39 protein-coding genes and 1 pseudogene are annotated in these 48,850 nt (G+C 68.0%); 26 read left to right on the top strand and 14 right to left on the bottom strand.

The features are described from left to right. Positions 1–22: 22 nt before the first annotated feature. Genes ACTJKF_RS06055 through ACTJKF_RS06065 form a run of 3 tightly spaced genes read right to left on the bottom strand, consistent with a single transcriptional unit; the run spans position 23 to position 4,868 of the window. Positions 23–1,285 (bottom strand): c-type cytochrome, encoded by a 1,263-nt coding sequence (locus ACTJKF_RS06055; protein WP_440622648.1) that lies wholly within the window; start codon positions 1,283–1,285, stop codon positions 23–25. Continuing rightward, positions 1,282–1,995, bottom strand: a complete 714-nt coding sequence (locus ACTJKF_RS06060; RefSeq protein ID WP_440622649.1) for a (2Fe-2S)-binding protein — start codon at positions 1,993–1,995, stop codon at positions 1,282–1,284. The genes ACTJKF_RS06055 and ACTJKF_RS06060 overlap by 4 nt, the downstream gene beginning before the upstream one ends. Next, entirely contained in the window at positions 1,992–4,868 is a 2,877-nt protein-coding gene (locus ACTJKF_RS06065; RefSeq protein WP_440622650.1) for a xanthine dehydrogenase family protein molybdopterin-binding subunit, read from the bottom strand. Before ACTJKF_RS06065 ends, ACTJKF_RS06060 begins: the two co-directional genes overlap by 4 nt. Positions 4,869–5,369: 501 nt before the next feature. Between ACTJKF_RS06065 and ACTJKF_RS06070 the strand changes: the two genes are divergently transcribed. The 16 genes and pseudogenes from ACTJKF_RS06070 to otsA all read left to right on the top strand — a co-directional run bounded on the left by ACTJKF_RS06070 (position 5,370) and on the right by otsA (position 26,945). Continuing rightward, positions 5,370–6,920, top strand: coding sequence for a diguanylate cyclase domain-containing protein (locus ACTJKF_RS06070; protein ID WP_440622651.1), 1,551 nt, complete (start codon positions 5,370–5,372; stop codon positions 6,918–6,920). Positions 6,921–7,237: 317 nt separating this feature from the next. Continuing rightward, positions 7,238–7,513, top strand: a complete 276-nt coding sequence (locus ACTJKF_RS06075) for a hypothetical protein (protein WP_440622653.1) — start codon at positions 7,238–7,240, stop codon at positions 7,511–7,513. Between the two features lie 247 nt (positions 7,514–7,760). Next, on the top strand, positions 7,761–8,798 hold the full coding sequence (locus ACTJKF_RS06080) for a succinylglutamate desuccinylase/aspartoacylase family protein (RefSeq protein WP_440622654.1): 1,038 nt from the start codon (positions 7,761–7,763) through the stop codon (positions 8,796–8,798). Positions 8,799–8,879: 81 nt separating this feature from the next. Continuing rightward, entirely contained in the window at positions 8,880–9,800 is a 921-nt protein-coding gene (locus ACTJKF_RS06085; RefSeq protein WP_440622655.1) for a recombination-associated protein RdgC, read from the top strand. 315 nt (positions 9,801–10,115) lie between these two features. Continuing rightward, complete coding sequence (locus ACTJKF_RS06090; RefSeq protein WP_440622656.1) at positions 10,116–10,676, top strand: GNAT family N-acetyltransferase; 561 nt, start codon at positions 10,116–10,118, stop codon at positions 10,674–10,676. A 66-nt stretch (positions 10,677–10,742) separates the two neighbouring features. After that, positions 10,743–11,684, top strand: coding sequence for an ABC transporter substrate-binding protein (locus ACTJKF_RS06095; RefSeq protein ID WP_440622657.1), 942 nt, complete (start codon positions 10,743–10,745; stop codon positions 11,682–11,684). Between the two features lie 40 nt (positions 11,685–11,724). Further along, positions 11,725–12,774, top strand: coding sequence for an LLM class flavin-dependent oxidoreductase (locus ACTJKF_RS06100; RefSeq protein ID WP_440622658.1), 1,050 nt, complete (start codon positions 11,725–11,727; stop codon positions 12,772–12,774). 10 nt (positions 12,775–12,784) lie between these two features. Further along, a complete protein-coding gene (locus ACTJKF_RS06105; protein ID WP_440622659.1) occupies positions 12,785–14,143 on the top strand; it encodes an LLM class flavin-dependent oxidoreductase in 1,359 nt (452 codons plus the stop codon). A 68-nt stretch (positions 14,144–14,211) separates the two neighbouring features. Continuing rightward, positions 14,212–15,999, top strand: a complete 1,788-nt coding sequence (locus tag ACTJKF_RS06110) for an amino acid ABC transporter permease/ATP-binding protein (protein WP_440622660.1) — start codon at positions 14,212–14,214, stop codon at positions 15,997–15,999. 34 nt (positions 16,000–16,033) lie between these two features. Next, positions 16,034–16,964: pseudogene (locus tag ACTJKF_RS06115) on the top strand (ABC transporter substrate-binding protein). Between the two features lie 199 nt (positions 16,965–17,163). Then, positions 17,164–18,081: an alpha/beta hydrolase family protein gene (locus tag ACTJKF_RS06120; protein WP_440622661.1), complete on the top strand. Its 918-nt coding sequence runs from the start codon at positions 17,164–17,166 to the stop codon at positions 18,079–18,081. Then, positions 18,078–18,509 (top strand): MarR family winged helix-turn-helix transcriptional regulator, encoded by a 432-nt coding sequence (locus ACTJKF_RS06125; RefSeq protein WP_440622662.1) that lies wholly within the window; start codon positions 18,078–18,080, stop codon positions 18,507–18,509. The genes ACTJKF_RS06120 and ACTJKF_RS06125 overlap by 4 nt, the downstream gene beginning before the upstream one ends. A 470-nt stretch (positions 18,510–18,979) precedes the next feature. Beyond that, a complete protein-coding gene (locus tag ACTJKF_RS06130; RefSeq protein ID WP_440622663.1) occupies positions 18,980–20,437 on the top strand; it encodes a sialidase family protein in 1,458 nt (485 codons plus the stop codon). Between the two features lie 408 nt (positions 20,438–20,845). Continuing rightward, a complete protein-coding gene (locus ACTJKF_RS06135; protein WP_440622664.1) occupies positions 20,846–22,873 on the top strand; it encodes a TonB-dependent receptor in 2,028 nt (675 codons plus the stop codon). Between the two features lie 429 nt (positions 22,874–23,302). Beyond that, complete coding sequence (locus tag ACTJKF_RS06140) at positions 23,303–24,940, top strand: methyl-accepting chemotaxis protein (protein WP_440622665.1); 1,638 nt, start codon at positions 23,303–23,305, stop codon at positions 24,938–24,940. Positions 24,941–25,538: 598 nt separating this feature from the next. Then, the gene (gene otsA / locus ACTJKF_RS06145; RefSeq protein ID WP_440622666.1) at positions 25,539–26,945 is read left to right on the top strand and encodes an alpha,alpha-trehalose-phosphate synthase (UDP-forming); all 1,407 of its coding nucleotides are present in this window, start codon (positions 25,539–25,541) and stop codon (positions 26,943–26,945) included. 22 nt (positions 26,946–26,967) lie between these two features. Here otsA and ACTJKF_RS06150 read toward each other — a convergent pair whose 3' ends face one another. Together ACTJKF_RS06150 and ftsH are read right to left on the bottom strand one after the other, a co-directional pair. Then, entirely contained in the window at positions 26,968–27,435 is a 468-nt protein-coding gene (locus ACTJKF_RS06150) for an OsmC family protein (RefSeq protein WP_440622667.1), read from the bottom strand. Positions 27,436–27,559: 124 nt separating this feature from the next. Beyond that, on the bottom strand, positions 27,560–29,527 hold the full coding sequence (gene ftsH / locus ACTJKF_RS06155; protein ID WP_440622668.1) for an ATP-dependent zinc metalloprotease FtsH: 1,968 nt from the start codon (positions 29,525–29,527) through the stop codon (positions 27,560–27,562). Positions 29,528–29,944: 417 nt separating this feature from the next. Between ftsH and ACTJKF_RS06160 the strand changes: the two genes are divergently transcribed. Then, positions 29,945–31,609, top strand: a complete 1,665-nt coding sequence (locus ACTJKF_RS06160) for an acid phosphatase (RefSeq protein ID WP_440622669.1) — start codon at positions 29,945–29,947, stop codon at positions 31,607–31,609. Between the two features lie 128 nt (positions 31,610–31,737). Here the strand turns inward: ACTJKF_RS06160 and ACTJKF_RS06165 are convergent, their stop codons facing one another. Continuing rightward, complete coding sequence (locus tag ACTJKF_RS06165) at positions 31,738–33,234, bottom strand: FAD-dependent oxidoreductase (protein ID WP_440622670.1); 1,497 nt, start codon at positions 33,232–33,234, stop codon at positions 31,738–31,740. 339 nt (positions 33,235–33,573) lie between these two features. Next, a complete protein-coding gene (locus ACTJKF_RS06170; protein WP_440622671.1) occupies positions 33,574–33,783 on the bottom strand; it encodes a hypothetical protein in 210 nt (69 codons plus the stop codon). Positions 33,784–34,252: 469 nt separating this feature from the next. On the opposite strand from ACTJKF_RS06170, the gene ACTJKF_RS06175 reads away from it, so the two are divergent. The 4 genes from ACTJKF_RS06175 to ACTJKF_RS06190 all read left to right on the top strand — a co-directional run bounded on the left by ACTJKF_RS06175 (position 34,253) and on the right by ACTJKF_RS06190 (position 37,440). Next, positions 34,253–34,669 (top strand): nuclear transport factor 2 family protein, encoded by a 417-nt coding sequence (locus ACTJKF_RS06175; RefSeq protein ID WP_440622672.1) that lies wholly within the window; start codon positions 34,253–34,255, stop codon positions 34,667–34,669. A 160-nt stretch (positions 34,670–34,829) separates the two neighbouring features. Beyond that, positions 34,830–35,588: an SDR family oxidoreductase gene (locus ACTJKF_RS06180; protein ID WP_440622673.1), complete on the top strand. Its 759-nt coding sequence runs from the start codon at positions 34,830–34,832 to the stop codon at positions 35,586–35,588. 37 nt (positions 35,589–35,625) lie between these two features. Then, complete coding sequence (locus ACTJKF_RS06185) at positions 35,626–36,462, top strand: SDR family NAD(P)-dependent oxidoreductase (RefSeq protein WP_440622674.1); 837 nt, start codon at positions 35,626–35,628, stop codon at positions 36,460–36,462. Between the two features lie 72 nt (positions 36,463–36,534). Next, the gene (locus tag ACTJKF_RS06190) at positions 36,535–37,440 is read left to right on the top strand and encodes an NAD-dependent epimerase/dehydratase family protein (protein WP_440622675.1); all 906 of its coding nucleotides are present in this window, start codon (positions 36,535–36,537) and stop codon (positions 37,438–37,440) included. Between the two features lie 104 nt (positions 37,441–37,544). Here ACTJKF_RS06190 and ACTJKF_RS06195 read toward each other — a convergent pair whose 3' ends face one another. From ACTJKF_RS06195 to ACTJKF_RS06210, 4 genes are all read right to left on the bottom strand, one after another. Beyond that, positions 37,545–39,410, bottom strand: a complete 1,866-nt coding sequence (locus tag ACTJKF_RS06195; RefSeq protein ID WP_440622676.1) for a phosphoenolpyruvate carboxykinase (GTP) — start codon at positions 39,408–39,410, stop codon at positions 37,545–37,547. 524 nt (positions 39,411–39,934) lie between these two features. After that, entirely contained in the window at positions 39,935–40,660 is a 726-nt protein-coding gene (locus ACTJKF_RS06200; RefSeq protein ID WP_440622678.1) for an SDR family oxidoreductase, read from the bottom strand. Positions 40,661–40,672: 12 nt separating this feature from the next. Further along, positions 40,673–41,539: an SDR family NAD(P)-dependent oxidoreductase gene (locus ACTJKF_RS06205; protein ID WP_440622680.1), complete on the bottom strand. Its 867-nt coding sequence runs from the start codon at positions 41,537–41,539 to the stop codon at positions 40,673–40,675. A gap of 72 nt (positions 41,540–41,611) precedes the next feature. After that, the gene (locus ACTJKF_RS06210) at positions 41,612–42,112 is read right to left on the bottom strand and encodes a nuclear transport factor 2 family protein (RefSeq protein ID WP_440622681.1); all 501 of its coding nucleotides are present in this window, start codon (positions 42,110–42,112) and stop codon (positions 41,612–41,614) included. A gap of 209 nt (positions 42,113–42,321) precedes the next feature. Between ACTJKF_RS06210 and ACTJKF_RS06215 the strand changes: the two genes are divergently transcribed. Further along, positions 42,322–42,861, top strand: a complete 540-nt coding sequence (locus ACTJKF_RS06215; protein ID WP_440622682.1) for a nuclear transport factor 2 family protein — start codon at positions 42,322–42,324, stop codon at positions 42,859–42,861. 51 nt (positions 42,862–42,912) lie between these two features. Then, positions 42,913–43,629, top strand: a complete 717-nt coding sequence (locus ACTJKF_RS06220) for an EthD domain-containing protein (protein ID WP_440622683.1) — start codon at positions 42,913–42,915, stop codon at positions 43,627–43,629. 109 nt (positions 43,630–43,738) lie between these two features. On the opposite strand, the gene ACTJKF_RS06225 is transcribed toward ACTJKF_RS06220, so the two are convergent. The 3 genes from ACTJKF_RS06225 to ACTJKF_RS06235 all read right to left on the bottom strand — a co-directional run bounded on the left by ACTJKF_RS06225 (position 43,739) and on the right by ACTJKF_RS06235 (position 46,239). After that, positions 43,739–44,098 (bottom strand): type II toxin-antitoxin system HicB family antitoxin, encoded by a 360-nt coding sequence (locus ACTJKF_RS06225; RefSeq protein ID WP_440622685.1) that lies wholly within the window; start codon positions 44,096–44,098, stop codon positions 43,739–43,741. After that, positions 44,095–44,349 (bottom strand): type II toxin-antitoxin system HicA family toxin, encoded by a 255-nt coding sequence (locus ACTJKF_RS06230; protein ID WP_105393689.1) that lies wholly within the window; start codon positions 44,347–44,349, stop codon positions 44,095–44,097. The genes ACTJKF_RS06225 and ACTJKF_RS06230 overlap by 4 nt, the downstream gene beginning before the upstream one ends. Positions 44,350–44,658: 309 nt before the next feature. Further along, the gene (locus tag ACTJKF_RS06235) at positions 44,659–46,239 is read right to left on the bottom strand and encodes an isocitrate lyase (RefSeq protein WP_440622686.1); all 1,581 of its coding nucleotides are present in this window, start codon (positions 46,237–46,239) and stop codon (positions 44,659–44,661) included. A 413-nt stretch (positions 46,240–46,652) separates the two neighbouring features. Here ACTJKF_RS06235 and ACTJKF_RS06240 point away from each other — a divergent pair, with 413 nt between their 5' ends. From ACTJKF_RS06240 to ACTJKF_RS06250, 3 genes are read left to right on the top strand one after another with little or no spacing between them, the layout of a single operon-like run. Next, the gene (locus ACTJKF_RS06240) at positions 46,653–47,174 is read left to right on the top strand and encodes a YbaK/prolyl-tRNA synthetase associated domain-containing protein (protein ID WP_440622687.1); all 522 of its coding nucleotides are present in this window, start codon (positions 46,653–46,655) and stop codon (positions 47,172–47,174) included. Further along, a complete protein-coding gene (locus ACTJKF_RS06245; protein WP_440622688.1) occupies positions 47,171–47,809 on the top strand; it encodes a helix-turn-helix transcriptional regulator in 639 nt (212 codons plus the stop codon). Before ACTJKF_RS06240 ends, ACTJKF_RS06245 begins: the two co-directional genes overlap by 4 nt. Before the next feature lie 57 nt (positions 47,810–47,866). After that, the gene (locus ACTJKF_RS06250; protein WP_440622689.1) at positions 47,867–48,841 is read left to right on the top strand and encodes a threo-3-hydroxy-L-aspartate ammonia-lyase; all 975 of its coding nucleotides are present in this window, start codon (positions 47,867–47,869) and stop codon (positions 48,839–48,841) included. Positions 48,842–48,850 lie beyond the last annotated feature (9 nt).

Consider the following 48,850-nt stretch of genomic DNA (forward strand, 5'->3'; position numbering starts at 1 on the left):
ACGCCCTGCTTCGCCCCACGCTTTACCGGCGCATGGCCTTCACGTCGGCCGGCGTGACGCTCGCGGGCTGGCCGCCCCACGTCGCACGCAGGTAGTTCGCGAGCTGCGCGAGTTCGTCGTCGCTCAGCGTGTGCGCGAAACCCGGCATCGGCTGCAGGTTTTCGAGGCCCGCGAACTTCTGCTCGTCGACGCCATCGAGCATCGCGACCAGCAGGTTGCGCGCGTCGCCCTGACGCAGCGTCGAATTGCCGTTCATCGGCACCGCCACGTGCGGCTTGCCTTCGCCGCTGAAGCCGTGGCAACCCGCGCACACCGCGAGATACACCGAACGGCCGGCCGCGAGCTGCGCGGCATCGGCCGACACCGGCTTCACGGGCTGCGGCGCCGGCGGCGTATCGCCGAGCAGATACACGGACAGCGCGCGCAGGTCGTCCTTCGCCAGGTACTGCGTGCTCAGGTGCACGACCGGATACATTTCGCCGAACGCCGAGCCTTGCGGCGCGATGCCGACGCCGAAGAACGTCTGCAGGTCGGTGCCCGTCCAGCCGCGCGCGGCGAGGCCGGCCGGCGTGATGTCCGGCGCGGCCACGCGGCCGAGCGCGGCGCCCGCGAACGGCTTCGCGCCGTCGAGCTGGCCGGTGAACGCGCGCGGCGTGTGACATTCCGCGCAGTGACCGAGCGCGCCCGCCAGATAGCGGCCGCGCTGCCAGTCGGCGGACTGGCCGCTCGACGCATCGGGCAGGCTGTCCTTCAGGAACGCCATGTCCCAGAACACCATGCCGAAGCGCAGGTTGTACGGGAACTTGAGTTCGTGCGCGCGATTTGCCTGCGCGACCGGCTTCACCGTCTTCAGGTACGCGTACATCGCGTCGGTATCGGCACGCGTGAGCTGGCGGTACGACGTATACGGCATCGACGGATACAGGCGCTTGCCCGGCGCCTTGCCGTCGTGCAGCGCCGCGTAGAAGTCGTCCGCGCTCCAGTTGCCGATCCCGCGATCCTTGTCGGGCGTGATGTTCGAGCCGTAGAACGTGCCGAACGGCGATTCGAGCGGTGCGCCGCCGGCGAACGGCGCGCCGTCCTTGGCCGTGTGGCACGCCGCGCAGTCCGCGGCCTTGACGAGATAGCGGCCCCGCGCGACCTGGTCGGCACCGGGCGCGCCCGAAGCCGCGCTCGACACCGGCGCGTCATGGCCGCCGCAGGCGGCGAGCAACAGCGCGCAGGCGGCCGCGAGTGCGGGCAGGCCTGCGGCCCGCGCGGCACGATGGGCGAATGTGCGTTTCATGCGGCGTCCTTCACGAGTCCCGGCGTCGTCAAAATCACGTCCTTCACGGCTTCGTAGTAGCGGACGTAACCCGTGCAGCGGCAGAGGTGCGCATTCAGCGCATCGGTGATCGTGCGCTCGACGTCGGCCTTCGCGATCGGCTCGCGCTTCAGGCGCTCGATCAGCACCGTCGCCGCGTTGACGAAGCCCGGCGTGCAGTAGCCGCACTGGAAGCTGAAGTGCTCGAGGAACTTCTGCTGGACCGGCGACAGCTCGACCACTTCGCCGGCTTCGTTGCGCTTCGCATGGCCTTCGATCGTACGAATCGAGCGGCCGTGGAAGAAGTGCGCGCCGGTGATGCAGGTGCGCATTTCCTCGCTCGTGCCGTCCGGCTGGTCGACGATCACGACGCACGCGTGGCAGATGCCCTGCCCGCAGCCGAGCCGCGAACCGGTGAGGCCCGCGTACTCGTGCAGGAACTCGATCATCATCAGCCCTTCGGGCACCTGCATCGGGCCGACGGACTTGCCGTTGATGTTCACCGACAGCGGCTTCTGCCGAAAGCGCACGAGCGGACGCTCGACGGCGGCCGGTGCGGCAGCGGGTACGGCGGATGCAGCGGGCACAGCGGGTGCGGATGCCGGGGCGGCCGAAGCCGCGTTCGGCGCGGACGCGCCGGTCGCAACCGCGCTGGCGCTCGCGGCCGGTGCGGCGGTTTGGGCGGTCGTCATGCGAGCACCTCCTGAATCTTTTGCGGGGTCACCGGCAAATCGGTGAAACGATGGCCGATCGCGTGCGCGATGCCGTTCACGATCGCGCCGACGACGGGGATCATCACCACTTCGGCGACACCCTTCGGCGGATCGGTCTCGGACAGCGGCGGCAGGATGTCGCCCGTCTGCGACCACACGGCGACATCGGTCGCGCGCGGCAGCTGATAACGGTTGAAGTTCCACGTGCCGTTGCCCGGGCCGTCTTCGTAAAGCGGCAGATACTCGTGCAGCGCGTGGCCGATGCCCATCGCGAGACCGCCCTGCAGCTGGCCCGACACGAGCTGCGGCGAGATCTGGTTGCCGCATTCCATGATCGAGTGATGCGTGAGCAGCTCGACCTTGCCGGTCGCTTCGTGCACGGCCAGCTCGACGAGCGTGCCGACCGCCGTGTAGTACGTGACGGCCGCGTTGTTGCGGCTCGTCGGCGGGATGAATACGCGCTTGCGGTCCAGCACGCGATAGCCGTTCGCGGTCGGTGCCAGCGTGCCGCGCATCGCGGTCGCGCCGGCCGGCGCGGCGGTGCCGGGGATCGGGCCGGCGTCGCCCGTCTTCGGCGCGCCGACGCGCAGCGACAGCCCGTCGATCGGCAAACGATCGACCGCGCCGCCCACGTCGAACTCGGCGTCGGTCCATTGCCAGCGGTTGAACACGTGCACGACCGCGCCGGTCGGCAGGCCAAGCGCATGCGCCTGCTTCGCGAGCTGTTCGAACGTCAGCGGCTCGAGGCCGTCGGCGGTCAGCTTGCCGTCGACCCAGCGCGCGTCCTCGAAGCGGATCGTGTACGGCGCGGCCTGGCCGCCGCCGAGGCCGCGCGTCCAGATCGACATCGCGGCCGGCCACAGACCGTAGCGGAACACGGCACGTGCGGCTTCGCGCGTGCTGTGCGTGAAGTAGTACGCGGAATTCGTCGCGCTCGACGGTGATGCATAGCTCGGCGACCAGCGCGGATTCGCGCTCAGCCGATCCTGGTCGGCCTGCGACATCAGGTACGGATCGCCGCTCGTCTCGACCGGCAGGTCCGGCCATTCGGTCACGGCGACGCGCACCTCGGTCGCCGGACGGCCGAGCCACTTCGCGACCGCGACGGCCTGCGACGTCGACATCCCGGTGCCGATCTCGGCCGCCGTGTGTTGCAGCGACACCTTGCCGTTCTCGTCGAACTCGACCTTCGCGAACGAGGCCTCGGCACCCGTGCCGAAGTCCTTCTGCACGCACGCGAAGCCGACGCCGTAGCGCTTGCCCGGGTTCGCCGCCTCGAATTCGGCCTTGCGTGCCGCGCGACGCGTCCACAGCGGATGCTGCTTCGCGCGCTCCAGCACTTCGTCGACGCGCAGCGCGCCGGCGGGAATCGCGCCCTGCGTGTTCTTCATCCCCGAACGCAATGCGTTGCGCAGGCGGAAATCGATCGGGTCGATGTTCAGCTGGGCGGCGATCTCGTCGACCGCCATCTCGGTCGCGGCCATGCTCTGCAGCGTGCCGTAGCCGCGTGCGGAGCCGGCGTCGATCGCGCGCGACGCGATCGCGACCGATGCGAGGTCGCTCTTCGGGAAGTAATAGATCGATTGCGCGGCCGTCGCGCCGACCATCGCCACCGACGGCGAGAAGTTCGAGCGGCCGCCGCCGTTCGCCTCGAAGTCACCCTTGAACGACTGCAGCAGGCCGGTGTTGCGATCGACGGCGATCCGGTAACGCATCCTGAACGCGTGACGCTTCAGCGACGTCTGGAACTGCTCGTAGCGGTCGTTCGCGAACCGCACCGGACGGCCATCCGCGTACAGCGCGCAGACGAGCCCGTAGAACGGCACGTTGAAGTGATCCTTGGAACCGTAGCCGACCGTGTAGCACGGGTGCACGAACAGCTTCTTCACCGGAATGCGGCACTTCGCGACCATCTCGGCCGCGTGCTCCGCCACTTCCAGCGGCGACTGCGTCGGCACGACGAGGTGCATCGACTGCGTCGCGGTGTCGTACCAGCAGTTCGCGTTGTCGGGTTCGAGCGCGGCGGTATCGACCGACTGCGTGTTGTACTCGCGGTCGAACACGAGCCAGTCGGCCGACGGACGATCGAGTTCGGCCGCGATCTGGCCGGCCAGGAACATGCCTTGCTCGTCGAGCTTGCCGTGCTCCTTGCCGTCCGGCCAGACCGGCAGGTGCTTGCGCATCATGCTTGGAAAGATCGGCGCGTCCTTCAGGCTCGAATAGACATCGTCGTCATAGGCCGTCTTGCCGCCCACCCGCACGTAGCGGAACGTGCCCCACGGATCGCGCTCGAGCGGGCCCGTGACCGCGCCGTAGCGGATCACGTCGTCGCGGAACTTGAGCGCGTTCTTCGCGAAGCGAAAGCGCGCGAAGTCGTGATAGATCAGGATCGCGACCGCATGGCCAAGATACGCGGGCGTCTTGCCGGCAGGCAACAGCATGTCGTCGCCGTAGAACGTCGGGAACGCGACGCCGTCGCGCGCGAGATCGTCGGCCGTGACCACGCGGTCCGGCTTCAGTTCGTCGCCGAGCAGCGACAGGTCGAAGCCTTCGTACGTGCGGTCGGCCTGCGCGACGCGCAGGATCAGCGCATGCGATTGCTGCTGCGGCCAGTGCGGCATGTCGGCCGCGCGCACGTCGCGGGCGAACACTTTCGAGCCCGTGACCTTCGCGATGCCGTCGATGCGGAACTGGGGGATGCCGGTGACGCTATCCCATTTGACCGGGGTGAGGAGTTTTTCTTCGAAGAGCGCCGCGAACGCGCGGCTGCCGATGGGCGCGACGTAGACCGCGACGCCCGCCAGCACGCTGGCTTTCAGAAAACCCCGCCGTGACAGGCCGTGGTTTTTCATGTGGGGGAACCTCCTGATGCGGCTCGGACGGCGCTCGGGTGTCGCGCGTTCGGAGCGGCGCGCATTCTGGCATTGTTTTTGATATATCGCCTATAGTATTTCTCGCATGAAATACTTATTGGATTTCTTATAATGGGATTCAGACGGGCTGCGGCGCCCGGTCGCAGCAGGCATCCGTGCGCGGTTCGGCGGTATCGCGGTGGCCGTATCGATCGCCGGCGGCCGATCGCGCGCCGTCGGCAAACCTCGTGCGACGCACGCCACAATCGGTCCGCGGGCCGTTGCCCGAGATCGTCCCTCGGGCAACGATCCTGCCTTCGCGACGGCGAATCCGCAAGGCGCGCGCCGCCGTGGTTTACGACTACGCGCGCAGGCTTGCGGACGCCACGCGGCGCCAATGTTTCATGGTAATGTCATGCGCATCCGGCTCGCCGCTCACTCCGCCCTCTGCCGTGCGGAGCCACCGGCCAGGAGTCGACATCGTGTCGGGGTAAAACAGCCATGGCAGTCAGGACGCGCCTCCTGAACTCCGTTCTCGCCACTCCCCCTTGCGGCAATCACCGCGTGACGGCCGCACTGCGTCCATCGATGCTCGTCACGCTGTTCGAGGACGTGCGCCCGATGGCGTTGTCCGGCCTCGCCAGCGCGTTCGTCGCGGCGATCGCGCTGATCCGTCTGCATCAACTCTGGTGTTTCGTGTGGCTCGTCGTCGACGTCGGCCTGCTCGGGGCACGGCTCGCGATCGCCCGCGCGTACGCGGTGCACCGCGCCGCCGGCGACGATCGCGCCGAGTACTGGGCGCTGCATTATGCGCCCGTTTCGCTCGCCGCCTGCTTCGTGCTCGGTCTCGGCGTGATGGGGTGCGTGCAGGCGTCCGACGTCGAACTCGGCACGCTGTCGGTGATGGTCGCGGGTGGCGTGTTCGGCGGGATCGCGTCGCGCAATTCGGCGCTGCCGCGGCTGGCGATGACGCAAGTCGCGCTCGGCGTCGTGCCGATCGGCGTCGGCGCGCTGCTGGTCGACCGGCCCGGCGCATGGCTGCTGGTGCCGCCGCTCGCGATCTATCTGGCGGCGATGCGCACGGTCGTGCAGCGCCATTACCGCGTGCTGGTCGCGCTGATCGCCGCGCGCCAGCGCAACGCCGAGCTCGTCGCACGCTTCGACGCCGCCCTCACCTACATGCCGCACGGCCTGTGCATGATCGACGGCGAGAGCCGCGTGATCGTCGCGAACCGGCGCACCGCGCAACTGTTCGGCTCGCCGCGCGAGATCATGCTGGATACGCCGCTGCCCGACGTCGTCGCGGCGCTCGGCACGAACGCCGTCGCCGATCCCGGCAATGCCGGCCTCGCCGCGCAGTGCGCGGTCTGGCTGACCCGCGACGAACCCATCCCGTTTGACATCGCGCTTGCCGATGGCCGCCAGCTCGAACTCACGCGCCATCGCGTGCCGGACGGCAATGCGGTGATCATCGTGGAGGACGTCACCACGCGCCGCCGTGCCGAGCAGCACATCCGGCATCTGGCGCGGCACGACGCGCTGACCGGCTTGCCGAACCGCCGCGAACTGCATGCGGAACTCAAGCGGATGCTCGCGCACCGGCCGCGCCTGCCGAACCCCACGCTTGCCGTCATGTATCTCGACCTCGACGGCTTCAAGGCGATCAACGACCGGTTCGGCCACCAGGCCGGCGACGAAGTGCTGGCGCAGGTGGCATTGCGGCTCGGCAAGACGCTGCCGCCCGGCGAGCTGGCCGCGCGGATCGGCGGCGACGAATTCATCGTCGCACTCGACGCCACCACGACGCACGCGTGCTCGCTGCTTGCCGCGCGGATCATCCGGCAGATCTCGGCGCCGTACACGCTGTCGATCGACGAGACCGTCAGCATCGGCATCAGCATCGGCATCGCGCTCGACGACGGGCACGGCTCGCCCGACGAACTGATCCGGCAGGCCGACAGCGCGCTGTATGACGCGAAGTCGGCCGGCAAGGGGATCTATCGCTTCTATTCGGCGGGAAGCAATCGCGTGGCGCCCGTGGCCGCGAGCTGATCGCTGCGCACGACGAAGCCGCGCCGCGCGCGGTGCCGCGGCCGGTTGCAGCGGGTCCGTCGATTGCCCCGCATTCCACCCATTCCCCTGCGCTTCCAGCGATTCAATTCCGCAACCCTTCGCGCGCTCCGCGCGTGCGCGCATGGGCGTGTGTGTCGCGGCACCGGCCCGTGTCACGTGACGTGTTCCGTAACATCGGCCCGCGCCGCGCGTCACGTTCGCCGCAGAAGCCCGCACGATCGCGGCGGCGCGCGGTATTTCATGGCTGGCACTCTTATTGCTCCTTGACTGGGAAACAGCAAGTCCGGGAGCCAAACATGAATACCGTCGAAGTCATCAGCCACGCAGAAGCGATCGATCAACTCGACGTGATCGACGGCGCCTCGCTGATCCGGCGGCTCGTTTCCGAGCGCCGCACGCCCGCCGCCCGTGAAGCCGCGTGCGTCGACAACCCGCCGCTGACGCTGTACGGTGCGTTCCGCCAGGGCGTCACCGATCACGCGGCCCGTCGCGCGAATCCGTATCGCGCGGGCAGCCGTTTCTGGGCGCTGTGGGAAGAAGGCCGTATCGAGGCTGAAACGTCGGGCCGCTGACGCGATCACGCGCGCCGGCCCCGTCGCCACAAGGGGCTGGCGCGAAACGCGGCGTGCGCCGGCGCCCGATTCGCACGCCGGCAGGTGTTTCAGCGCTGCAACATCGCGCGTGGCTGCTCCGGTTGCATCTGCCGTGCGTTCGCGTACCGGACCGTTGACGGCGTTCGGGTTCGCCGGTGCCGGGTGCGCCGCGCGGCGGTCGTTTCCCGATAAGATGGCAGATTCCCGTTCTTCGAACGAAGCCGCCATGACCGCCTCCTCCTCGTCACACCGAAATCCCATTCACTGCGAAATCGATCTCGATGCGCAAGGCAAGCATGCGGGCTACCTGCGGCTGCCGCATTCCGTGCATCGCTCCGCATACGGCTGGCTGCCGATCCCGATCGCGTCGATCCGCAACGGCGACGGCCCGGTCGCGCTCGTGATGGCCGGCAACCATGGCGACGAATACGAAGGCCAGATCATCGTGTCGCAGCTGATGCGCGAGATCGATCCGGACATGGTGAGCGGACAACTGATCCTGCTGCCGATGGCGAATTTCCCCGCGGCCGATGCGGGCCTGCGCGTGTCGCCGCTCGACGACGGCAACCTGAACCGCAGCTTCCCTGGCGACCCGACCGGCACGCCGACGCAGATGATCGCGCATTACATCGAGCATGCGCTGCTGTCGCGCGCGCAGTATCTGGTCGATCTGCATTCGGGCGGCAGTTCGCTGCTGTACCAGGGCGGCAACATGCTCGCGATCGACCCGCTCGACGATGAAGAAGCGGCGAAGCTCAACGGGCTGCTCGTTGCATTCGGGCTGCCGAATGCGCTGCTGCATGCGCCGAATCCGGTGCATTCGGCCTCGGCCGCGCGCCGGCAAGGCGCGATCTCGATCGTGACCGAACTCGGCGGTGCGGGGATGGCCGATCCGTCGCTGATCCGGCTGGGGCGTCACGGGCTGCTGCATTACCTCGGGTATATCGGTTTGCTGCACGGCGCGCTCGTGCCCGATGCGCCGCCGACCGTTACGCGGTTCCTGCGTGTGGACGGCGATCGTCACTTTGTCTACGCGTACGAACGCGGGCTGTATGAACCGCTCGTCGAACTCGGCGACCAGGTGAAGGCCGGACAGCCGGCCGCGTGGGTGCACTTTCCCGATACGCCGCTGCGTGAGCCGGTGCTGCACCGGTTCAAGGGGGATGGTGAAGTGGTGTGCAAGCGCGTGCCCGCGCAGGTGCGGCGTGGGGATTGCCTGTTTCAGCTGGCGGAGGCGTCGACGCCGGCGCGGGTCATCGAATGACGCACCCGACGGATTCCGCACTGCACGCAGAACGTGGAATCGTCGCCGTCATATAGAATGATGCGCTTTGCCCGTACTCCCATGTGGTTCAAGAACCTTCAGCTTCATCGTCTTCCGGCACCCTGGGCCGTCACGCCTGACCAGATGGAACAATGGCTGGCGCCTCATGCGTTCCAGCCGGGCAGCAGCGTCGAAATGCAGCGCGCCGGATGGGCGTCGCCGCGTGACGACGGCGCGCTCGTGTATTCGATCAACCGGCAGATGCTGCTGCTGTTTCGTACCGAAAAGAAGCTGCTGCCGGCGTCGGTCGTCAATCAGGTCACCAAGGCGCGTGCACTTGAAGTCGAAGAGCAGCAGGGTTTCAAGGTCGGCCGAAAGCAACTGCGCGAACTCAAGGAGCAGGTGATCGACGAACTGCTGCCGCGCGCGTTCAGCATTCGCCGCGATACCCGCGTGTGGATCGATACGGCGAACGGCTGGCTCGTCATCGATGCGGCGGCACAGGCGCTTGCCGACGACGTTCGCAGCCTCCTCGTCAAATCGATCGACGCGTTGCCGCTCGCGGGCCTTCAGGTGGCCCGCTCGCCGGTGGCCGCGATGACGGACTGGCTGCTGTCCGGCGACGCGCCGGGCGGCTTCACGGTGGACCAGGACGCCGAGTTGCGCTCCAGCGGCGAAGGCGGTGCCACGGTGCGATATGTCGGCCACGCGCTGGAAGCGAACGACATGCGCCGGCACATCGAAGCCGGCAAACAATGCATGCGCCTCGCGATGACCTGGGATGACCGGATCTCGTTCGTGCTGACCCCGTCGCTCACGATCAAGCGTGTCGCGCCGCTCGACGTGATCAAGGAAGCGGCGGATCCCACCGCGCAAAATGACGACGAACGCTTCGATTCGGACGTCACGTTGATGACGGGGGAATTGAGCCGGATGCTGACCCAGCTTGTCGATATCCTGGGTGGCGAACAGCACGGCGCGATGCATCAGGCAGCAGCCTGAACGCTATCGTCGTCGATCATCGCCCCGCGACGGCGGGGCACGGGCGCGGCTCCCCACCACGCCCGTTCGCCACCGCCCCTCCCCCTGCAACCCTTCTGACATCCCCCACGAAATCCTTATCGAAATTGCTTCGTTCGCCTTTCCCGGCCGCGCCGCTAACGTGTTCAAAACGGCGGCGGCACGCCGGATGCAGCGCAGCAAGCCCCGCGGCCGCCGTCATCACGACAACCGCGTCGCGATAACGGAACAGGCCGGACGGGCCGAGTGCCCCGCACCCGCCAGGACCATCCGCATCGCGCGCCCTTCGCGATGCCCATGGCCACGAACGACCGCCTGATCGACACGACGCCGCTCGACGTCCGCGCCCAGCCGCTGATCGACGCGCTGATCGACGAATACGCGACGCGTTACGACGCGTATCGTCCCGACAGCCGCGCGTCCGCGCGCGACGAACTCGCGCGCTACCCGGCCGAGCTGTTCGCGCCGCCCGAAGGCGCGTTCGTGCTGCTGCTGCGCGACGGCGCGACGATCGGCGGCGGCGCGTTCAAGCGCTACGACGCGCAGACCGCCGAACTCAAACGCATCTGGACCCGCGCGGACCTGCGCCGCCAGGGGCTCGCCCGCGTGATCGTCGACGCCCTCGAGCTGCGCGCCGCGCGGCAGGGCTACCGGCGCGTGTACCTGACCACCGGCTTCCGCCAGCCCGAAGCATGGGCGCTGTACGACCGTACCGGCTATACGCGGCTGTTCGACGCGTCGATCGACCCCGAAGCGTATTTCCACCTGCGCTTCGGCAAGGATCTCGCCGATCCGTCGCGCACGTCGACGCTCGCCGACCTGTGGGCGCCGCTGCCCGAAGCGGCCCTGCCGCGCTGAACCCGCCCGCCTCATCCGACCTTCGTTCCCGACGACTCTCCGACAGCACGACAACAGGACGCATCCATGCAACGAGCCGCCCCCTTCGCGCCCCGCGCCATCCGCACGCTGGCCGCCGCCCTGATCGGCCTGACCGCGCTCGCCGCGGCCGCCGCGACCTTCGACCTGAGCCCCGAGCAGCGCGGCCGTCCGCGTGGCACGGCCGATGCGGCCGTCGAGCGCGCGGTGCCCGCGTCGTTCAGGTTCGCCGAAGCGGGCACGCTGACGATCGGCGTCGCGCCGAGCCTGCCGCCGATCAGCACGTATGCGACCGACGCGCGCACGGTGATCGGCTTCGACGCGGACGTCGGCCAGCTCGTGTCCGACAGCCTCGGCCGCAAGCTGAAGATCGTCCCGCTCGCGTGGGCCGACTGGCCGCTCGCGCTTGAATCCGGGAAAGTCGACGCGGTGATCTCGAACGTCACCGTCACCGAGGAGCGCAAGCAGAAGCTCGATTTCTCGACCTACCGCAAGGACCAGGTCGGCTTCTACGTGCGCAACGACAGCAAGATCCAGTCGATCCGCGAGCCGAAGGACGTCGCGGGGCTGCGCATCGTGACCGATGCCGGCACCAACCAGGAAAAGATCCTGCTCGCGTGGGACCGCGAGAACGTCGCGCACGGCCTGAAGCCCGTGCAGATCCAGTACTACGACGACCAGGCGATGCGGATCGTCGCCGTGCAGTCGGGTCGCGCGGATGCGGTGTTCAGCGTGAACTCGGTGCTCGCGTACCAGAGCGCGCAGCAAGGCAAGACGCGGCTCGTCGGCGCGATCAGCGGCGGCTGGCCGCGCACGGCCGACATCGCGATCGCGACGCGCCGCGGCAGCGGGCTCGCCGAACCGCTGACGATCGCGCTGAACGGGCTGATCAGGAACGGGCGCTATCAGCAGATCCTCGATCGCTGGAACCTCGCGTCCGAAGCGATCGACCAGTCGCGCACGAATCCGCCGGGCTTGCCGAAGAGCTGAGCGCCGCCCCGTCCACGCCTTCGCAGGAACGCCGATCACCATGTCTTATTCGCTTTCATTGCTGGACAAGAGCCCGATCGCCGACGGCGCGAGCGCCGCCGACGCGCTGCGCTTCACGACGACGCTCGCGCAGCGCGCGGAACAGCTCGGCTACGCGCGCTTCTGGGTCGCCGAGCATCACGGCGCGCCGGGCTTCGCGAGTTCCGCGCCCGAGATCGTCGTCGCGCATCTGCTCGCGCACACGTCGCGCATCCGCGTCGGCTCGGGCGGCGTGATGCTGCAGCACTACAGCCCGTTCAAGGTCGCCGAGTCGTTCAAGCTGCTGGCCGCGCTCGGGCCGGGCCGCGTCGATCTCGGCATCGGCAAGGCACCCGGCGGGCTGCCGCTGACCACCCGCGCGCTGCAGTGGTTTCACGACAAGGCGAAGAAGCCCGACTTCGCGGGCCAGCTCGCGGAGCTCGACGCGTTCCTCGGCTGGGGCGTCGCCGAGGATCATCCGCTCGCCGGCGCGGTCGCGCTGCCGGTGCCGCCGCACCTGCCCGAACGCATCCTGCTCGGCGGCTCGCCCGCTAGCGGCGCGCTCGCGGCGCGCCACGGCTGGCGCTTCTGCTACGCGGGGCACTTCAACGGCGACGACGCGAACCTCGAACGCTCGCTCGCGGCCTATCGCGACGCAGGCGGCACGCGAGCGCTCGTCGCGCTGTACGCGGTCGCCGCGTCGACGCGCGACGAGGCCGAGCAACTGATCGGGCCGCTGAAGATCTTCAAGCTGCAGTTGGCTGGCGGCCAGAGCTTCAATCTCGGCAGCGCGCAGGCGGCTGCGGAATTCGCGCGGCAAAGCGGCGCGTCCGACTACCGGATCGACGAGCTGCGCCCGACGGTGCTGGCCGATACGCCTGAGCGCGTGCATCGTGCGCTCGACGCGCTGAGCCGTCAGCTCGACGTCGACGCGTTCGTGATCGATTCGCCGGTGTCCGACTACGCGGCGCGGCTCGCGTCGGTCGAATGGCTCGGCGGCGCGCTGTCGACCACGCCGTTGCAGGCGGCCCTCGCGGCCGACCGCTCCCTTTCCCCTGACCAGAACGCGTGACGCTCCCATCATGACGACCCGACGATCGATCCCTTTCGGCCTGATGCTGCAAGGCGCAGGCAGCCACATGAACGCGTGGCGGCACCCGAGCAACCCGCCGGACGCAAGCATCAACCTCGACTTCGCGATCGGCATCGCGCGCAAGGCGGAAGCCGCCGGCATCGCGTTCGCGTTCGTCGCGGACGGCCTCTACATCAACGAGAAGTCGATCCCGCACTTCCTGAACCGCTTCGAGCCGCTGACCGTGCTGTCGGCGCTCGCGGTCGCGACGAACAAGATCGGCCTCGCGGGCACGATCTCGACGTCGTATAGCGAGCCGTTCACGGTCGCGCGCCAGCTCGCGTCGCTCGATGCGATCAGCGGCGGGCGCGCGGGCTGGAACGTCGTGACGACGCCGCTCGAAGGCACCGCGAAGAATTTCGGCAAGGCGCATCCCGAGCACGAACTGCGCTACGCGATCGCCGACGAATATCTCGACGTCGTGCAGGGGCTGTGGGACAGCTGGGACGACGACGCATTCGTGCGCGATCGCACGAGCGGCCGTTTCTTCGACCGCGACAAGCTCCACACGCTCGATCATCGCGGCCGCTTCTTCAATGTCGCCGGCCCGCTGAACATCCAGCGCTCGCCGCAGGGGCAGCCGGTGATCTTCCAGGCCGGCGCGTCCGACACGGGCATCGGGCTCGCGGGCAAGTATGCGGATGCCGTGTTCACGCATTCGCCGTCGCTCGACGAAACGGCGGCGTTCACGCAGCGCGTGAAGCAAAGCGCGGTCGAGCACGGGCGGCAGCGAGGCGACGTGAAGATCTTCCCCGGCGTCGGGCCGATCGTCGGCCGCACGGCCGCCGAGGCCGAAGACAAGTACCAGGCGATCCGCGACCTGCTGACGATCGACGAGGCGCTCGCGTATCTCGGCCGCTATTTCGATCACCACGATTTCACGCAGTACGCGCTCGACGCGCCGTTCCCGGAACTCGGCGAGCTCGGCCGCAACAGCTTCCGCTCGACCACCGACCGGATCAAGGCCGACGCGCAACGCAAGCACCTCACCCTGCGCGAGACGGCGCTGGCCGTCGCGACGCCGCGCCCGAACTTCATCGGCACGGCCGAGCACGTTGCCGACGAACTGATCCGCTGGCACGACGCCGGGGCCGGCGACGGCTTCATCCTCGGCTTCCCGGTTCAGGCGCAGGGCGTCGACGACTTCGTCGACCTCGTGATCCCGGTACTCGAGGCGCGCGGCCGCTACAGCCGCGACCTGCCGGGCAGCACACTGCGCGACCACCTCGGCCTGCCGCGCAAGGCGAGCCGCCATGCGGCGCCCGGCGCGGTGCGGAAACAGGACGACGCGGCCGAAGCGCACGCATAACGCCACCGTGCCGCCGCGCCGCCCGCGCGCGGCGCGCCCGACCGACCCGATCGAGGACCTACACCGACATGAGCGACACGACCCATCTCGGCGGCGCGCTGCCGCCGCACTCTTCTTCCCGCATCCGCGACGCCGGCACGCACCTGCGGATCGTGCCGGCCCGGCACCGGCTGCGCACGGCCGGCACCGTGCTCGCCCTCGTGCTGATCGCGCTCGCGCTCCATTCGATCGTCGGCAACCCGCAATGGGGCTGGCCGGTGTTCGCCGAATGGTTCCTGTCGCCGCCGGTGCTGTCCGGGCTCGCGCGCACGCTGGTGCTGACGCTGCTCGGCGCGGTATTCGGCTTCGCACTCGGCGCGTTCGTCGCGCTGGCGCGGCTGTCGCGCTCGCGCGTGCTCGCCGCGAGCGCGTGGGCCTTCGTGTGGCTGTTCCGGTCGATTCCGCTGATCGTGCTGCTGCTGATTCTCAACAACCTCGGCTATCTGTACGAACACGTGCGGCTCGGGGTGCCGTTCACCGACATCGTGTGGTTCGACACGCCGACCACCGACCTGATCAGCCCGTTCCTCGCGGCCGTGCTCGGCCTCACGCTGAACCACGCGGCGTTTTCCGCGGAAGTGATTCGCGGCGGCATTCTCGCGGTCGACCAGGGGCAGCTCGAAGCGGCCGCCGCGCTCGGCCTGCCGCGCGGCCGCCAGACCACGCGGATCGTGCTGCCGCAGGCGATGCGCGCGATCCTGCCGACCGCATTCAACGACCTGATCACGCTCGCGAAAGGCACGTCGATGGTGTACGTGCTCGCGATGCCCGAGCTGTTCTACACGGTGCAGGTGATCTATCGCCGCAATCTCGAAGTGATTCCGCTGCTGATGGTCGCGACCGTCTGGTATCTGATCATCCTGACCGTGCTGTCCGCGATCCAGGTGCAGGTCGAGCGCCACTATGCGCGCGGTGCGCTGCGCAACCCGCCGCCGTCGGCGCTGACGTTCGTGCTGGCACGCATCGGTGCGCTGCGGCGACGCACGGCGGCCGCTCGCAACGCGACGGCCGCCGCAACGGCTCGCGGCGACACGGCAGCCGCGCCGGTGCCGCGCGCCGGCGGTGAAGTCGCGGTGCACAACGTATCGAAGCAGTTCGGCATGCAGCGCGTGCTCGACAACGTGTCGTTCGTCGCGCCGCGCGGCAGCGTGACAGTGATCGTCGGGCCGTCCGGTTCCGGCAAGTCGACGCTGCTGCGCACGATCAACCATCTGGAACGCGTCGACGACGGCTTCATCGACATCGACGGCGAGCTGATCGGCTATCGGCGCGACGGCGACGTGCTGCACGAACTGAACGAGCGCGACGTGCTGAAGCGGCGCACCGCGGTCGGCATGGTGTTCCAGAACTTCAACCTGTTCCCGCACCTGACGGTGCTCGAGAACCTGATCGAAGCGCCGGTCGCCGTCGGCGGCGTCACGCGCGATGCCGCCGAGCGCGTCGCGCGGGCGCTGCTCGCGCGCGTGGGCCTCGCCGATAAAGCCGATGCGTACCCGCGCCAGCTGTCCGGCGGCCAGCAGCAGCGCGTCGCGATCGCCCGGGCGCTCGCATTGCGTCCGAAGGTGCTGCTGTTCGACGAGCCGACGTCGGCGCTCGATCCCGAGCTCGTCAATGAAGTGCTCGACGTGATCAAGGAGCTCGCGCGCTCGGGCACCACGCTCGTGATCGTCACGCACGAGATCGGCTTCGCGCGCGAAGTCGCGGACAACGTGCTGTTCATGGAGCGCGGCCGTGTCGTCGAGTCGGGGCCGCCGGCCGTCGTGCTCGACGCGCCGGCCCATCCGCGCACGCGCGCGTTCCTGGCGCGGGTGCTGTGATGCGCGCCGTGCCCCACCTGCGAGGCGAGCGCCGATGATCGACCGACGCCAGTTCATCACCGCCGCACTCGCGGGCGCCGCCGGCCTGCGGTGGCAGGCAGCCGAGGCCGCCGCCGCGACGGCGGACCTCGATCCGCGCCAGGCCGGCCGCATCCGCGCGGCGCGCGACGATGCGGCGATTCGCGCGGCAAGCCAGTATCGCTGGGTGCGCGATGGTGCGTTCACGGTCGCGATCTCGCCGCACGCGCCGCCCGTGTCGACCTACGCGACCGATGCGCGCACCGTGGTCGGCGCCGATCCGGACTATGCGCAGCTCGTCGCCGACGCATTGGGCCGCACGCTGGTGCTGCTGCCGATCGCATGGGCCGACTGGCCGCTCGGGCTCACGTCGGGCAAGTACGACGCGGTGATCTCGAACGTCGGCGTGACCGAGAAGCGCAAGGAGAAATACGACTTCACGACCTACCGGCTCGGGCTGCACGGCTTCTATGTGCGCACCGCGAGCCCGATCGCGAAGATCGCCGAGCCGAAGGACATCGCGGGCCTGCGCATCATCACCGGTGCGGGGACGAGCCAGGAGCGCATCCTGCTCGAATGGAGCCGTCGCAATGTCGCGCAAGGGCTGAAGGCGACCGACCTGCTCTATTTCGACGACGATGCGGCGTCGCGTATCGCGCTGCTGTCGGGCCGTGCCGATGCCGAGCTGAATCCGAACGCGGCGCTCGCCTACGAGGCCGCACGCGATGGCAAGATCCGCCGGGTCGGTGTCGTCAATGCGGGCTGGCCGGCGAATGCGGACGTCGCGATCGCGACGCGTCGCGGCAGCGGGCTCGCGCCGGCGCTCACGCTCGCGACGAACGCGCTGATCGGCAACGGCCGCTACGGGCAGGCGCTGGCACGCTGGGGGTTGCAGAGCGAAGCGGTCGCGCGCGGAGACGAATCCACCGGGGCTGCCGTCGTTTTGACGGGAAGCGCCGATTCGCCCGCGCACCCAATGCCATCGTCCCGGCATTCCGCGACGGACATGCCGGGGCGAACCGATGTATCGAACGCCACCGGGTCACCGCCGGCCGTTCGAATGAATCCTCGATAGATATTTCGCACACGAAATACCTCCCGGACTATATTTCGCACACGAAATAACGATCCGGAGCGAGGACGATCATGAGGTCGGAACCCATCGAGTTTTCCGCCGCGGACGGCTATACGCTGCGCGGCACGCTGTGGTCGCCGGAGGCGGCGCCACGCGCGCTGGTCTTGATCCATCCGGCCACCGCCGTGCCGGAGCGGCTGTATGCGGGCTTCGCGCGCTTCCTGACCGAGCGCGGCTTCGCGGCGCTGACCTACAACTATCGCGGCATCGGCGCATCGCGGCCCGCGCGGCTGCGCGCGCTGCACGCACGCATGCGCGACTGGGTCGAGCTCGACGTCGGCGCCGCGATCGCGTGGGCGCGCGATGCGTACGACGGGCTGCCGCTGCTGGCCGTCGGCCACAGCGTCGGCGGCCACGCGATCGGATTGTCGGCCGGCACCGCGCACCTGCGCGCGGCCGTGATGGTCGCCGCGCACGCGGGCAGCACGCGGCTGATTGCCCGCGCGGCGGAGCGGCTGAAGGTACGGTTGATCCTGCGCGTGCTGGGCCCGCTCGCATCCGCGCTGCTTGGCTACGTGCCAGGCAAGCGGCTCGGGCTCGGCGAGGATCTTCCCGCCGGCGTATTCCGCGAATGGAGCCGCTGGACCACGCTGCCGCGCTACTTCTTCGACGATCCGACGCTCGGCGCGGCCGAACGCTTCTCGAAGCAGCAATTGCCGATCCTCGCGCTCGGCTTCGACGACGATCCGTGGGCGAACCCGCCCGCGATCGACCTGCTGGTAAGCTACCTGACCCGGGCGGCGGTCGAACGCCGCCAGATCGATCCGCACGCCGCCGGCAGCGGGCCGGTCGGGCACATGGGCTTTTTCCGCAGCCGGCCCGGCACCGTGCTGTGGCCCGGCGTCGCCGACTGGCTCGCGCAGGCGATCGACACGCCACGCGATGCGGATCGCCCGTCCCTTTCCATTGCAGCCGGGAACCGAGCTTGAGCGAAGACCGACGACTGTTTTTCCTGTTGAACATCGGCCAGCGGCGCGTGCAGCGCTGGATCGACCGCACGCCCGACACCGATGCGCGCGCCAGTGCCGCCCAGGCCGGCGTGCTGTTCTGCCTCGCGAAGCAGGACGGCGCGCTGATCGGCGAAGTCGGCGCGGCATTGCAACTCGCGCCGTCCGCGATGACGGGGCTCGCCGACCGGATGGCGAAGGCCGGCCTGCTCACGCGTCACGCCGATTCGGACGACGGGCGCGCGACGCGCCTGTACCTGACCGACGCAGGTCACGCGGCGCTCAAGCGTGCGCGCGTGCTGCTGCGCGAACTGAACGGCAAGCTGTGCGACGGGTTTTCCGACGCGGAACTCGACGTCGTCGCGCGCTGGCTGCGCGCGTTGCAGGACCGGTTTCCGGGCGAGCGCTGAACGGCGCCGGCGGCACGCTGCGTCCGCGCGATGCCGCGTATCGATAGCGATTCCGATTCGCGCTTTCGATTCGCACGTTCGATTCGGTTTCCGAACTTTTTCCGGCGGCAAATTTTGCAATCCGGACGCACCGTTCCGGCATCGTTTTCCGGCTACGCCCTGTTACAAAAAATTGCCTCCCGCAGCGCATACGAATCGCCTACATTGCAATCCACTTCGATGCATTCATCGTATGCACGGAACGGGCTTCCCGTCGGGTCCGCCTTCCCGGACCGGCCCCACAAGCAATGAAAACGAACAGGAGTCTTGACCGAAGTGCTGGCGGTATCCAGCGCACGCGGATTGCGATGACCGAAGCGGCTTCCTGAACGACACGACCGGCGCGTTGCACGGCATCCGTTGCCGCGCGCCGGTTCGCGTGGCGTCGCCGTGCCCCGCCATCGCCGCCGCACGTCAACGAGGAGCAGTCCATGCGACGCACGATCGTGTCCCACTCGCTTGCCACCCGTCTCACCCGCCTGTCCGCCGCCATGGCGATGGCGACGGCCGCCGCCGCGGCCCATGCCGATCCGTTGGCCGTCTCCGGCCCCAGCCCGTTCGCCGCGTGCACCATCGGCGGCCCGGGCACGAACTACGTGAACGCCGAGGTCGAACCGTGGCTCTCGGTCAACCCGGCGAATCCGACCAACATGATCGCCGTGTGGCAGCAGGACCGCTGGTCGAACGGCGGCGCCCACGGGCTCGTCGCCGGCTACACGTTCGACGGCGGCGCAACCTGGGCGCGCACGCCGCAGCCGTTCAGCGCCTGCGCGCCCGGCGGTCTCAAGTACGAGCGCGCGTCCGATCCGTGGGTGTCGTTCGGGCCGGACGGCACCGCGTATTCGGTATCGATCTCGTTCAACCAGTCGAACAACAGCAACGCGGTGGCGGCGTCGGTGTCGGCCGACGGCGGCCAGACGTGGAGCAGCCCGGCCGTGCTGATCGCGAACGACGAGCCGACGACGCAGTTCTTCAACGACAAGGAATCGGTGACGGCCAACCCGGTGAAGGCCGGCACCGCCTATGCGGTGTGGGACCGCCTCGAGCTGCCGAACGGCAACCCGTACGCGAACCTGCACACGCAGGCGTACCGCGGGCCGACGTTGTTCTCGAAGACGGTCGACGGCGGCAAGACGTGGAGCGCCGCGAAGGTGATCGTCGACGTGCCGTCGCGCGAGCAGACGATCGGCAACCAGATCGTCGTCGATCCGAAGACGGGCACGCTCTACGACTTCTTCGACCTGATCCAGCCGCCGTTCAGCAAGGCGGCCGGCAAGGTCGCGTTCATCAAGTCGACCGACGACGGCGCGACCTGGACGAAGCCGCAGGTGATCGCCGGGCTGCAGACGGTCGGCGTGACCGATCCGAACACCGGCGAACCGGTACGCACCGGCGACATCATTCCGGAGCCCGCGATCGATCCGGCCTCGGGGCAGCTCTACGTCGTCTGGCAGGACAGCCGCTTCAACGGCGGCAGCTACGACGAGATCGCGCTGTCGACGTCGAAGGACGGTGGCGCGAGCTGGAGCGCGCCGCTGCAACTGAACACGCCGACCGGGCGCCCCGCATTCAACCCGTCGGTGCGCGTCGACAATACCGGCGCGGTGATGGTCACCTACTACGACTTCCGCGATCTGCAGGCCGGCAACACGACGACGTTGCCGACCGGGTTCTGGCGCAAGATCTCGCATGACGGCGGCACCACGTTCGCCGACGAGCGGCGCGTCGGCGGCCCGTTCGACATGAAACTCGCGCCGAACGCGGAAGGTTTCTTCATCGGCGACTACCAGGGGCTCGACGTGCTGCCATCGTCGTCGTTCCATTCGCTGTTCGTCCAGACCAACGCCGGCAACCTGACGAACCGCACCGACGTGTTCTTCGCGCCGTGATGCGCGTGTGAATGTCGCACCGCCGCGGCGCCATGCGTCGCGGCGGTGGCCGCCAACCCGCCGCCAGCCCGCCGCCAGCCCGCCGCCCGCGCGTCGCGGCACCCGCTTTCCGCCCCGCCCCCATTTCGATCGCCCGACAGACATCCTGCAACCGGCTTCGATCCGGCTTGGATTTTGAAATGATATAACATATCATCTCGCGACCTCGTCCCCCTGAAACCGTTCCATCCGGGTGGCCGGGGCCACGCCGAGTCACGTTCCAACGGGTCACTGCGCGTCAGGGATGCAACAATATATCGTATCCAAACGTGCCCCGACTGTCTCGTTTCCGATCCGATTCCAACCGATTCATCGACCATGCGCGACCTCCCTCGTCTACCGCTTCGCCCGCTCTCGCCCGTTTCGCTGATGCTGTTCGCCGCCGTCGCACACGCGCAGGCCGCCGATACGCCTGCCCCGTCGACACCTGCCCTGACCACGCCGCTCGCGCCGATCTTCGTGACCGCGAACCCGCTCGGCGATGCCGAGTTGATCGCACCGACCGCCCGGTTGTCCGGCGACGCGCTGACACGTCGCCAGGCCGATTCGCTCGGCGAGACGCTCAACGGCCTGCCCGGCGTGTCGACCACCACCTACGGGCCGATGGTGGGCCGTCCGATCATCCGCGGGATGGACGGCGACCGGATCCGGCTGTTGCAGAACGGCGTGGCCGCCTACGATGCGTCGTCGCTGTCGTACGACCACGCGGTGCCACAGGACCCGCTGTCGATCGAGCGCGTCGAGATCGTGCGCGGGCCGGCCGCGCTGCTGTACGGCGGCAACGCGGTCGGCGGCGTCGTCAACACGATCGACAACCGGATTCCGCGCGAAGCGATCGAAGGCGTGACGGGCGCGCTCGACGCACGCTACGGCGGCGCGAACGCGGTGCGCGCGGGCGCCGCGCAGGTCGAAGGCGGCAACGGCCGCTTCGCGTTCCACGTCGATGCGTTCGACCGCGAGGCCGGCAAGCTGCGGATTCCCGGCTATGCGCGCAGCAGCGCGCAACGCGCGCTCGACGATGCCGATACGCCGCAACCGCAAGGCAACGTACCGAACAGCGACGGCCGCGTGCACGGCGGCGCCGTCGGTGCGTCGTACACGTGGGCGGACGGGTTCGCGGGCCTGTCGTACAGCGGCTACGAGTCGAACTACGGCTCCGTCGCCGAGGACGACGTGCGCCTGCGGATGCGCCAGGAGCGCCTTGCGCTCGCGTCCGAGATCCGTAACCTGAGCGGTCCGTTCACGAAGCTGAAATTCGACTTCGCATACACCGACTATCGCCACAAGGAAGTCGACAACGGCGAGACCGCGACCACCTTCCGCAACCGCGGCTACGAGGCGCGCATCGAGGCGCGGCACCGCCGGATCGGCCCGTTCGAAGGCGCGATCGGCGTGCAGTTCGGCCAGAACACGTTCTCGGCGCTCGGCGACGAAATGCTGGTGCCGTCCACGCGCACGAACAGCGTCGCGCTGTTCGGCCTCGAGGAATGGCAGGTCGACCCGGCGCTGAAGCTGAGCCTCGGCGGGCGCTTCGAGCACGTGAAGGTCGATCCCGATCCGGCCGGCGTCGAGAAGTTCGCGGGCGCGACGCCGCGCGACTTCAATGCCGGCAGCGTATCGGCCGGCGCCTTGTTCTCGTTGACACCCGTGTGGTCGGTCGCGGCGAACGTCGCGTACACCGAACGCGCGCCGACCTTCTACGAGCTGTACTCGAACGGCCCGCACGATGCGACCGGTCAGTTCCTGATCGGCAACCCGAACGCATCGAAGGAGAAGGCGGTGTCGACCGACCTGTCGCTGCGCTATGCGAGCGGCCCGAACCGCGGCAGCGTCGGCGTGTTCTACAACCGCTTCTCGAACTACCTGGCCGAGTACAACACGGGCCGTGTCGTGAACGACGACGGCGAGCCGGTTGCACCGGGCACCGACGCGCTCGACGAAGCGATCTATCGCGGCGTGCGCGCCGAGTTCTACGGCGTCGAACTCGACGGCAAGTGGCGCGCCTTCGCGCGGCGCGGTCATACGGTCGACCTGGAACTGACCGCCGACTACACGCACGCGCGCAACGTCGACACCGGCCAGCCGCTGCCGCGCATCGCGCCGCTGCGCGCGACGCTCGCGGCCGACTACGGCTATGGCCCGTTCGGCGCGCGCGCCCAGGTCACGCACGCGTGGTCGCAGCACCGCGTGCCCGACAACGACTCCTCCACCGACGGCTATACGTCGCTCGGCGTGATGCTGACTTACACCTTCCGCGTCGGGGCGACGCACTGGCTCGCGTACCTGCGCGGCAACAACCTGACCAACCAGGAGATCCGCTACGCGACCTCCGTCGTACGCGGCTTCGCGCCGGAAGGCGGCCGCAGCGTGATGGCCGGCCTGCGCACGACGTTCTGATCATTTCGCCGCCCGCGGCGCGTGCCGCGGGCCTGTCCGGCGCCGCCAATAACCGGCGCCGGTTTTCGTTTGCCGGCGTTTTATTGTCGGCGGCGGCCATTGCCCCCCTATTTTTCGCCTATACGCACCGTTATTCATCGACGAATTTAAAAATCCCGGAATACCGGAAATTAGAGGATTTGTTTCATTCAATCCAGCGTTAAACCGTCCGGGATAATTCACCTGCGAACACGTCCGGCCACGCGTAATTGCCCGTTTTTGATCCAGATCAAAAGCGCCCCGCCAGGCGAGCCTTCGGGCGAGAGGAAAATCGATCTCAGGGTTTTCGAAGGGTAAAGAAATATCCGGAATTCCCGTTAATGACGGCACGAGCCCGTATCCGGTCGAACAATAAAATCCAATCGCCCACCACTCGCACAGAGGCACATCGTGAAAATCGCCAAAATAAGCATCAAGGCAAAACTGCTTGGCGGCTTCGGTTTGTTCGCCGCAATCGTCGTGATCGTGTCCGGCATGGCACTGAAAGCGCTGTCCGATGCGAACGACGAATTTTCCCGGTACATGAACGGCATCAACGCGCGGGCGAACCTGTCCGCGCAAATCCGCACGGCGGTCGACCGGCGCGCGATCGCCGCGCGCAACCTGGTGCTCGTGACCACGCCGTCGGACGTCCAGCTCGAACTCGCCGAAGTGCAGCAGGCGCACAAGGACGTGCAGGACAATCTCGAGAAACTGAAGGCGCTGATGGCGAATGCGACCGACACGACCGATCGCGCGCGCGAACTGGTCGCCGAGATCGTTCGCGTCGAAACCCGCTACGGGCCCGTGGCGCTCAATATCGTCGGGCTCGCGCAGGCCGGCAAGAAGGAGGATGCGACCGCCGATATCGACAATCACTGCCGTCCGTTGCTCGCGCAACTGATTCGTGCAACCGATGCGTACGCAACCTATACGCATGAGCGCGAAGTCGCGGTCGCGCAGGAATTCGCGGATCGCTACACGACCGCGCGCAACCTGCTGTCGGCGATCTGCCTGATCGCGATCGCCGTCGCGGTGGGCGGCGGCCTGTGGCTGACGCGCAAGATCACGATGCCGATCGTCGCGGCGGTCGGCGTCGCGCGCACGGTGGCGAACGGCGATCTCGGCAGCCGCATCAGCGTGAGCGGCAACGACGAGACGCGCGACCTGCTCGACGCGCTGCGCACCATGAATACGCGGCTGATCGACATCGTCGGCCGCGTGCGCGATTCGTCGAACAGCATCGCGCATGCGGTCGGCGAGATCGCGTCGGGCAACCTCGACCTGAGCCAGCGCACCGAGGAACAGGCCGCATCGCTGCAGGAAACCGCCGCGACGATGGAAGAGTTCACGTCGACGGTGCGCCTGAATGCCGAGAACGCGCAGCAGGCGAGCACGCTCGCCGCCAATGCATCGGACGTCGCGCAACGCGGCAGCTCGGTGGTCGGCCGCGTGGTCGACACGATGACCGAAATCGGCCACAGCTCGTCGAAGATCGCCGACATCACCGGGATCATCGAAGGCATCGCATTCCAGACCAACATCCTGGCCCTGAACGCGGCCGTCGAAGCCGCCCGCGCGGGCGAACAGGGCCGCGGCTTCGCGGTCGTCGCGAGCGAGGTGCGCAGCCTGGCGCAGCGCTCGTCGACCGCCGCGAAGGAAATCAAGGAACTGATCTGCGCGTCGGTGCAGACGATTCAGGACGGTTCGGCGCTCGCGGGCGAAGCCGGCAAGACGATGGCGGACGTCACGCAGGCCGTCGCGCGCGTGACGGACATCATGGGCGAAATCGCGGCGGCATCGGCCGAGCAGAGCCGCGGCATCGACCAGGTCAACCTGACGATCACGCAGATGGACGAGACGACCCAGCAGAACGCGGCGCTCGTCGAACAGGCCGCGGCCGCATCGAAATCGCTCGAGGCACAGGGGCGCGACCTGTCGGAGACGGTGTCCACCTTCCGGATGCCGGCCGGCGAACCTGCAACAGCATCGCACGCGCGTGCACATGCCGCCGATGGCGGCCCGCACTGGCAGGCCGCTGCCGCATAACGCATCACGCGCAACACGATGCGCGGCCGCGCGACACAGGGTCGGGCCGCGCATCGCCGGTTTCTTCGTACGATGGCCGCTGTTGCACGCGTGCGAAGCCGAACCGGAACGTCGAGAATCGCGCATCGCCCGCGCGAGCAGCCCGCGCATCCCACGCACGGCCTCCGCCACGCGCGAACCTGCTCGATCCCTCCGCATCGTTCGTACGTTTCGGAGCGGTCGACAGGATACCGATCGACACTGCACGCGCGCACGAATACACGATCGTTCGCGCCCATCGGCAATACCCCTTCCCCCTGCGTCCGTTCCCCGTTGCCTGCACCGCGCAGGCACACCTGCGCAATTTTCAGTCCCACCCGCACGACGTAAAGCGGCACGCGCACCACGCGGCGCGCGAACGCCGGCCGATCGCGGTCATGCACTTTTAAATCAGCCGAATGACGAGTATCCTAAAAAAGCACTCCACGTTCGAACGGCGAATCGCATGCCCTGATTCCCGTGCGCTCGTATCGCGGCCCCATCGCGCCTCGCGTCGATGGCGGCGTCCGCCTCGCGCCCTGGCCGCACGAACCTTCCCCAACCATTCGCAGGAGAGCTGGTGAGCCGACTCGTCGTCGTATCCAATCGCATTGCAGATCCCCGTAAAGCCGCGGCCGGCGGGCTCGCCGTTGCCGTGAAGGACAGCCTGCAGGAATCGGGCGGCGTCTGGTTCGGCTGGAGCGGCAGGCTGCGCGGAGAAGGCGAACGTCCGGCGCACGGCGACGACGTGCAGATCCAGAACGTCGGCGGCATCCAGCTCGCGACGATCGATCTCGATCCGCAGGATTACGACGCGTACTACCTCGGCTACTCGAACAACGTGCTGTGGCCGGTGTTTCACTACCGGCTCGATCTCGCGCAGTTCGACCGGCGCTTCGCGGACGGTTACCGGCGCGTGAACCAGCTGTTCGCGCGCAAGCTGAGCACGCTGTTGCGTCCGGACGATACGGTCTGGGTCCACGACTACCAGCTGATTCCGCTCGCCGCCGAGTTGCGCGCGATGGGCTGCACGAATCCGATCGGCTTCTTCCTGCACATTCCGATGCCGCCGCCGCCGATCATGGCCGCGATTCCGGAGCACGAATGGCTGATGCGCTCGCTGTTCGCGTACGATCTCGTCGGCTTCCAGACCGAGTCGGACCTGCTTCACTTCGAGCACTACGTCGAGGCGGAAGCCGGCGCCGCGCGGCTGTCCGACGGCCGCCTGCGCGCGTTCGGCCGCACGCTGTCGGCCGGTGCGTTCCCGATCGGCATCAACGTCGACGAATTCGCGGCGCTCGCGGAGAATCGCGACGGGATCGACATGTTCGAGCGGATGCGCGACGAGTATTCGCGCCGCCAGCTGCTCGTCGGCGTCGACCGGCTCGACTACACGAAGGGGCTGCCGCAGCGCGTGCACGCGTTTCGTCAGTTGCTCGAACAGTATCCGGAGAACCGCGACCGCGCGACGCTGATCCAGATCGCCGCGCCGAGCCGCGAGGATCTCGGCGCATACGACGACCTGCGGCGCGAGATGGACAGCCTGTGCGGCGCGATCAACGGCGATTACGGCGAGCTCGAATGGATGCCGATGCGCTACATCCACCGCACGGTCGCGCGCAAGCGCCTGCCGGGCCTGTATCGCGCCAGCCGGGTCGCGCTCGTCACGCCGTTGCGCGACGGGATGAACCTGGTCGCGAAGGAATTCCTCGCCGCGCAGGACGAAGCCGATCCGGGCGTGCTCGTGCTGTCGCGTTTCGCGGGCGCGGCCGAGCAGCTGAAATCCGCGCTGCTCGTCAATCCGTACGACACGCAAGGCACCGCGCAGGCGATCCAGCGCGCGCTCGCGATGCCGCTCGAGGAGCGCCGCCAGCGTCACGACGCGCTGATGGCGATCGTGCGCAAGACCGACGTGCACTGGTGGCGCACGCGCTTTCTCGACGCGCTCGCCGAAGCGGCGGAATTCGCTGCCGCGACCGAATCCTGACCCATCGCGTCCTGCCGCACGTTCACACGCCGGTCGTCTCGCGGTCGAGCACCACGCCGTTCACGTCCTGCACCGCCACCGAGATCGGAATGCCTTCGCGCATGCTCTCGGTCACCACGCAATACGCGTCGAACCGATCGAGCATCCGCGTCGCCGCCGCGAGATCGGCCCATGCCTTGCCGACCGACAGCGTCACGGCCATCGCGCCGACCCGCACCCGCCCCGCGTCGCTCTGCACCATGTCGACGTCGATGTGCGCGGCGACCGGCTGCGGATCGACGCGCTGTTTTTCCAGCGCGAACAACAGGCTCGCCGCCAGGCAGCTCGCGACCGCCGCGGCCAGCAGCCGCACGGGGTTCGGACCGCGGCCGGCGCCGAGCGGCGGCGGCTCGTCGGTGAGCACCGGCGACAGTTCGGTGCCGGCAAACGTGACTTCGAAACTGAAACGCGCATGCTGCGCGACATCGACCGATACGTGCGCCTCGCTCATGGCGACTCCGTGACTGGAATGAGGACGACGAAGGCCGGCGCAACGCCGCGCCGGCATGTGGGAATGGCAGCGACGGGGCGCCACGCGCGTGGCCGCGCCGCCGGCCGCAGGCAGGATCCGCGCTTCAGCGCTCGGGCTCGCGCGGTGGCCCGTATGCAACGAAATCGCGCTCGACCGCCGAGGCCTGCTCGGGCTCACTCGCGCCCGCGCACGGCCCGTGATCGGTCATCGGCGGCACGGTGTCCGGCACCGCGCGTCCGTCGATCAGCGCCTGCAACGCATCGCGTTCGAGCACCTCGCATGCGAGCAGCCGTCGCGCGATCCGCTCGAGCGCCTCGCGACGTTCGCCGAGCGTCGCCGCGACGCGAGCATGCGCGTCGGTCAGCAGCGTGTGCACTTCGTCGTCGATCATGCGCGCGGTGTGCTCGCTGCAGCGCCCTTCGCTCGCGTGCCAGGCGCCGGGCATGCCGCTGCGCGCGTCGCCGTCGTCGAAACTCACCAGCCCGATCTTCTCGCTCATCCCGTACTGCATGACCATGTGGCGCGCCATCGCGGTCGCGCGTTCGAGATCGTTCTGCGCACCCGTCGATACGTCGCCGAATACGAGTTCTTCCGCGACGCGTCCGCCGAGCAGCGCATCGATCCGGTCGAGCAGCTCGCTGCGCCGCAGGACGTAGCGATCCTCGGTCGGCACCTGCTGCGTGTAGCCGAGCGCGGCCACGCCGCGCGGAATGATCGACACCTTCTTCACCGGATCGCAGTGCGCGCGGCTTTCCGCGACGAGCGCATGGCCGGCTTCGTGATACGCGATCGTCAGCTTCTCCTGCGCATTCATCACGCGGCTCTTGCGCTCGAGGCCCGTCAGCGCGCGGTCGATCGCCTCGTCGAAGTCGGCCATCCCGATCGCCGGCTTGCCGAGTTCGGCCGCATGCAGCGCGGCCTCGTTGACGACGTTCGCGAGATCGGCGCCGACGAAACCCGGCGTGCGCGACGCGAGCTCGCCCAGGTCGACTTCGGCCGCCAGCTTCACGCGCTTCACGTGCACGCCGAGGATCTGGCGGCGGCCGTTCACGTCGGGCCGGTCGATCGCGATGTGACGGTCGAAGCGGCCCGGGCGCAGCAGCGCCGGATCGAGAATCTCCGGCCGGTTGGTCGCGGCCATGATGATCACGCCGGAGCCGGCCTGGAAACCGTCCATCTCGACGAGCAGCTGGTTCAGCGTCTGCTCGCGCTCGTCGTTGCCCGACATCGGGCCGACGCCGCGCACCTTGCCGAGCGCATCGAGCTCGTCGACGAACACGATGCACGGCGCCTTCTGCTGCGCCTGCTCGAACAGGTCGCGCACGCGCGCCGCGCCGACGCCGACGAACATTTCGACGAACGCCGAGCCGCTGATCGAGAAGAACGGCACGGCCGCCTCGCCCGCCACCGCACGCGCGAGCAGCGTCTTGCCGGTGCCGGGCGCGCCGACCACCAGCACGCCCTTCGGGATCTTGCCGCCGAGCCGCTGGTAGCGATCGGGATTGCGCAGGAACGCGACGAGCTGCTGCAGCTCGGCCTTCGCTTCGTCGATGCCCGCGATGTCGTCGAACGTGATGCCGGTTTCCTGCTGCACGTACACGCGGGCGCGGCTCTTGCCCATCCCGGTGAAGTCCTGCAGCCCGCCGCGCTTGCGCAACATCAGGTTCCAGATGAACACGAACGCGACGAGCGGGACCAGCCACGACGCGAGCGACGTGATCCAGCCGGTGTCGGACGCACCGTGAAAGCGGATGCCGGCGGCGGTCAGCGCGTCGATCAGTTGCGGATCGGTCACGCGATTGGTGGCGAAGCGCGGCGGCGTGCCGTCCAGCTTCACGGTCGCGACTTCGGACGCCGGCAGCATCGCGCCGGCCTGCGGCATCTTCAGCGTGCCGGTGATCGACGTCGGACCGACCTCGAGATCGTCGACGAGCCGCGCGGCGACGAGCCGGTGAAAGTCGCTGTACGCGATCACCGTCGACGCCGGCCGCAGCATCAGCAACTGCGCGGCAAACAACACGAAGAAGCCCGCCGCGATCAGCAATCCTGCGTAATCGAATTTCCTGTCCATGACATGACATCGGGCCGGCCGCGCCGTGCGGCGTGCGCCTACGCGTGCCCGCGCACCCGTCCGGCGCGCGGCATCGGCGGCCACGCGCACACGGAACGCATCCGCGCCTTCGTCGCCTCGTTTCGTCGCATGAATGACAGCCGCGAGCGCGCCGTCCGGCCACGCTCACTGGGGTAGCACGCCGCAACGTGCCGCTCGTGATTCAAGTCTAGTTCGCGCGCGGGCGCCGCGCTGCGTCCGACAAACACCTTTCACCGAGACGGCCGGCCGCGTTATAGTCGCAATCGTGACATTTTTATGACAATTGACGGCGCCCGCTCGGCCGGGCGCCGCCTGTTGCGTCCCGTCCCGCGTCGCGGCAGGCTATGCGACGCTGCCGCGCATCGAACGACCACGCCCATTGGAGGAGCACACGCCGTGAACGACACCCCCGATCGCCCCGACGACCTTCCCGTTGATCCCGACCGTCGCCGTGTCCTCGGCGGCCTCGCCGCGCTCGGCGCGGGGGTCGCGCTCGGCGGCTGCGAGACCACGCCGGGCAGCGCGCCGCGCGCCGCCGCCGACTTGCGGCTCGACGAAGCGCTGCGTCGCCAGGTGCGCCACATCGTCGTGATCTATGCGGAGAACCGCAGCTTCTCGAACCTGTACGGCGACTTCCCGGGCGTGCAGTATCCGCTGAGCGAAGTACGGCCCGAGCATGCGCGGCAGCTCGATCGCGACGGCAAGACGCCGCTGCCGGTCCTGCCGAAGATCTGGGGCGGGCTCGTGCCGCAGGCGCAGGAAGTGGACGGCAAGCGCTACGCGATCGCCGAGCGCGACATCGACAAGCTGCCGAACGCGCCGTTCCGGATCGCCGACGCGCAGGGCAGGCCGTTGCCGAACGGCGTGATCACGCGCGACCTGTGGCACCGCTTCTACCAGAACCAGATGCAGATCGCCGCGGGCCGCAACGACCAGTTCGCCGCGTGGGCCGATTCGGGCGGCCTCGTGATGGGCCACTACCGCAATTCCGCCGACACGCTGCGGCTGTGGAACCTCGCGCGGCAATACACGCTGTGCGACAACTTCTTCATGGCCGCCTTCGGCGGGTCGTGGCTCAACCACATGTTCCTGATTTCCGCGCAGCCGCCGATGTATCCGGATGCGCACAAGCATCCGCACGCGGCCAAGCTGCTGTCGAAAGTCGATGGCGACGATCCGGCCGGCACGCGCCTGACGCTCGCCGCCGATTCGCCGGCGTCCGCGCTCGACGGCCCGCCGAAGTTCGCGGTCGACGGCCCGCTCACGCCCGACGGCTACGGCGTCAACACGATGGCGCCGCCGTACCAGCCAAGCTACGTGCCGCCGGCCGATCCGGGCAACGCCGCGTATGCGGATCCGTCCGACCATCGCGTGATCCCGCCGCAAGGCCATGCGACGATCGGCGATCGCCTGTCGGAGAAGAACGTCGACTGGGCGTGGTACAGCGGCGCGTGGCAGTACGCGCTCGAGCACCGCGAAACCGGCACGGTGCCCGATTTCCAGTACCACCATCAACCGTTCAACTACTTCGCGAACTACGCGCCGGGCACCGAAGCGCGCCGCCTGCACCTGCGCGACGCGGGCCTCGGCGACGCGCCGTCGACCAACCACTTCATCGCCGACGTCGACGCGGGCCGCCTGCCCGCCGTCGCGTTCTACAAGCCGCAGGGCAACCTGAACATGCACGCCGGCTATGCGGACGTCGAATCGGGCGACCGGCACATCGCGAACGTGATCGAGCGCATCCGGCGCGGCCCGCAATGGGCGAACACCGTGATCGTGATGACGCACGACGAGAACGGCGGCTGGTGGGATCACGTCGCGCCGCCGGTCGGCGATCGCTGGGGCCCGGGTTCGCGGATTCCGGCGCTCGTGATCTCGCCGTTCGCAAAGAAGGGCTACGTCGATCACACGCTGTACGACACGAATTCGATCCTGCGCTTCATCAGCCGCGTGCACGGGCTCGCGCCGCTCGACGGTGTCGCCGCGCGCGACAAGGCGTTCGCGTCGCGCGGCGCGCCGCCGCCGGGCGACCTGACGAACGCGCTCGACCTCGGCTGACGAACGGCCGACGTCTCGCGGAAACGACGACGCCCCGGTGCGACGCGGTTGCCCGGGGCGTCGTGCGTTCCGTTCCGTGTTGTACGTTCGCCGTTCCGCGTCCGGTTCCGCGTCCGGGTCAGCCGACGCTACGCGGCACTGCGCAACGCGTCGCTCGCCGCACCCGCGGCGTGACGGCCGGCCTGCCGGCCGAAAAACGTCGCATCCGCCAGCGACAGCCCCGAACTGTAGCCCGCGCCCCAGCGCGGCAGCCCGCAGCTCGTGCGGCCGGCCGCATAGAGGCCCGCCACCGGCGCGCGTGCCGCGTCGAGCACCTGCCCCGTCGACAGCGTATCGAGCCCGCCCAGCGTGAAATGCGGATAGAACGCATAGTCGATCCGGCAATCGAGCGCGACGAACGGTGGCTCGATCAGCGGCTGCAGCCACTTCTTCGCCTTGTGGAACAGCGGATCGGTGCCCTCGGCCGCGTGGCGGTTGTAGACGTCGACGGTCGCCGTCAGCGTGCCGGCCGGCATCTGCAGGTCGCGCTCGACTTCCTCCCAGGTCTCGCCCGCCGCCGCGATGCCGATCCGCGCGATGTCAGGCGGCGCCTGGTAGGTCGCCTGATCGGCCAGCAGGTAGATCCGGTCATCGGCCTGATGGAACGCGTGATGGCCCGTGCGGCCGTGATAGCCGTCCTCGTTGATGAAGCGCTGGCCACGCGCGTTCACGAAGATGCCGCGAATCAGCGATTCGGGCGCGTAGAACGGCAGGCTGACGAAACCCTGATCCATGTGGATCGCCGCACCGCCCACGCTCTGGCCGAGCAGGATGCCCGAACCGTCGTCGCCGGGGCTGCCGATCGGTGCGTCCGAGCGCAGGAACTGCGGTGCGTGCCGGCGCACCATGTCGCGGTTCATCGCGAAACCGCCCGCACACAGAATCACCGCGCGGCGCGCCCGCACGCAGGTGGTTTCCCCATACGCGCGCAGCACGGCGCCGCGCACGGCACCGGCATCGTCGACGATCAGCGCCAGTGCGCGCGTGTCGTAGCGCGTCGAGACGCCGAGCGCCTGCACACGCTCGGCCAGCACGCGCATCAGCAGCTGCCCGCCGCCCCAGCCCGGCCATTGCGGTGTGTGCCCGCGCGGGCACGGCTTCGCGGCCTCGCTGAACGGCCAGGCCTCCTCGCTGCCCGACCAGATCAGGCAGTCGTCGGTTTCGGGTTCGACGATCCGCTCGGCGATGAACGTGTTCTTGTACGTGAGGCCCTGGGCGACGAGCCAGTCGTGGTGCGCGAGGCTCTCGTTCGCATAGACGCGCACCTTCGCCTCGTCGGCGTCGCGGCCGCCCGCGAGCATCAGGTAGCGGTACAGGTCCTCGGTGTCGTCGCTGAAGCCGGCCTGGCGCTGCGCCGGCGTGCCGCCGCTGCCGCCAAGGTAGATCTCGCCGCCGGACAGCGCGCTCGTGCCGCCGTAGCTCGATGCGCGCTCGACGATCAGCGTGTCGGCGCCGGCGCTCGCGGCTTCGATCGCCGCGCACGCGCCGGCCGCGCCGAAGCCGACGATCACGACGTCGTGTTCGGCGTCCCAGCGACGGACGTCGCGGAGGTTCAGGGGGCGAGTCAGGGAGTATTCGGATGACATGGGGGCAATCGTCTGCGTGAAGGAAATCGGGAAACCGGCGTCGGTGAAAGGCGGCGGTCGCGGCGCGGCGCCATCTGGCAGGCAGTGGGGCAAGGTCACTGGCATAGGGCCGATCCGAGCGCTCGACGCGCTCGCATGCAAGCCGTATTCAGCGTCGTGGGCCGTGGGCCGGGCATTCGAACCGCAGCGTGAAACCGGATGGGCCGGTACGCGCCGGACGGAACGCGGCAAGTGCGCCGCGACGCTGCGCGAAGCACGGCCATCCCGCCACCGGACGCCGCCGCATCGCGACGGCGTCGAGATGCCGTCGAATGGGCGCGGCGCGCGGCCGCGCCGGCGTCACATGCCGCGCAACGCGGCGAATCCGAAGTGCGAAGGATCGATCGGCACGCAACCGGCCGCCAGGCCGTTCGTGTCGACCGAGCGGCATTGCAGGATGCCGGCCGCATACGGCGGCGACGGGACCTGCTCGGCGCCGTAGCGCGCCATCGCCATCGCCGCGAACGTGCCTATCGCCAGTACGCACAGCTTGCGAGTCGTCAGTCTCATGATCGTCGTTCCCTCCGGTTGGCCGCCAGCGCGGTTCGTATCCGGCGAACGGGCCTCAGGCAAACGCGCAAACAGGCCATCGCACCGGATGACTGCACGGTAGCCAGCGCCGGGCCGCCGGCCATCGTCCATTTCGACTAGGGACAAACGCGAAGCGGACCAGGCACGACGTGCCGCGTTGCAGCATCGCGGCGCGGGCGAGTCGTCGCCGGGCTCCCGAAACCGCCTGCCGCAGCCCGCCGGTATGGGCCGTGCCATCGTCGGACGAATGCCGTCGATTCGCCGCCGCATCGCAGCATCGGACGATGCGCGGCCGTCAGGCCCGGTGTTTTCCCCGATCCGTGCCCTGCTCCGTATGGATGATGAGGATCGATCGGTCCGATGCGAACCTGCGCGTCGACGCCGCAATGCCGCCGCGTCCGCACGTGCGGCGCGGCCGAGTCTTTCCGTTCATTCACGGGAGTACCGCATGACCGATTCGAATCCCCGCCACGCGCTGTACGAGCTTGCATGCCGTTACGCGCAGGCCGTCGACCGGCGCGACTGGCCGCGTCTCGCCACCCTCTTCACCGCCGACGCGCAACTCGACGGCCCCGGTTTCCGCTTCGACGACCGCGATGCGATCGTTGCCGGCATGCGCGTGATCGAGCGCTACGAAGCCACCCAGCATCACGTGCATAACCAGCTCGTCACGCTCGACGGCGGCGCGGCCGATGTCGAGACCTACGGCGTCGCGTGCCACGTGTACGTGCGCGACGGCGTGAAGCGCAAGCTCGACTGGGGGCTGCGCTATCGCGACCGCTGCGTGTTCGACGGCGGCACGTGGCGCTTCGCCGCGCGCACGCTGCACGTCGACTGGTCGCAAGACCTGCCGCTGGAGGGCTGAACGATGCGTGCCTCCCTTCCCCTCGCCGGCCGCACCGCGCTCGTCACGGGCGGCGCCGGCGGCATCGGCGCGGCCGCGCTCGACGCGGTCAAGGCCGGCCGTGCGCCGGGCGCCGCATGAGCGCCCGGCTTCTTTCAACGTCACTGGAAATCCACCCGACATGAATCGAGTCGCAAACAAGGTCGCGCTGGTCACCGGCGCGGCGAGTGGCGTCGGCCGCGCGGATGCGCTGCTGCTCGCTGCCGAAGGCGCGCGCGTCGTGCTCACCGACATCGACGAGGACGCAGGCCGCGCACTGGCGCGCGAGATCGGCGACACCGCGCTGTTCGTGCATCAGGACATCTCGGACGAGGACGGCTGGCGCCACGCGATCGGGGCGACGCTCGAGCGCTTCGGCCGCCTCGACGCGCTGGTCAACAACGCGGCGATCTGCCCGGTCGGCTCGATCGAGGACACGAGCCTCGACACCTGGCGGCGCGTGCTGCGCGTCAACGCGGACGGCTACTTTCTCGGCTGCAAGTACGCGATCGGCGCGATGAAGCACAACGACACGCCTGGCTCGATCGTGATGATGTCGTCGGTCGCCGCGCTCGGCGGCCTGCCGATGATGTGCGCGTACACCGGCTCGAAAGGCGCGGTGACGGCGCTCGCGCGCAGTGTCGCCGTGCACTGCAAGCGCAGCGGCTACCGGATCCGCTGCAACTCGATCCATCCGGACGGCATCTGGACACCGATGACGCAGGCGCTGATGCCCGGCCTCGATCCGGCCGAGCTCGGCATCGGCACCGATCCGATGGCGCGCATGTGTGATCCGCAGGACGTCGCGAATCTCGTGCTGTTTCTCGCGTCCGACGAATCGCGCTTCGTGAACGGCGCGGAGCTGCGGATCGACAACGCGCAACTCGTCGCGTCGCTGTGATGCGGCGCGCGGCTGTTCCATTCCAGGGAGTGAACCGATGATTTCATTTACCGGCAAGACCGTGCTGGTCACCGGCGGCGGTGCAGGCATCGGCCGCGCGTGCGCCGAAGCGTTCGGCGCCGCAGGCGCGCGCGTCGCGGTGGCCGAGCTCGATCCTGCACGCGCACTGGACGCACGCCGGGCACTCGAAGCCGCGGGCGTCGATGCACTGGTCGGCACCGTGGACGTCACGCGCCGCGACGAGGTCAACGCTTTCGCGCGGACGGTCGACGCGCGCTTCGGCGGCCTCGACGTGCTCGTCAACAACGTCGGCGATTTCCTGCAGATCGCAAAGCCGTTCGACGACCATACCGACGACGACATCGCGCGGCTGTTCGACGTGAACCTGCGCCAGGTGTTCGTGGTCACGCGCGCGATGCTGCCGTTGCTGCGCAAGCGCGGTGCGGGCAGCAGCATCGTCGGCGTGTCGTCGATCGAAGGCTTTCGCGCGATTCCGAACTGCAGCGTCTATGCATCGTTCAAGGCCGCGCTGACCGGCTTCACGAAAAGCCTCGCGCTCGAACTCGGGCCGGCCGGCATCCGCGTGAACCAGATCGCGCCGGAGACCACCGAGACGCCGCAGGTGCCCGCGAGCGCGATGGTCGCGGCCGAACATCGCACTCACATCCCGCGCTGGATTCCGCTCGGGCGCTTCGGCGCGGCCGGCGACATCGCGGGTGCCGCGCTGTTTCTCGCGAGCCCGCTTGCCGCGTGGGTCACCGGCACGACGCTGCATGTGGATGGCGGCGCGTTGGCCGCCGCCGGCTGGTATCGCGATCCGAACGGCTTCTGGACCAACATGCCGGTCGTCACCGGCAACGGCTTCAATGCCTGAGCGGCGGCCACACGCGCACAACGGCATCCATTCCTTTCAAGCGGCGCACCTGCGCCGCCACCGGAGCACACCTTGAAAATCCTGATCATCGGCGGTACCGGCCTCATCGGCGGCCACGCCGCGCTGCATCTGCACGCGCAAGGCAACGACGTGACGCTCGCCGCACGCAAGCCGGCCGCGCCGGGCAGCGCGCTCGCGCGTTTCGACGTGCTGCTGCGCGACTACGTAGCCGGCAACTTCACCCGCGACGATCTCGCCCCGTTCGATGCGGTCGTGTTCGCTGCCGGCAACGACATTCGCCATCTGCCGCCCGGCACCGACGAAGCCGCGCACTGGGAGCGCGCGAACGTCGACGCGGTGCCGCGCTTCTTCGCGCTCGCGCGAGACGCGGGCGTGAAGCGCGCGGTGCTGGTCGGCAGCTTCTATCCGCAGGTCGCGCCGGCACTCGTCGACACCGTGCCGTACGTGCGCTCGCGTCACCTCGCCGACGAACGCGTGCGCGCCCTCGCATCGCCGACGTTCGCGGTGTGCAGCGTGAATGCGCCGTTCGTCGTCGGATCGGTGCCGGGATTGCGCAACGAGATGTTCGCCGCTTACACCGGCTATGCGCAGGGCAAGCTCGCCGGGCTGCCGGTGTACGGGCCAGCGGGCGGCAGCAACTTCATCTCGACGCAATCGCTGTCGGAAGCGATCTGGGGCGCGCTGCAACGCGGCGAAGCGGGCAACGCGTATCTGGTCGGCGACGAGAACCTGAGCTTCGCCGACTACTTCGCGGCGTTCTTCCGCGCGGCCGGCAATCCGCAAGCGGTGCCGTCGCTCGACCAGGAGCATCCGCTGCTGCCGGACATCGCGATCTATACGGGCCGCGGCAACGTCGTGTCGTATGAACCCGATCCGGCCGAGCTCGCCCTGCTGCGCTATCGGCGCGGCGACGTGCAGCGCGCGGTGAACGAAATCGTCGCGCATTGCGGCGCCTGAGTGCGCCGCGCGACGCACGCGAAGCGATCACCGAAGCGCAAACGACAACGTCCCGCCGGCGGCGGGACGTTCAGGCCATTGCTCGGTTACGTCGATGCCGACTGTCAGCCGCCGATGCGCTGCTCGATCTTCTTCATCGTATCGGTCAGCTCGGTCGGCAGGCGCAGCTTCAACTTGTCGAACAGCTCCGCATGCAGCTTCAGCTCGTCGCGCCATTCGTCGGCATTCATCGACGTGACTGCGTCGAACTGCTCGCGCGTGAAGTCGAGCCCGTCCCAGTGCAGGTCGTCATACGCCGGCGACACGCCGAATGCATGCTCGCCGCCGCCACCGTTGCCTTCGAGGCGATCGAGCATCCACTTCAGCACGCGCATGTTCTCGCCGAAACCCGGCCACACGAACTTGCCGTTCGCGTCCTTGCGGAACCAGTTCACGCAGTAGATCTTCGGCAGCTTCGCGCCCGCGTCTTCGAGCTGCTTGCCGAGCTTCAGCCAGTGCGCGAAATAATCACTCACGTTGTAGCCGCAGAACGGCAGCATCGCGAACGGGTCGCGACGCACGATGCCCTGCTGGCCGACGGCGGCGGCGGTCGTCTCCGAGCCCATCGTCGCGGCCATGTACACGCCTTCGGTCCAGTCGCGCGCCTCGGTCACGAGCGGGACGGTCGTCGAGCGGCGGCCGCCGAAGATGAACGCGTCGATCGGCACGCCGGCCGGGTTTTCCCAGTCCGCGTCGATCGACGGGCACTGCGACGCCGGCGCCGTGAAGCGCGAGTTCGGATGCGCGGCCTTGCGGCCGGTTTCCTTGGCCGTCTCGGGCGTCCACGGGTTGCCCTGCCAGTCGGTCAGCTTCGCGGGCGGCGTGTCGGTCAGGCCTTCCCACCAGACGTCGCCGTCTTCCGTCAGCGCGACGTTCGTGAAGATCACGTTTTCCTTCAGCGTCGCGATCGCGTTCGGGTTGGTCTTCACGCCGGTGCCCGGCGCGACGCCGAAGAAGCCGGCTTCCGGGTTGATCGCGTACAGGCGGCCGTCGCGGCCCGGCTTCAGCCAGGCGATGTCGTCGCCGATCGTCGTGACCTTCCAGCCGTCGAAGCCCTGCGGCGGAATCAGCATCGCGAAGTTGGTCTTGCCGCACGCGGACGGGAACGCGGCCGCGACGTGATACTTCTTGCCGGCCGGCGACGTCACGCCGAGGATCAGCATGTGTTCGGCAAGCCAGCCCTGATCGCGGCCCATCGTCGACGCGATGCGCAGCGCGAAGCACTTCTTGCCGAGCAGCGCATTGCCGCCGTAGCCCGAACCGAAGCTCCAGATTTCACGCGTGTCAGGGAAGTGCACGATGTACTTGACCGGGTTGCACGGCCACGGCACGTCCTTCTGGCCCGCTTCGAGCGGATGGCCGACGCTGTGCACGCACGGCACGAACTCGCCGTCCTCGCCGAGCACGTCATACACGTCGCGGCCCATGCGCGTCATGATCCGCATGTTCACGGCCACGTACGGGCTGTCGGACAGTTCGACGCCGACGTGGGCGATCGGCGAGCCGAGCGGGCCCATCGAGAACGGCACGACGTACAGCGTGCGGCCGCGCATCGAGCCGCGGAACAGGCCGTTCAGCGTCTCGCGCATTTCTGCCGGATCGATCCAGTTGTTGGTCGGGCCGACGTCGTCGGCCGATTGCGTGCAGATGAAGGTGCGATCCTCGACGCGCGCGACGTCGGACGGATCGGACTGCGCGAGATACGAGTTCGGGCGCTTCGCCGGGTTCAGGCGGATGAGCGTGCCCTGGTCGACCATCGCCTGGCAGAACGCGTCGTTCTCTTCCTGCGAGCCGTCGCACCAGACGACGCGATCGGGTTCCGTGAGCGCCGCGATTCGCGACACCCAGTCGATCAACTTGCGATTTTTGACGAATGCCGGGGGAGCGATCAGCGGGCCGTGCGTCGCTTCGGCCAAGGTGTTTTGCGACATGGGGATGTCTCCAGATTATTGGGCGGGGATGGGGGATGCGGGGCGAGCCCGCGAGATGAGAAATGCGATCGGAGCGCAGGGTGCGGCGACGCGCAAGGCGGGACACGCGAGCGGAGCGCGTGTCGATGCCGCGATGCGGGCGAGAGAATGTGATGTCTCGTATGAGCGTGCGAACGCGAGTTTCGCCATGCAAGCAACCTGCCGTACAACTCCATGCCGGCCAGCATACCATCGCCGTTATTGGACAGGCGTTGCGTTGCAACAAGAAACAATTGTGACGACGTGCCGGCACGCGCGTTGCAAACAGGTCCTTTTTACAGCGTCGACGTGCGCGCTTTGGGGACGAAACGGCTGGAACGTCCGTCCGGCAAGGGTTCCGAGAAAGCGGAAAAATCGGCGCGCCGCACGCGCACGCGGGCATGCGAACCCGCGCAGCGCGAATTCACGTTTTCGCTACTCAGGCAAACCCTGAATTAGGTTGCGTACACAAACATCCGCCTCGAATGCGTTGTGTACGCTACCGCTCAAAACGGCGCGCCGGGCAATCCGGGGTAATACGCGCCAGCCGCCATCCCGCCATCGACGGACAGTTCCGAGCCGTTGCAGTACGACGCTTCGTCGCTCGCGAGAAACAGCGTCGCGCGCGCGATTTCGTCAGGCAAGCCGACGCGCTGCAACGGCACGTGCGCGTAGTGCTTGTTGATTTCGTCGAGCGGTGCGCCGGTCGGGTTCGACATCGCGGTGTTCACGCCGCCCGGATGGATCGAGTTCACGCGCACGCCCTGGTGGCCGAGTTCGAGCGCCGCGACCTTCGTCAATCCGCGCACCCCCCATTTGCTCGACACGTACGCCGCCAGCGCGTTCACGCCGCGCAGCCCGTCGACCGACGAGATGTTGACGATCGACCCGCTCTTCTGCGCGATCATCCGCGGCGCGACCGTGCGGATGCCGACGAACGTGCCGACCAGATTGATCGATACCGCACGCTCGAAATCGCGTGTCGACAACTCCGTGATCGCGCCGAACATCAGCACCGCCGCGTTGTTGACGAGCACGTCGATGCGGCCGAACTGCTCGACGGTCGCATCGGCCACACGTTGCCAGTTCGCTTCGTCGGCCACGTCGAGCCGCATGAAACGCGCGGCATCGCCGAGCTCGCGCGCCAGCGCTTCGCCTTCCGTATCGAGCACGTCGCCGATCACGACGCGCGCGCCCGCCTCGACGAACAGCCGGCACGTCGCCGCGCCCATTCCGCGCGCGCCTCAGGCGACGATGGCCGGATGCGCCTGCACGGGGCCGCCGAGCAGTTCGCGATACGACGGCGGCTGCTTGCCGTCGAGATCGACGATGCCGTACTGGAGCGCGGCTTCCGCGCCGACCAGCACCTGCCCCGACAGTGCCATGCGCTGCGGATCGGCATGAATCGCGCGAATCACGCGACCGGTGAATTCCGGGCTTTCGGCGACCAACGAGAATTCCTTGTACAGATCCGGATGCTCGTCCCACACGCGCGTCGTGCGCTCGGTGCGCAGCGGTCCCATCCAGATCGACACCGACGCGACGTCGAACGGCCTCAGGTCGACGGCCATGTCCTTCGCGAACTTGTCGACGCCGGACTTCTGCGCGCCGTACGCGGCGCCGTGCATGTAACAGCTCGCGCCGAACGACGACGTGAACGCGATCAGCCCGCTGCGACGCTTCGCCATCAGCGGCGCCGCGTGCCAGCTCGCGACGTAGGCCGAGCGCAGCCCGACATCGAGGATGTTCACGAGGTCGAGCGACTTCTCCCAGAACGGGCCGGGCAGGATCAGCTGGTCGTGCAGGCAGGTCGCGTTGTTGACGAGGATGTCGAGCCGTCCGCATTCGCGTTCGACGCGCTCGAACAGCGCCTTCACCTGCGCGTCGTCCGCGTGATCGCATGCAACCGCGATCCCGCGCCCGCCGAGTGCGTCGATCTCGCGCGCGGTCTCATGGATCGTGCCGGGCAGCGGCGCGTCACCTTCGTTTTGCGAACGGCCCGTCACGTAGACGGTCATGCCGGCCGCGCCGAGCGCGCGCGCGATGCCTTTGCCCGCGCCGCGCGACGCGCCCGTCACGACGGCGACCGGCGCCTCGTGGTTTCGTGTCATGTTCGATGTCTCCTGGGGAATGGTCTCTGGTCTCGACCGGCGTGGCGCATGCGCGTGCGTCATGTGCGCACGTCACGCATCCGGCGGCTGCGCGCCGGCGAACAGCACGCCCGGCGCATCGCCGTCATAGCGGGCGGACAGCGTCGACGTGACGATGCAGCGCGTGGCCGCGATCTTCCATTCGCCGTCGACCTTCCGGTATTCGTCGTCGTAGGTCGCGCCGAGCTGGGTGAGCGTGCGCGCGTGGGTATCGAGCATCTGGTAATGCAGGCCCCACCTGCCGCGTGCATGCGTGTCGTCGAGCACGGTGATGTCGGGATTCACGCCGTGGTGCATCTCGACGATGTGCGGGTGACAGCCGAGCCGCTCGAACACGTCGACGAGCGCGTCGCGATGGTCGAACGTGCCGATCCGGCCGTAGTCGATGTGCACGGTGCCGGGCGCGAAGCAGTCGCGCATCCCGCGCGGATCCTTCCGGTCGCAACACGTGAAGTAACGGGCCTTCAGCTGGCGAATCGCGTCGGCGTCCTCGAGCCTGCGCACGCGCACTTCCATTCGTTCGATCGGGGTCATGCCGTCTCCTTGATCTCGGATGCGCGGATCGAAGCCGCGTCGACGCCACGTTACAGGCGCACGAGCGGCCGGCCATCCCCTGTTTGGATGAACCCGAGGATCGGTATCGGCGGACGTGAACGCAGCGTGGACGGCGTTCGTCCGAACAGACGATGTGACGCAAGGGGCTTCGTTCCTAACATCGACCGACACCACCACGAGATCCGGCGATGGACGAGACCACCCGCACACTCTACGAATACGAGCAGATCCGCCAGCTGAAGTACCGGTATTTCCGCGCAATCGACACGCACGACTGGTCGCTGCTCGAGCAATGCATGACCGACGATTGCGAGGTGCGGCTGCAAGGCGGCCGTCATGCGTACGACAGCCGCGACGCGTTCGTGTCGAGCCTGCGCGCGCTGATCGGCAAGCCGACCTTCCTGACGATGCATCACGGCCATCACCCCGAGCTCACGCTGGTGTCGGCCGATCACGCGTGCGGCGTGTGGTTTCTCGAGGATCACGCGATCCATCTCGATGACAACTACCTGGTGCACGGCACCGCGTTCTACGACGACCAGTACGTGAAGCGCGATGGCGTGTGGCGCATTCACGCGACACGTCACGAACGGCTGTTCGAAACCGTCACGTCGCCGATCCCGCCGTCGTTCACGCTGACGGCGAACCGCTTCGCACCGGGCGCGCACGACGCGGCGGCTTCGGCTGAATCGGCCGAATCGGTCGATTCCACCCTCAACGCTTCCTGAAACCCGGCGGCAGCGCCGCCGACCCCGTCATTTCCCCCTGGAGCCGGAGCAATGGAGAAAGTCATTTACGTGTTGTGGCGCGATGCGCAGGCCGCGCCCGATCAATGGAGCCGCAGCGTGCGCGCGCCGCTCGCCGACACGCTGCTGTCGCTCGGCGCGCACGGCGTGCAGGTGAACGTCGCCGATGCCGACGTCGCACCGGCCGCCGGCCTGAAGCAGACCAACACGCACCCGGGCATCGACGGGATCGTCGCGGTGTGGATCGACAGCGCGAACCCGATGTTCCGCCAGCCGTTCGACGACGCGGTGCGCGCGGTCGCGCCACACATGGCCGCGTATCTCGTCACCGAGTCGCAGCCGATTCCGAACACGCGCTTTCCGGCGCGGCCCGGCGAGCGCACGAGCGGCTTCTCGCAGCTCGCGTTCCTGAAGCGCCCGCCGCGTCTCACGCACGAAGCGTGGCTCGACGTCTGGCACGGTCACCACACGCGCGTCGCGATCGATACGCAGGACAACTTCCTGTACGTGCAGAACGTGGTCGTGCGCGCGCTCACGCATGCGGCGCCGGGCTATGACGCGATCGTCGAGGAATGCTTCCCGGCCGCGGCCATGACGGATCCGCATGCATTCTTCGATGCGGTCGGCGACGAGGCGAAATTCCAGCGCAACGTGGCGGAGATGATGGACAGCTGCTCACGCTTCATCGATTTCGACAAGATCGACGTGGTGCCGACGAGTCAGTACGTCGTGAAGGCCGTGCGCGGATAAAGAAAGGTTCATCGCGGATTACCGGGAACGCGGCGCGGATCTTGAGGTGTACTCGGCGGGATAAGGTCACGGCCCATCCTCGCTCCCCACAATCCCCCGGCAAGCCACTTTATGCGTGCGCGGCCCGCTCGAGCACTTCGCGAGCCGCGCGCCCTAACACCTCTTCCGACCACTGATTCACGCTCTCGCCGGCAACGGCTGCCGCAACGCCGACGGCCGCATGCGTTTCCGGCTTGATACGAAGCATCAGCTTTCCCGAAGCCGGCTTTTGCGGCGCACGATTCATGCGTGCACAGTCGTCGAGGTAATGATCGACGGCCGCGTGAAAATCGCCCGTCAGCTCGGTGACCGTCTCGCCGTGAAAGCTGATTTTGTCATCGACGCCGAGTACGTGCCCGACAAACACGTTGTCGCGGCCGTCGAAATCGACGCGCGCGTAATAGCCCTTGTACGTCATTGCGTTGGTCATGGCTTTATCCCCATTTCGTTGAACCAGTCGCGCACATCCTCAACCTGATAGCGCTTTGCCTCTTTGCCCGGATGCGGGCGATGCAGGTATCGGCGCGTTCCGTTCAGCTCGAAGGCGATGCGCGACCCGGCGCCCTCGTGAATGCTGCCGCCCAGCGCGACAACCAAAGCTTCGATATCCGCGAACACGATGCCGCCTAAGGTCGGTTTCGTATAGATCGCGCTCAGCGTGCGGGCGTGTTTCGTTTTCATGCCCACATGATAGCAAAATTTGATATCGCATGTTATCGGATGATAGCAAAAAACGCTATCACCACCTAAACCGCAGCGACGCGATAGCGGGCTGCTGGTGCCGTTGGGCGCTGCGGGGTTGCATCTCCCTCCAGCGCGGGCCCAGCCAAGGGGGCCGAAATCGGGCGGCCCGGGTTTGCCGGCCGGGCCGGCGCGCGACCATCTGATCCCGCGCCCGGAAAATCGCAGTCGCCCCGCCGCCTGCTCGCCTTTCTACAAAAAAAGCCAACCCGCGACGGGTTGGCTTCCTTGCTTCGGATGCGGCGATGATCAGAACTGGTTCATCGTGTTGTCCTTGCCCGCGGCCTTCAGCGCTGCTTCGCCGCTGAAGTATTCCTTGTGGTCGTCGCCGATATCCGAGCCGGACATGTTCTGGTGCTTGACGCACGCGATGCCCTGGCGGATTTCCTTGCGCTGCACGCCGGCCACGTAACCGAGCATGCCCTGGTCGCCGAAGTATTCCTTCGCGAGGTTGTCGGTCGACAGTGCAGCCGTGTGGTACGTCGGCAGCGTGATCAGGTGGTGGAAGATGCCTGCTTCACGCGATGCATCGGCCTGGAACGTGCGGATCTTCTCGTCGGCAAGCTTGGCCAGTTCGGTCTCGTCGTACTCGACGCTCATCAGCTGCGCGCGGTCATACGCCGACACGTCCTTGCCCGCGGCCTTCATCGCGTCGTACGCCTGCTGACGGAAGTTCAGCGTCCAGTTGAACGACGGGCTGTTGTTGTACACCAGCTTCGCGTTCGGGATCACCTTGCGGATTTCGCTGACCATGCCGCCGATCTGCGCGATGTGCGGCTTTTCGGTTTCGATCCACAGCAGGTCGGCGCCGTTCTGCAGCGACGTGATGCAATCCAGCACGCAACGCGCTTCACCCGTGCCCGAGCGGAACTGGAACAGGTTGCTCGGCAGACGCTTCGGACGCAGCAGCTTGCCGTCGCGCTTGATGACGACGTCACCGTTGCCGAGCTGGTCGGCCGACAGTTCTTCGCAGTCGAGGAACGCGTTGTACTGGTCGCCCAGGTCGCCCGGCGTGGTGGTCACGGCGATCTGCTTGGTCAGGCCGGCGCCGAGCGAGTCGGTACGGGCGACGATGATGCCGTCGTCCACGCCCAGCTCGAGGAACGCGTAGCGGATCGCGCGGATCTTCGCGAGGAAGTCTTCGTGCGGCACCGTGACCTTGCCGTCCTGGTGGCCGCACTGCTTCTCGTCGGACACCTGGTTCTCGATCTGGATGCAGCATGCGCCCGCTTCGATGAACTGCTTGGCCAGCAGGTAGGTCGCTTCCGCGTTGCCGAAACCGGCGTCGATGTCGGCGATGATCGGCACGACGTGCGTCACGTGGTTGTCGATCTTTTCCTGGATCGCGGCCTTCGCGGCGCCTTCGGCGGCGTCGAGCTGGCGGAACAGGCCGCCGAGTTCACGGGCGTCGGCCTGGCGCAGGAACGTGTACAGCTCGCGGATCAGCGCGCTGACGGAAGTCTTCTCGTGCATCGACTGGTCCGGCAGCGGGCCGAACTCCGAGCGCAGCGCGGCGACCATCCAGCCCGACAGATACAGATAGCGGCGTTCGGTGCTGTTGAAGTGTTTCTTGATGGAGATCATCTTCTGCTGGCCGATGAAACCGTGCCAGCAACCCAGCGACTGCGTGTACTTGGCCGGGTCCGCATCGTACGCGGCCATGTCGGCGCGCATGATCTTCGCGGTGTACCGGGCGATGTCGAGGCCCGTCTTGAACTTGTTCTGGGCACGCATGCGGGCAGCGGATTCCGGATTGATGGCATTCCACGCGCTGCCTTGCTTCTCCTTCAAACCAGCCACTGCCTTGATGTCGTCTTGATATTGGGACATGTCTATCTCCTGGGAACGAAGCGCATTTGAGTAAAGGGTTCAGCGTGCCCGCTCCGCGTGGCAAAGCGAGCTGCATGGACTCAATACTACCGCCGCGCGCTGCGCTTTCGAACAACTCTTATATAAGACATAAGATATAAATTTCACTGATTTTTCAATGAGATAAGCGAGCGATTTTGCGATGCAAAACCGATTTTCAAGCGGCGGGAAGCGAGCGCGGCCGGAATTCGACGCACATTCCACAATATGAAATTCTCTTTCGGCAGTTGGTGGGAGGACACGGCGGACGATTCGTGCGCCAGGCTTTTGCCATGCCCATGACAAAACGTCTATACTTGGACAATCCATCGATGACGAGCGCGAAAGGCGCCGTCCCCGCGTACCGCGATGCGCCCCTTCCTGCCCGGAACCCCATGAGCGACCATCCCGTTTTCGACGCGCTGTGCGAACTGCTGACGACTTCCGGCGCGCGGTTCCGCGTGCTCGAGCATCCGGCCGAAGGCAAATCCGACGTGATCGCCGCGATTCGCGGCACGCGTCCCGAACAAGGCGCGAAGGCGATGCTCTGCACGTTCAAGGACGGCGGCGACGCCACCGCGCTGGCAGTGATCCCCGGCCATCTGAAGATCGATTTCCGCAAGGTCGCCGACGCGCTCGGCCGCCGCAAGGCGACGCTCGCGCCGCCCGAACTCGCGGCCACGGTCACGCGCTGCGTGATGGGCGCCGTGCCGCCCTTCGTGTTCGACGCGAACGTGACGCTCGTCGTCGATCCCGAGCTGATCGAACGCAACGGCGAGATCGCGTTCAACGCGGGCCGCCTCGATCGTTCCGTCGTGCTCGACGCGTCCGACTACGTGCGGATCGCCCGCCCGCTGCTCGCCGACATCACGCGGCCCGACACCACCGGCGCGACCGCACGCCAGGCGAACGCATGACCACGCCCCATTCCCGATCGCAGGCGGAACAGGCGTCGCTGATCGAGCAGGTGCTGCGCGTCGCCGAAGGGCTCGGCGCGATGTTCGCGCCGTTCACCGAGGTCGTCGTGCACGACCTGCGCACGCCGGAGCACGCGATTCTCGCGATCCACAACAACCTGTCGGGCCGCGCGGTCGGCGACCCGGCGACGGAACTCGGGCTCGCGCGCATCGCGGACGACGACTTCCCGCAGGTCCTCGCGAACTATGCGAACCGCTTCGCCGACGGCCGCACCGCGAAAAGCACGTCGATCGGCATCAAGGATTCGAACGGCCGCTACGTGGCCGCGCTGTGCCTGAACGCCGACGTCACGCTGTTCCGCGGCTTCCAGGGGATGCTGAACCAGTTCTGCAGCACCGAAGGCGAGCCGGTCGCGGACACGCTCGACCCGGCCGGCGCGGACGCGATCCGGCAGCGCATCGACGCGTTCGCGACGCGCCTCGCGACCACGCCGCGCGAGTTGAAGACCGACCAGCGCCGCGAGCTGATGCAGGCGCTGAAGGCAGATGGCTTCCTCGAGGTGCGCCGTGCGATGGAAATCGTGTCGCAACATCTCGGCGTGTCGCGTGCCACTGTATACAACGATGCGAAATGAAGCGTGCCCTCGGGCCGCGCCACTTACCTGTCGACTGACTCCTCCGACGAGCACCTCATGAACACTCCGACCCTCCCCACCTACGACGACGTCGCGGCCGCCGCGGCACGCCTCGACGGCCACGCGCACCGCACGCCCGTGATGACGTCGCGGACGATCGACGAAGCGCTCGGCGCGCAGGTGTTCTTCAAGTGCGAGAACCTGCAGCGGATGGGCGCGTTCAAGTTCCGCGGCGCGTTCAACGCGCTGTCGCGCTTCGACGCGACCCAGCGCCGCCACGGCGTCGTCGCATTCTCGTCCGGCAATCACGCGCAGGCGATCGCGCTGTCGGCGCGCATCCTCGGGATCCCGGCGACGATCGTGATGCCGCAGGACGCGCCCGCCGCGAAAATGGCCGCGACGCGCGGCTACGGCGGCAACGTCGTCACCTACGACCGCTATACCGAGGACCGCGAGCAGATCGGCCGCGACCTCGCGGAGAAGCACGGGCTCACGCTGATTCCGCCGTACGACCACGCGGACGTGATCGCCGGCCAAGGCACGGCGGCGAAGGAACTGTTCGACGAAGCCGGGCCGCTCGACGCGGTGTTCACGCCGCTCGGCGGCGGCGGCCTGCTGTCCGGCACGGCGCTCGCGACGCGCGCGCTGTCGCCGCACGCGAAGCTGTACGGCGTCGAGCCGGAAGCCGGCAACGACGGCCAGCAGTCGTTCCGGTCCGGGGCGATCGTGCATATCGACACGCCGCGCACGATCGCCGACGGCGCGCAGACGCAGCATCTCGGCAACCTGACGTTCGCGATCCTGCGGCGCGACGTCGACGACATCCTGACCGCGACCGACGCGGAACTGGTCGATTGCATGCGCTTCTTCGCCACCCGCATGAAGATTGTCGTCGAGCCGACCGGCTGCCTGTCGTTCGCGGCCGCGCGCCGGATGAAGGACGAGCTGCAAGGCAAGCGCGTCGGCATCGTGATCAGCGGCGGCAACGTCGATCTCGCGCACTTCTGCGCGCTGGTGTCCGCATCCGCCTGACCGTCGCGG

The organism is Burkholderia sp. 22313 (genome assembly GCF_052045245.1).
In the GTDB taxonomy this organism is placed as follows: Bacteria; Pseudomonadota; Gammaproteobacteria; order Burkholderiales; family Burkholderiaceae; genus Burkholderia.

What these genes read in the sequence shown, in the direction of transcription:
- ACTJKF_RS06210 (WP_440622681.1), bottom strand. Translation starts at nt 42,112, where the DNA reads ATGACCCCGATCGAACGAATGGAAGTGCGCGTGCGCAGGCTCGAGGAC.
- ACTJKF_RS06130 (WP_440622663.1), top strand. Translation starts at nt 18,980, where the DNA reads ATGCGACGCACGATCGTGTCCCACTCGCTTGCCACCCGTCTCACCCGC.
- ACTJKF_RS06165 (WP_440622670.1), bottom strand. Translation starts at nt 33,234, where the DNA reads ATGTCATCCGAATACTCCCTGACTCGCCCCCTGAACCTCCGCGACGTC.
- ACTJKF_RS06085 (WP_440622655.1), top strand. Translation starts at nt 8,880, where the DNA reads ATGTGGTTCAAGAACCTTCAGCTTCATCGTCTTCCGGCACCCTGGGCC.
- ACTJKF_RS06100 (WP_440622658.1), top strand. Translation starts at nt 11,725, where the DNA reads ATGTCTTATTCGCTTTCATTGCTGGACAAGAGCCCGATCGCCGACGGC.
- ACTJKF_RS06150 (WP_440622667.1), bottom strand. Translation starts at nt 27,435, where the DNA reads ATGAGCGAGGCGCACGTATCGGTCGATGTCGCGCAGCATGCGCGTTTC.
- ACTJKF_RS06135 (WP_440622664.1), top strand. Translation starts at nt 20,846, where the DNA reads ATGCTGTTCGCCGCCGTCGCACACGCGCAGGCCGCCGATACGCCTGCC.
- ACTJKF_RS06205 (WP_440622680.1), bottom strand. Translation starts at nt 41,539, where the DNA reads ATGACACGAAACCACGAGGCGCCGGTCGCCGTCGTGACGGGCGCGTCG.
- ACTJKF_RS06105 (WP_440622659.1), top strand. Translation starts at nt 12,785, where the DNA reads ATGACGACCCGACGATCGATCCCTTTCGGCCTGATGCTGCAAGGCGCA.
- ACTJKF_RS06220 (WP_440622683.1), top strand. Translation starts at nt 42,913, where the DNA reads ATGGAGAAAGTCATTTACGTGTTGTGGCGCGATGCGCAGGCCGCGCCC.
- ACTJKF_RS06065 (WP_440622650.1), bottom strand. Translation starts at nt 4,868, where the DNA reads ATGAAAAACCACGGCCTGTCACGGCGGGGTTTTCTGAAAGCCAGCGTG.
- ACTJKF_RS06170 (WP_440622671.1), bottom strand. Translation starts at nt 33,783, where the DNA reads ATGAGACTGACGACTCGCAAGCTGTGCGTACTGGCGATAGGCACGTTC.
- ACTJKF_RS06215 (WP_440622682.1), top strand. Translation starts at nt 42,322, where the DNA reads ATGGACGAGACCACCCGCACACTCTACGAATACGAGCAGATCCGCCAG.
- ACTJKF_RS06235 (WP_440622686.1), bottom strand. Translation starts at nt 46,239, where the DNA reads ATGTCCCAATATCAAGACGACATCAAGGCAGTGGCTGGTTTGAAGGAG.
- ACTJKF_RS06080 (WP_440622654.1), top strand. Translation starts at nt 7,761, where the DNA reads ATGACCGCCTCCTCCTCGTCACACCGAAATCCCATTCACTGCGAAATC.
- ACTJKF_RS06225 (WP_440622685.1), bottom strand. Translation starts at nt 44,098, where the DNA reads ATGACCAACGCAATGACGTACAAGGGCTATTACGCGCGCGTCGATTTC.
- ACTJKF_RS06075 (WP_440622653.1), top strand. Translation starts at nt 7,238, where the DNA reads ATGAATACCGTCGAAGTCATCAGCCACGCAGAAGCGATCGATCAACTC.
- ACTJKF_RS06110 (WP_440622660.1), top strand. Translation starts at nt 14,212, where the DNA reads ATGAGCGACACGACCCATCTCGGCGGCGCGCTGCCGCCGCACTCTTCT.
- ACTJKF_RS06195 (WP_440622676.1), bottom strand. Translation starts at nt 39,410, where the DNA reads ATGTCGCAAAACACCTTGGCCGAAGCGACGCACGGCCCGCTGATCGCT.
- ACTJKF_RS06060 (WP_440622649.1), bottom strand. Translation starts at nt 1,995, where the DNA reads ATGACGACCGCCCAAACCGCCGCACCGGCCGCGAGCGCCAGCGCGGTT.
- ACTJKF_RS06175 (WP_440622672.1), top strand. Translation starts at nt 34,253, where the DNA reads ATGACCGATTCGAATCCCCGCCACGCGCTGTACGAGCTTGCATGCCGT.
- ftsH (WP_440622668.1), bottom strand. Translation starts at nt 29,527, where the DNA reads ATGGACAGGAAATTCGATTACGCAGGATTGCTGATCGCGGCGGGCTTC.
- ACTJKF_RS06090 (WP_440622656.1), top strand. Translation starts at nt 10,116, where the DNA reads ATGGCCACGAACGACCGCCTGATCGACACGACGCCGCTCGACGTCCGC.
- ACTJKF_RS06200 (WP_440622678.1), bottom strand. Translation starts at nt 40,660, where the DNA reads ATGGGCGCGGCGACGTGCCGGCTGTTCGTCGAGGCGGGCGCGCGCGTC.
- ACTJKF_RS06230 (WP_105393689.1), bottom strand. Translation starts at nt 44,349, where the DNA reads ATGAAAACGAAACACGCCCGCACGCTGAGCGCGATCTATACGAAACCG.
- ACTJKF_RS06250 (WP_440622689.1), top strand. Translation starts at nt 47,867, where the DNA reads ATGAACACTCCGACCCTCCCCACCTACGACGACGTCGCGGCCGCCGCG.
- ACTJKF_RS06185 (WP_440622674.1), top strand. Translation starts at nt 35,626, where the DNA reads ATGATTTCATTTACCGGCAAGACCGTGCTGGTCACCGGCGGCGGTGCA.
- ACTJKF_RS06240 (WP_440622687.1), top strand. Translation starts at nt 46,653, where the DNA reads ATGAGCGACCATCCCGTTTTCGACGCGCTGTGCGAACTGCTGACGACT.
- ACTJKF_RS06180 (WP_440622673.1), top strand. Translation starts at nt 34,830, where the DNA reads ATGAATCGAGTCGCAAACAAGGTCGCGCTGGTCACCGGCGCGGCGAGT.
- ACTJKF_RS06095 (WP_440622657.1), top strand. Translation starts at nt 10,743, where the DNA reads ATGCAACGAGCCGCCCCCTTCGCGCCCCGCGCCATCCGCACGCTGGCC.
- ACTJKF_RS06245 (WP_440622688.1), top strand. Translation starts at nt 47,171, where the DNA reads ATGACCACGCCCCATTCCCGATCGCAGGCGGAACAGGCGTCGCTGATC.
- ACTJKF_RS06070 (WP_440622651.1), top strand. Translation starts at nt 5,370, where the DNA reads ATGGCAGTCAGGACGCGCCTCCTGAACTCCGTTCTCGCCACTCCCCCT.
- ACTJKF_RS06055 (WP_440622648.1), bottom strand. Translation starts at nt 1,285, where the DNA reads ATGAAACGCACATTCGCCCATCGTGCCGCGCGGGCCGCAGGCCTGCCC.
- ACTJKF_RS06120 (WP_440622661.1), top strand. Translation starts at nt 17,164, where the DNA reads ATGAGGTCGGAACCCATCGAGTTTTCCGCCGCGGACGGCTATACGCTG.